Origin of the sequence: Corynebacterium sp. HMSC034B08 (genome assembly GCF_001835805.1) — a bacterium.
In the GTDB taxonomy this organism is placed as follows: domain Bacteria; phylum Actinomycetota; class Actinomycetes; order Mycobacteriales; family Mycobacteriaceae; genus Corynebacterium; species Corynebacterium coyleae.
In genome coordinates this window covers 31,438-73,446 of record NZ_KV825939.1, presented here as the reverse complement: position 1 = coordinate 73,446, position 42,009 = coordinate 31,438, and the positions used below count along the sequence as shown (strand labels likewise).

Annotated in this window: 37 protein-coding genes, 1 tRNA gene and 3 pseudogenes; 18 read left to right on the top strand and 23 right to left on the bottom strand. The window is 62.8% G+C overall.

The window, feature by feature from the left end; translation table 11 throughout:
• Nucleotides 1-51 precede the first annotated feature (51 nt).
• From HMPREF2656_RS13035 to HMPREF2656_RS04410, 5 genes and pseudogenes are all read right to left on the bottom strand, one after another.
• Nucleotides 52-315: a hypothetical protein gene (locus HMPREF2656_RS13035; protein WP_168167326.1), complete on the bottom strand. Its 264-nt coding sequence runs from the start codon at nucleotides 313-315 to the stop codon at nucleotides 52-54.
• Nucleotides 316-348: 33 nt separating this feature from the next.
• Nucleotides 349-522: pseudogene (locus HMPREF2656_RS12760) on the bottom strand (transposase); the annotation flags it as partial.
• Between the two features lie 192 nt (nucleotides 523-714).
• Nucleotides 715-1,263, bottom strand: a complete 549-nt coding sequence (locus HMPREF2656_RS04420; protein ID WP_070770889.1) for a hypothetical protein — start codon at nucleotides 1,261-1,263, stop codon at nucleotides 715-717.
• Between the two features lie 204 nt (nucleotides 1,264-1,467).
• Nucleotides 1,468-2,661: an ABC transporter permease gene (locus HMPREF2656_RS04415; protein ID WP_070815966.1), complete on the bottom strand. Its 1,194-nt coding sequence runs from the start codon at nucleotides 2,659-2,661 to the stop codon at nucleotides 1,468-1,470.
• Nucleotides 2,661-3,539, bottom strand: a complete 879-nt coding sequence (locus HMPREF2656_RS04410) for an ABC transporter ATP-binding protein (RefSeq protein WP_070815965.1) — start codon at nucleotides 3,537-3,539, stop codon at nucleotides 2,661-2,663. The genes HMPREF2656_RS04415 and HMPREF2656_RS04410 overlap by 1 nt, the downstream gene beginning before the upstream one ends.
• Nucleotides 3,540-3,595: 56 nt before the next feature.
• On the opposite strand from HMPREF2656_RS04410, the gene HMPREF2656_RS04405 reads away from it, so the two are divergent.
• A complete protein-coding gene (locus tag HMPREF2656_RS04405) occupies nucleotides 3,596-6,412 on the top strand; it encodes an FAD-binding and (Fe-S)-binding domain-containing protein (RefSeq protein ID WP_070815964.1) in 2,817 nt (938 codons plus the stop codon).
• On the opposite strand, the gene HMPREF2656_RS04400 is transcribed toward HMPREF2656_RS04405, so the two are convergent.
• Nucleotides 6,409-8,442: a helicase-associated domain-containing protein gene (locus HMPREF2656_RS04400; RefSeq protein ID WP_070815963.1), complete on the bottom strand. Its 2,034-nt coding sequence runs from the start codon at nucleotides 8,440-8,442 to the stop codon at nucleotides 6,409-6,411. The two genes, HMPREF2656_RS04405 and HMPREF2656_RS04400, sit on opposite strands and share 4 nt — an antisense overlap.
• Nucleotides 8,443-8,495: 53 nt before the next feature.
• Between HMPREF2656_RS04400 and HMPREF2656_RS04395 the strand changes: the two genes are divergently transcribed.
• Complete coding sequence (locus tag HMPREF2656_RS04395; RefSeq protein WP_092101852.1) at nucleotides 8,496-8,690, top strand: hypothetical protein; 195 nt, start codon at nucleotides 8,496-8,498, stop codon at nucleotides 8,688-8,690.
• Between the two features lie 117 nt (nucleotides 8,691-8,807).
• On the opposite strand, the gene HMPREF2656_RS04390 is transcribed toward HMPREF2656_RS04395, so the two are convergent.
• On the bottom strand, nucleotides 8,808-9,539 hold the full coding sequence (locus tag HMPREF2656_RS04390; protein WP_070421467.1) for a resuscitation-promoting factor Rpf1 domain-containing protein: 732 nt from the start codon (nucleotides 9,537-9,539) through the stop codon (nucleotides 8,808-8,810).
• Between the two features lie 284 nt (nucleotides 9,540-9,823).
• Here HMPREF2656_RS04390 and HMPREF2656_RS04385 point away from each other — a divergent pair, with 284 nt between their 5' ends.
• Nucleotides 9,824-10,207: a cold-shock protein gene (locus tag HMPREF2656_RS04385; protein ID WP_070421466.1), complete on the top strand. Its 384-nt coding sequence runs from the start codon at nucleotides 9,824-9,826 to the stop codon at nucleotides 10,205-10,207.
• On the opposite strand, the gene HMPREF2656_RS04380 is transcribed toward HMPREF2656_RS04385, so the two are convergent.
• Nucleotides 10,208-10,705, bottom strand: coding sequence for a DUF2771 family protein (locus tag HMPREF2656_RS04380; RefSeq protein ID WP_070815962.1), 498 nt, complete (start codon nucleotides 10,703-10,705; stop codon nucleotides 10,208-10,210). It abuts the gene before it with no gap.
• A 15-nt stretch (nucleotides 10,706-10,720) separates the two neighbouring features.
• Complete coding sequence (locus HMPREF2656_RS04375; protein ID WP_070815961.1) at nucleotides 10,721-11,518, bottom strand: glutaminyl-peptide cyclotransferase; 798 nt, start codon at nucleotides 11,516-11,518, stop codon at nucleotides 10,721-10,723.
• Between the two features lie 39 nt (nucleotides 11,519-11,557).
• Between HMPREF2656_RS04375 and HMPREF2656_RS04370 the strand changes: the two genes are divergently transcribed.
• From HMPREF2656_RS04370 to HMPREF2656_RS04360, 3 genes are all read left to right on the top strand, one after another.
• On the top strand, nucleotides 11,558-12,232 hold the full coding sequence (locus HMPREF2656_RS04370) for a DUF3027 domain-containing protein (protein WP_083319437.1): 675 nt from the start codon (nucleotides 11,558-11,560) through the stop codon (nucleotides 12,230-12,232).
• A gap of 91 nt (nucleotides 12,233-12,323) precedes the next feature.
• Nucleotides 12,324-13,769: an NCS2 family permease gene (locus tag HMPREF2656_RS04365; RefSeq protein ID WP_070815960.1), complete on the top strand. Its 1,446-nt coding sequence runs from the start codon at nucleotides 12,324-12,326 to the stop codon at nucleotides 13,767-13,769.
• The gene (locus HMPREF2656_RS04360; RefSeq protein ID WP_070421461.1) at nucleotides 13,770-14,570 is read left to right on the top strand and encodes a TrmH family RNA methyltransferase; all 801 of its coding nucleotides are present in this window, start codon (nucleotides 13,770-13,772) and stop codon (nucleotides 14,568-14,570) included.
• A 5-nt stretch (nucleotides 14,571-14,575) separates the two neighbouring features.
• On the opposite strand, the gene HMPREF2656_RS04355 is transcribed toward HMPREF2656_RS04360, so the two are convergent.
• Nucleotides 14,576-15,415 carry a DUF6928 family protein gene (locus HMPREF2656_RS04355; RefSeq protein WP_070815959.1) on the bottom strand — a complete coding sequence of 280 codons (840 nt, stop codon included), beginning with the start codon at nucleotides 15,413-15,415 and terminating at the stop codon, nucleotides 14,576-14,578.
• A 3-nt stretch (nucleotides 15,416-15,418) separates the two neighbouring features.
• Nucleotides 15,419-16,333 carry a septation protein SepH gene (sepH, locus tag HMPREF2656_RS04350; RefSeq protein ID WP_070815958.1) on the bottom strand — a complete coding sequence of 305 codons (915 nt, stop codon included), beginning with the start codon at nucleotides 16,331-16,333 and terminating at the stop codon, nucleotides 15,419-15,421.
• Nucleotides 16,334-16,586: 253 nt separating this feature from the next.
• Here sepH and HMPREF2656_RS04345 point away from each other — a divergent pair, with 253 nt between their 5' ends.
• The 5 genes from HMPREF2656_RS04345 (at nucleotide 16,587) to HMPREF2656_RS04325 (ending at nucleotide 21,412) form a co-directional block, all read left to right on the top strand.
• Nucleotides 16,587-17,882 carry a citrate synthase gene (locus tag HMPREF2656_RS04345; RefSeq protein WP_083279316.1) on the top strand — a complete coding sequence of 432 codons (1,296 nt, stop codon included), beginning with the start codon at nucleotides 16,587-16,589 and terminating at the stop codon, nucleotides 17,880-17,882.
• A gap of 110 nt (nucleotides 17,883-17,992) precedes the next feature.
• Nucleotides 17,993-18,352: an FKBP-type peptidyl-prolyl cis-trans isomerase gene (locus HMPREF2656_RS04340; protein ID WP_070451706.1), complete on the top strand. Its 360-nt coding sequence runs from the start codon at nucleotides 17,993-17,995 to the stop codon at nucleotides 18,350-18,352.
• Between the two features lie 10 nt (nucleotides 18,353-18,362).
• A complete protein-coding gene (locus HMPREF2656_RS04335; protein WP_070815957.1) occupies nucleotides 18,363-19,190 on the top strand; it encodes an aldo/keto reductase in 828 nt (275 codons plus the stop codon).
• Between the two features lie 227 nt (nucleotides 19,191-19,417).
• Nucleotides 19,418-19,756: a DUF485 domain-containing protein gene (locus HMPREF2656_RS04330; RefSeq protein ID WP_070421457.1), complete on the top strand. Its 339-nt coding sequence runs from the start codon at nucleotides 19,418-19,420 to the stop codon at nucleotides 19,754-19,756.
• 3 nt (nucleotides 19,757-19,759) lie between these two features.
• The gene (locus HMPREF2656_RS04325) at nucleotides 19,760-21,412 is read left to right on the top strand and encodes a solute symporter family protein (protein WP_070421456.1); all 1,653 of its coding nucleotides are present in this window, start codon (nucleotides 19,760-19,762) and stop codon (nucleotides 21,410-21,412) included.
• A 126-nt stretch (nucleotides 21,413-21,538) separates the two neighbouring features.
• Here the strand turns inward: HMPREF2656_RS04325 and HMPREF2656_RS04320 are convergent, their stop codons facing one another.
• Nucleotides 21,539-25,261 (bottom strand): DUF4062 domain-containing protein, encoded by a 3,723-nt coding sequence (locus HMPREF2656_RS04320; RefSeq protein ID WP_070815956.1) that lies wholly within the window; start codon nucleotides 25,259-25,261, stop codon nucleotides 21,539-21,541.
• Between the two features lie 344 nt (nucleotides 25,262-25,605).
• Nucleotides 25,606-26,820, bottom strand: a complete 1,215-nt coding sequence (locus HMPREF2656_RS04315) for a hypothetical protein (protein ID WP_141761008.1) — start codon at nucleotides 26,818-26,820, stop codon at nucleotides 25,606-25,608.
• A 73-nt stretch (nucleotides 26,821-26,893) separates the two neighbouring features.
• Between HMPREF2656_RS04315 and HMPREF2656_RS13550 the strand changes: the two genes are divergently transcribed.
• Nucleotides 26,894-27,016, top strand: coding sequence for a hypothetical protein (locus HMPREF2656_RS13550; RefSeq protein WP_256365569.1), 123 nt, complete (start codon nucleotides 26,894-26,896; stop codon nucleotides 27,014-27,016).
• A gap of 174 nt (nucleotides 27,017-27,190) precedes the next feature.
• On the opposite strand, the gene HMPREF2656_RS04310 is transcribed toward HMPREF2656_RS13550, so the two are convergent.
• Both HMPREF2656_RS04310 and HMPREF2656_RS04305 read right to left on the bottom strand, forming a co-directional pair.
• The gene (locus HMPREF2656_RS04310; protein WP_070815954.1) at nucleotides 27,191-27,994 is read right to left on the bottom strand and encodes a DUF1906 domain-containing protein; all 804 of its coding nucleotides are present in this window, start codon (nucleotides 27,992-27,994) and stop codon (nucleotides 27,191-27,193) included.
• A gap of 37 nt (nucleotides 27,995-28,031) precedes the next feature.
• Nucleotides 28,032-28,733, bottom strand: coding sequence for a PAQR family membrane homeostasis protein TrhA (locus HMPREF2656_RS04305; RefSeq protein ID WP_070815953.1), 702 nt, complete (start codon nucleotides 28,731-28,733; stop codon nucleotides 28,032-28,034).
• A 114-nt stretch (nucleotides 28,734-28,847) separates the two neighbouring features.
• Here HMPREF2656_RS04305 and HMPREF2656_RS04300 point away from each other — a divergent pair.
• Nucleotides 28,848-28,920: transfer RNA gene (locus tag HMPREF2656_RS04300), tRNA-Arg, on the top strand.
• A 48-nt stretch (nucleotides 28,921-28,968) separates the two neighbouring features.
• Entirely contained in the window at nucleotides 28,969-29,445 is a 477-nt protein-coding gene (locus HMPREF2656_RS04295) for a GNAT family N-acetyltransferase (RefSeq protein ID WP_070815973.1), read from the top strand.
• 25 nt (nucleotides 29,446-29,470) lie between these two features.
• Here the strand turns inward: HMPREF2656_RS04295 and HMPREF2656_RS04290 are convergent, their stop codons facing one another.
• The 4 genes and pseudogenes from HMPREF2656_RS04290 to HMPREF2656_RS04275 form a co-directional block, all read right to left on the bottom strand.
• Nucleotides 29,471-29,755, bottom strand: a complete 285-nt coding sequence (locus HMPREF2656_RS04290) for a mycoredoxin (RefSeq protein ID WP_070421450.1) — start codon at nucleotides 29,753-29,755, stop codon at nucleotides 29,471-29,473.
• A 1-nt stretch (nucleotide 29,756) separates the two neighbouring features.
• Nucleotides 29,757-30,233, bottom strand: coding sequence for a dihydrofolate reductase (locus tag HMPREF2656_RS04285; RefSeq protein WP_070815972.1), 477 nt, complete (start codon nucleotides 30,231-30,233; stop codon nucleotides 29,757-29,759).
• 11 nt (nucleotides 30,234-30,244) lie between these two features.
• A pseudogene (locus HMPREF2656_RS04280) lies at nucleotides 30,245-31,041 on the bottom strand (thymidylate synthase).
• 3 nt (nucleotides 31,042-31,044) lie between these two features.
• Nucleotides 31,045-31,818, bottom strand: coding sequence for a 3'(2'),5'-bisphosphate nucleotidase CysQ (locus HMPREF2656_RS04275; protein ID WP_070570959.1), 774 nt, complete (start codon nucleotides 31,816-31,818; stop codon nucleotides 31,045-31,047).
• Nucleotides 31,819-31,848: 30 nt separating this feature from the next.
• Here HMPREF2656_RS04275 and HMPREF2656_RS04270 point away from each other — a divergent pair, with 30 nt between their 5' ends.
• Complete coding sequence (locus HMPREF2656_RS04270; protein ID WP_070815952.1) at nucleotides 31,849-36,513, top strand: ATP-dependent helicase; 4,665 nt, start codon at nucleotides 31,849-31,851, stop codon at nucleotides 36,511-36,513.
• 10 nt (nucleotides 36,514-36,523) lie between these two features.
• Here the strand turns inward: HMPREF2656_RS04270 and HMPREF2656_RS04265 are convergent, their stop codons facing one another.
• Together HMPREF2656_RS04265 and HMPREF2656_RS04260 are read right to left on the bottom strand one after the other, a co-directional pair.
• Nucleotides 36,524-38,038: an HNH endonuclease signature motif containing protein gene (locus HMPREF2656_RS04265; RefSeq protein WP_070815951.1), complete on the bottom strand. Its 1,515-nt coding sequence runs from the start codon at nucleotides 38,036-38,038 to the stop codon at nucleotides 36,524-36,526.
• 75 nt (nucleotides 38,039-38,113) lie between these two features.
• Nucleotides 38,114-38,353: a hypothetical protein gene (locus HMPREF2656_RS04260; protein WP_070815950.1), complete on the bottom strand. Its 240-nt coding sequence runs from the start codon at nucleotides 38,351-38,353 to the stop codon at nucleotides 38,114-38,116.
• A gap of 10 nt (nucleotides 38,354-38,363) precedes the next feature.
• Here HMPREF2656_RS04260 and HMPREF2656_RS04255 point away from each other — a divergent pair, with 10 nt between their 5' ends.
• The 3 genes from HMPREF2656_RS04255 to HMPREF2656_RS04245 are packed head-to-tail and all read left to right on the top strand — an operon-like array spanning nucleotide 38,364 to nucleotide 40,362.
• Nucleotides 38,364-39,173, top strand: a complete 810-nt coding sequence (locus tag HMPREF2656_RS04255; RefSeq protein WP_070815971.1) for a DNA-formamidopyrimidine glycosylase family protein — start codon at nucleotides 38,364-38,366, stop codon at nucleotides 39,171-39,173.
• A 33-nt stretch (nucleotides 39,174-39,206) separates the two neighbouring features.
• Nucleotides 39,207-40,103 carry a RelA/SpoT domain-containing protein gene (locus HMPREF2656_RS04250; RefSeq protein WP_070451716.1) on the top strand — a complete coding sequence of 299 codons (897 nt, stop codon included), beginning with the start codon at nucleotides 39,207-39,209 and terminating at the stop codon, nucleotides 40,101-40,103.
• 10 nt (nucleotides 40,104-40,113) lie between these two features.
• Nucleotides 40,114-40,362: a hypothetical protein gene (locus HMPREF2656_RS04245; protein WP_070421444.1), complete on the top strand. Its 249-nt coding sequence runs from the start codon at nucleotides 40,114-40,116 to the stop codon at nucleotides 40,360-40,362.
• A gap of 48 nt (nucleotides 40,363-40,410) precedes the next feature.
• On the opposite strand, the gene HMPREF2656_RS04240 is transcribed toward HMPREF2656_RS04245, so the two are convergent.
• Nucleotides 40,411-41,058 carry a DedA family protein gene (locus HMPREF2656_RS04240; RefSeq protein ID WP_070570954.1) on the bottom strand — a complete coding sequence of 216 codons (648 nt, stop codon included), beginning with the start codon at nucleotides 41,056-41,058 and terminating at the stop codon, nucleotides 40,411-40,413.
• A gap of 15 nt (nucleotides 41,059-41,073) precedes the next feature.
• Nucleotides 41,074-42,009 (bottom strand): annotated as a pseudogene (locus HMPREF2656_RS04235) (glutamate-cysteine ligase family protein); the annotation flags it as partial.

The window sequence follows — 42,009 nt, the reverse complement described above, 5'->3', positions numbered from 1 at the left end:
GGCCGCGGAGAACGGCGACATTGACGCGAAGGCGTTTATCGACGAACTGCGCTAACCCCTGCTACAGCTCATCACTTGCGTCCAAGTGGTGTCGGTGCTCATCCAGCCGAAACTGGGAATGTAGGCGGTGGCCATGATCATCAGAAGGATCGGCATCTGGTTGGACTGCAGGTCCTCGGTGAGCTGCACCATCGTGCCCGCCGCAGCGTAGACGGCACCGAAAAACTGCTTCGCCAGAAGCCAGACCACCAGGAAGAATAGGCCGGAGACCTTCAGTCCAACACCGCTGACCATGGGCAGTAAGGTCGTTGCCAAGAGCCCAGTACGAGCGTGCCCAGCAGCTTGCCGGGCAGAAAATGCAGCGGGGAACTGGCCTCGGTTGCGAGTGGCTTTACGCGGCTCAGCATTGAGAGATTCGATTAATTTGGTGGTGTAGACCAATCGTCGAGCAGCCGGCGGGAGCTGCCGAAACGGCACGAACCGTTCTCATGCGTCGCGCGAGAGATTGACCGACTGCGTGTAGATGGACGTGTAGTTAGTCGGATGACAACTAGCAGGGTTCTTTCGTTTTCTCGAGTCCCAGCGAAAACACAATGAGTGCTAAGACGGCCAGCGCGAGCGGAATAAATATAGGGGTAGAATCCGCTACGAGAACAGAAATGGAAGCTAGGGCCAAGACCGAACTTAAAATATTAGTTTTCTTCATAGGTCGCTCTAGAAGCAGTAATCTCGGATGCCGGCGATACCAGTCAACTCAGCTGCTAGAGAGGCCAGCATTCCGGTAGTAGTGTTCTCATTAGCGTGCTTGCCTGCGACCTTGCCTAAGCCACCCATCTCTTTAATCTTCTCAGCAGTTTTCCGGGGGCCGCCGAGCTTTTTCACGATCCTCACTATTTTCGCGAGTTTAAACGCTGGAAACGCTGCACCTGCAATCGCTGAAGAAATCGAAGCCGCACACCACAACGGATCCACGCTAGCTGCGGCCATGCGGGGGGAAGCGGTAGGGCGAATTTCCATTGTTCGGATATACTCCACAATTTCATCATCCGTAGAGTTTTCCAGTACTTCGTCAGGAATGTCATCAACGAAAGCGAAAGCCGTAGCAAACTCTTCTGCCTGTTTGTCAACGGAAATTGTCGAGCCGTTTTTTTGAGCTGCCATACTCAAGGCAGGCCCTTCTGTACTGGCGACCGCCGGCGTAAAACTCACAGAAAGCGCTGCTGTTAAAAGCGTGGCCAGCATCTTGTTACGTGTACCCATCATATTTCTCCTGCTTCTCGAAGCCGTACAATTATCTGGACCTAAGCCTATCGTGTCCTTATCGGTACAGCAATCCTTTGGTGTTGCCTCTGTGCTTTCGGGTTGCGTCCCTCAGCGTGGTGTAACGCTTGCTGATGGTGGCTCCCGGAAAATGCCAGGATTGCCATCGCCAATAACCTTTTGCATCGCTAAGATGCGCGAACGCTCCTAACCCCTCCGAAGCACCTGTGACCACTTGGTCACGCTGCCGTTGTTGAGGATCGTGCGCTTGTAAATGCCGGCGGCACCCCACACGACGAGCACAGTGGTGACCGCAGCGAGCGCGAAGGAGCCCGCGAGCTGGATGGCGGTGAAGTCGCCAGCTGCGTAGGTCAAGGGCGCGGCGAAGATGGAAAACGGCGGGATCCAGCTGACGACCTGCATGAAGGTTGAGTCGGTGTTGGACCAACCAAACGACGAGATGTACACGCACGCCATCAGCAGGATCAGGATCGGCATCTGGGTGGACTGGAGGTCCTCGGTGCGCTGCACCATCGCGCCGGCGGCGGCGTAGAGGCCGCCGAAGAACAGCATGGACAACAGCCAGGCGACAAGCAGGATGGGGAAGACGGACCAGTCGATTTCGACATCGTCGATAAGCCCCGAGACCTTCAGACCAATGCCGCCGACAGCAAGCAACACTGCGGTGGCGAGGAAGCCGAAGATGACGGTGCCCAGCAGTTTGCCGGCGAGGAAGTCCAGCGGGCGAACGGAGGCCAAAATCAGCTCGACGACGCGCGAGGACTTCTCCTCGGTGACGCGGCTGCCCACCTGGGCGGCAAACGTGATCACGGTGAACATGACGATGATCAGCGCGAAGAAGGTGGTCAGCAGGCGGGTCAACTGCTGTGCGGTGTCTTCGTCTTCGGTGTCGTTGATGTCCACCGGCACAACGTTGATCTGCGGGGAGGCAGCCTCGTAATCGGCGGGGCTAATGCCCAGGGTGCTTAAGGTTTCGGCGCGCGCCTGCTGCTGGGAGAGGGCGTCGAGGCCGGTGAGGATGGTGGTGGAGGGGGAGCCGTCCGCAAGGACCTCCCAGTTGTCGTCCTCGACAATCAGGGCGGCCTCCACGTCGCCGTCGCGGACTAACTGTTCGGCTTCGGTGCGGTCGGTGGCGGTGCGAGCGTCGTAGCCGGCGTCGTCGAGAAGCTGCTCTGCGATACCCACAGTGGCAACGGCCGGGCCGCCGGCCTCTGCCTCCGCTTCGTCCTTGTTTTTCATCCAGGTGCCGAAGCCGATCATGCCGAGAATGGCCAGCAACATGATCACGAGCGTGACAATGACGCCCTTCTTCAGCAGCAGGATCTGCACCTCGCGCTTCGCGGTGGTGGTGATGGTGTGCATGGGGGAGTAGGTCTTCATTACTTCACAACCTCCTTGAACAGCTCGGCCAGATCCGGCACGACGCGGGTGAACTCGTGGACTGGGCCGGCGGCCATTGCGGCGCGGAGGATGTCCTGGTCGTTGTCGGCGGAAGTGGTTTCGACGATGACGTGGGTGGGGGTGTCGCTAATAAGCGTGGCGGTTGCGGGGATCCAGCCGCGCGCTTGCGTGCCGACGCGGAAACGCACCGGGCCGCCCGAGCGCAGCTCATCGACGGTGCCTTCGGCGACCATGCGGCCGCGGGTGACGATGCCGATGCGGTCGCACAGCCGCTGCACCAAGTCGAGCTGGTGCGACGAGAAGATCACCGGCACGCCGGCACGGGCGCGGTCGGTGAGCATCGTGCTCATCACGTCCACGGCGACGGGGTCGAGGCCGGAGAACGGCTCGTCAAGGATGAGCACCTCCGGGTCGTGGATCAGCGATGCGGCCAACTGCACGCGCTGCTGGTTGCCCAGGGAGAGGTCGTCGAGCTTGTCGCCCAGACGCTCGCCGAGGCCCAACTCCTCGAGCAGTTCGGTGCCGCGCTGCTTGGCAGCCGCGCCGTCGACGCCGTGAAGTTTGGCCAGGAAGACCAACTGATCAAGGATCTTCTCCTTGCCGTAGAGGCCACGTTCTTCGGGCATGTAACCGATGCGGCGACGGGAGTCGTCGTCAAGCGGTTGCCCATCGAGGAGCACCTCGCCAGAATCGGCGCTGAGCACGCCCAACGCGATGCGCATCGTGGTCGATTTTCCGGCGCCGTTGGAACCGACGAAGCCGTACATCTCGCCATCGCGGACGGTGAAGTCCATTCCGTCGAGGGCCTGGACGTCGCCGAAGCGCTTGTGAAGGTCCTGAATCTGAAACGTAGTCACCCGACAAAAACTACCAAAAGATACGACATCGCTCAGGGCGGGTTTACCATGAACCCATGACTGCAACCATCTCATCCCCAGCGGCGCATCTGGCCCGCGAACTCGGCTCCGACGAGGCGCTGTCCACGCGCCCGATCGACCGCATCAAGTACGCCCACGACGCATCCCACTTCCTCTACACCCCCGATGTGGTGGTCGAAGCGCGCAACGCGAATGATCTCGCGGCGGCGTTCCGCGCGTCGGCATCCTCCGGCGCCCCAGTGGTGCTTCGCGGCGGCGGTACCTCCCTGTCCGGCCAGGCAGGCGGCGCGGGCATGCTGGTGGACGTGCGCAAGCACTTCCGCGGCGTGGAGGTACTTGACGGTGGCAAGCGCGTGCGCGTCCAGCCCGGCTCCACGGTGCGCCAGGTCAACGCGCACCTGGCCGCGTTCGGCCGCAAGATCGGCCCGGACCCGGCGTCCGAGGGCGCCGCGACGATGGGTGGCGTGATTGCCAACAACTCATCCGGCATGGCGTGCGGTACGGAGTTCAACACCTACAACACCATCGAGTCCGTCACCTTCGTCCTGCCGTCTGGCACGGTGATCGATACGGCTCACCCGGATGCGGAGGCGCAGTTCGCGCGCCAGGAGCCGGAGCTCGTGGACACGATTGAGAAGCTCAAGCGACGCGTGCGCGACAACAAGGAATCCGTAGACATCATCGAGCGCCACTTCGCGCTGAAAAACACGATGGGCTACAGCCTGAATTCGTTCTTGGATTACGACTCGCCGCTGGACATCTTCATGCACCTGCTGGTCGCATCCGAGGGCACACTCGCGTTCATCGCGGAGGCCGTCCTGCGCACCATCGAGGTGCCGAAACTGAAGACGACCACCATCGCGGTCTACCCGACGCTGGATGCGGCGACGCGCTCGCTTCCGGCACTGTTTGAGTCGAAGGCGGCGACGCTGGAGTTGATGGACTCGCGCTCCATCAAGGTTGGCCGCACCTTCGATTCGGTGCCGGAGCAGATCACCGGCTTTGAACTCGGCGGCCAGGCGGCGCTGCTCATCGAATACCACGCCAACGAGGCCGAGCAGCTGCGCGAATACGAGCAGGCCGGCTCCAAGCTCCTGCGTGAGTTCGACCTGCAGACCCCGGCGCAGTTCAGCACCGACCCCATCGAGGCCGCCAAGGCGTGGGCGTTCCGCAAGGGCCTCTACGCCCAGGTCGCGGAGGCTCGCCCGTCCGGCACGACCGCGTTGCTCGAGGACATCGCGGTGCCCGTCGAGGACCTCGCCGACACTTGCGGCGGGTTGCAGCAGCTTTTCGACGCCTACCGGTACGACGACGCCGTCATCTTCGGCCACGCCAAGGACGGCAACATCCACTTTTTGATCACCGACCGCTTCGAGGGCGACGAGAACCTCACGCGCTACGACGGCTTCAACGAGGACATGGTGGACCTCGTGCTCGGTGCCGGCGGCAACCTCAAGGCTGAGCACGGCACCGGCCGCGTCATGGCGCCGTACGTGCGCCGCCAGTACGGCGAGGAACTCTACGACGTGATGGCGGCGCTCAAGCGCGCCGCCGACCCTCGCGGGGTGATGAACCCGGGCGTGATCATCACTGACGACGAGCGCGAGCACATGAAGAACTTCAAGCTCAACCCGCAGGTGGAAGACGAGATCGACTCCTGTGTGGAGTGTGGCTACTGCGAGCCGGTGTGCCCCTCGCGCGACCTGACCATGACCCCGCGCCAGCGCATCGTCGTGCGCCGCGCACGTGCGAAGGCGCTGCAGGAAGGCGACACGGAGCTGGTTAAGCACATTGACGAGGCCTACCAGTACGACGGCATCGACACCTGTGCGGTGGACTCCATGTGTGTCACCGCGTGCCCGGTGGGTATTGACACCGGCAAGTTCATCAAGTCACTGCGCCGCGGCCAGGCCGGTGCTGTGAAGTCCGCTGGTTGGGCAGCCGCCGCGAAGGTGTGGGGCCCGGGCAACACCCTGGCTTCTGCAGCGCTAACCGGCGCCTACGTCATGCCGACGAGCCTGGTGCAGAAGGTTACTGACGTCGCCCGCGCCCTCGTAGGGGAAGACACCGTTCCGCAGTACCGCCCCGAACTTTCCAAGGGCGGCGCGAAGCGCTCCAAGGCGTTTGGCACGAAGGTCGGCGCGCCGGGCGCGGAGCCTGTCGGTGTGTTTGTCCCGGCGTGTGTGAACTCCATGTTCGGCCCACAGGGCGAGGGCGTGGGCGCCTCCGAGGCGTTCGCGAAACTCGTCGAGCGCGCCGGGCTCGCCCTGACCGTTCCGGAGGGCATCGACGGCATGTGCTGCGGCACCCCGTGGACCTCAAAGGGCATGAGCACCGGCCACGACATCATGCAGCGCCGCGTCAACGACCAGCTCATCGCAGCTACCGACGGCGGGCGCCTGCCGGTTGTGGTGGACGCGTCGAGCTGTACGCACGGCTTCCGCGACATGGCCGAAAACATCGGCATCACGGTCATCGACGCCATCGAGTTTGTCGACGAGCACGTGCTCGATCGCCTCACGGTCAACCACAAGGTGCCATCGGTGACGCTGCACCCGACGTGTTCGGCGACCCACCTGGGTATCGTCGATACGCTGAAGCACGTTGCGGCCGCCGCGGCAGAGGACGTGAACGTTCCGGCCGAGTGGAACTGCTGTGGTTACGCCGGGGATCGCGGCATGCTGCACCCCGAACTCACCCACGCCGCGACGAAGCGGGAGGCTGCACAGGCCAAGGAGTTCGGCTCGGCGTGCCACGCGTCGTCGAACCGCACCTGCGAGTTGGGCCTGACGGCCGCGACCGGCGCGGACTACGAGCACATCCTGGAAATCCTGGAGCGCGCCAGCCGCTAGGCCAGCACCACTTTTGTCACCCGCGGCAGGGCGATGCGCACGACCCGGTCCTTGGCCTCGTCGAGCGCGTCCACCTGCCCCGCGGTGACACTCAGCGGCAGGACGGTGATCGTCTTGCCGCGCCCCTGCTTGTCCACGTAGCCCACCGTGACATGCCTGCGCGCCCGCGCCGCCGCGCGAAGCGTTTCAAACGCATTCCCGCTGCCAGCATCGGTGGTCTCCGCAGAGCGCAGCTTTGCGACGATCGCACGCACCTGATCCGGCGCCACCCTCCGCGACTTTGGAAGCGTCGATGGCGTTGGCGGAACCAGGGCGGGCTCAGGCGCCATGTTGACGGAAACCCCCTGGTCGTCCTCGGCGGTGGGTTGGAGGCCTGCGGTGCGCAGCGCCGTCATGAGCTTTGCCAGCGGCAGGTGCGAGATGGCCACGGTGGGGGCGAGAATGCGCAGGCCTAACTTCTCTGCTGCGGTGGCGATCAGCGCCGGGTCCTCGGAGCGGATGTAGGCGAGTGCTTCGCCGGCGCGGATGGCGCCGTGGGTACGCGCGGTGTCGTCGATGATGAAGGTGATGGCCTGGGGGACCTCGCCAAGCACGTGGTCTGCCAGCCAGGAGTGGATCTCCGGGGCGGTGAGGCCACTGTCCAGGCCGCGGCGCACCGAGGCTTCCGAGATGCGCCACACGCTGGCAAGACCAGGCGACTCCAGATCCGCGATGCGCTCGATGAACCCGGCCATTGCGGGCTCGAGCGGGCCCGGGGCTAGCACCGTCATGTCGGCCTGGGCGATCAACGTGTCCACCGAGGCGGGCACGAGCGTGGCGGTTGCTGCAGCGACGTCTTCGCCGTTGATCAGGGCTAACGTCGGGGTCGGCTGCGCTTGGTTGGCCAGCGCGCCGACGAATTCGGCTTCCCGGACAACCGCGGCGATGAGGTTGTCGGAGAACCCCGACGATTCCAGCGGGGCGTGGAAGAGCATCCGGTCCATGTCGCCCGCGTGTCGCAGCATGGTGAGGCGGGCGTGGCGAAGCGCTGGGGCGTGGGCGTCGTCGCTCAGCAAATTCGCCCCTGTATCCACGCGCCACGGGGAGGCCACCCAGCCGGCGAGCACGATCGCCCACTGATCGGACAGTGTCGCGTCAAGCCAGGTCAGGGCGTCGCGAGTGGCGGCGAGCACATCCTCGTCGTCGACGTTGCCGCGGCCGACAAGACCCGCGGACTCGCCGACGGTGACAAGCAAGCTCGGGTCGAACCCAAGTGCCTTCTCCAGGTTTGCCGCCGCGCGCACGCCGACAGTGCCGTCTTTGTTCAGTACCACCGGGGTATCCATCAGCGTCATGACCAGTTGGCGCATCTGGCGCACCGCGTCGAGGCCCTGGGCGGTTGCGGTTTCGTCGATAGTGGCCTGATCGATCTCTGGTACGGCGGGTGGTGCAAGCGGGAACACGCGCGGCGTTGCGCCACGCATCGCGTCGCGGACCGGGCGGGGCAGGCGCACCGTGGTCTCGTTGACGCGCACAAGCATGCCAAGCGCGAGCAACTTGGCCACCGGCGCATCCGGGCCCGCATCGGGTGCAGCCGCCGCGGTTGTGCCCACCCCGCCGGACGCCGCAAGGGTGTCCAACACCTTGCGCTCACGCGCAGGCAGTGACGCCAGCGCCTCGGTCGCGCCGGGTGGCAGCGTATCGGTCACGCGCCAACCGGGAGGCAGGGCAGTCAGCGTGCCGGGGGCGATACGCAACGCCTCATCCGGACCGAATACGAGCGCCAACTCGCGCAGGTGGTGAGTGGAGCCGAAGCCGGTGGCGTTCACAGGCTCAAGCTCCGCTCCGGCATCCGCGAGCTGCTCGAGCACCGCCAGATCCGCGGCGTTGAGGAGACGCAACGCGCGCGATGCCGACCCGGGAAGGCCGAGCCTGGTTGCGAGTGAGCCCACCGACGGCGGGGCGGGGAAGAAGGCATCCGGGCGTGCCTCGATGAGGGCGTGCAGCGCGTCGTCATCGAGCGAACTCAAGAATTTAGGGAACGTAGACATTGCGGGGGTGAGTTTACGTGCGTTTTTGTCTCCGGCGTGAAAGAATGAGGGGCATGGCTAAAGATGTGAAGAAGATTGGGCGCGCAAACCCCGCATGGCCCGCTAATACCCCAGGTAACCTGCACCCGGTCACCGAGATCACCTCGACGTTAACCGGTGCTTCCAGCCCGTTCGGCGACGACCTGATCCTGCCGATGCCGGCAGAAGAGACGGGCTACGTCCACCCGACGACGCGCATCAACCGCTAAACCAGCGGAACTTAAAAAACCGGCACGGTGCCTGACCGTGCCGGTTTTTGTTGTGCCGTAAAGCAAAACGCCCCGTTCACAACCTGAACGGGGCGGACGATTGCTGTGCGCTATTGCTTAGCGAGCCTGGAAGGACTGCTGCACGGAAGCAACGGTGTTGTTGACCTGGTTGGCAAAGTTAGCGCCGACCAGGTTTGCAACGGCTGCGAAGTCGCCGGAGAGGGCAGCGTCGATCAGCGGCTGGTTTGCAGCGTAGAACGCGCTGTAGTCGTTGCGGTTAGCAACGTAGTTGGACTGCACGGAAGCCGGAACCTGGAAGCCGAATGCCTGGATAGCGTTACGCACCTGTGCGTAAAGGGCATCGACCTGCGGGGACTGTGCGGCCGGAGCCTGGGCCTGTGCTGCCGGCTGAGCCGGAGCGGCCTGCTGTGCCGGTGCCGGTGCTGGCTGCGGGGCCGGCTTGGATACCTGCGCGTCGCGGTTGGTCGGTGCGGAGTTCAGGCCGTAGCGAGCGGAGCAAGCCGGCCATGCGCCCCAACCCTGACCTGCTAGGGTGCGCTCGGCGACAGCGATCTGCTGCTCGCGGGTAGCCAGGTTAGCGGTCGGGGCGAACTCGCCGCCACCGTATGCCAGCCAGGTGCCGTAGGAGAACTGCAGGCCACCGTAGTAGCCGTTGCCGGTGTTGATAGCCCAGTTGCCGCCGGACTCGCACTGTGCAAGCTTGTCCCAGTCGGAATCCGGTGCTGCGGTTGCCTGCGGGGCAACAATGCCAGCCAGTGCAGCTGCTGCTGCAGAACCTGCCAGAGCCTTCTTGCCCATGGAGGTGGTCTTCTTAGAGTGGCGTCCCATTGTTTCGTTTCCTCTCGTCGTTGACCGCCAATATCTCGGGACAGCCTAACGTTGTATAACGATTGTGTCACGTAACGGTGTCGTTTTGGGGCGCAATACTCAAAAAAGCCTCACATTTCCCCAGCTCGAAGGCGCGACATGCAAAATATGTGTTCTGGGTCACACTGGCGTGAACTGCTTGATTTTCGGGCGGAAATAGTAAGGTTTTGATTTTGTTTTACTTACTGGCGGTACATCTGCACGAGTGATACTGCATAAGTGATGCGTTACGGAAGGAGAGCGCCATGCCTGTCGGAAAGGTGAAATGGTACGACGCCGAAAAAGGGTTCGGCTTCGCATCCAACCCGGGAGACGAGGATGTCTTCATCGGTAAGTCCGTGCTGCCTGAGGGAGTTGAGGAGCTGGTTGCGGGCCAGCGCATCGAGTTCGACTTCGCCGCAGGCCGTCGTGGCCCACAGGCGCTGCGCGTGAAGGTGCTGGACACCCCGAAGCGCCGCCCAGTGCACCGCCGTAAGCCGGAGGAGCTGGGAAGCATGCTCGCGGACGTGATGACGCTCATCGAGACCCAGGTCCAGCCTGCTTTGACCAACGGCCGTTACCCGGACCGCAAGGAAGGCCGCCAGGTGGCGGAGATCCTGCGGGCCGTGGCGCGCGAGCTGGATGCGTAATTAGTTAAAGCCCACGGACCAGGTGGCGATGACAGGGGTTTCCTCCCCGTCATCGCCTTTTTTAATGTCCAGGGTGGTTACCTCGGCAACGACGAGCTTCGCGCCCGACTCGGTCGTAGCCGGCACGGTCTCCTCGGTTGCCTCGCCGGAGGTGAAGACGCGCTCGGAGTTGGCGTTGGGGTCGTCGTAAATGAGCAGCAGGCGCCAGCTATTCGACGCAATCTCGTCCGGAACCGTAACCACCACATCGCCCTCGCCGCGCTGCATGGTGGGGGCATCACCGCCGGCGCACTCCTCGTCCAACTCACACACGGTGTACACACCGATGTCCTCGCGCTCACCGTTGGCAGCCACCGACACCGTCAGTTCATCGACCGGAGTGGTGGGGCGGGTGCGCTGGTACTCCATGACGGCGTAGACCACGCCGACGAGTGCCAGGACGCCCACGAGGGCGACCACGATGGTTTTCCACTGCTTGCTGCCTGAACGTTGTGCCATGGCGAGAAATCCTAACTAGTCAGCCTGGGCAAAGCGCACCCGGTACATGTCCGGCCAGCGCTTGCCGGCAAGGAAGAACTCGTCAGTGCCCGGGATGTGGGCGATGCCGTTGAGGACGTGGTTCGGGTCGTCGGTGGCGTTATTGGGCAGGGCGGAGGCGTCGATACGTGCGGTGACCTCGCCCGTTTCCGCGTCAATGCGCACGATGTCGGTGGTGGTGAACACGTTGGCGTAGACATCGTTACCGACGCACTCCAACTCGTTGAGGCCCGCCACCGGCTCGCCATCAAGCGTGACGGTGAAGCGTTCGCGCTCCTCGAGCGTTTCCGGATCCATGCGGCGCAGCTCTTCGGTGCCGTCGGAGAAGATCACCTCGTCCGCTTCCGTACGTGAGCACAGCCCCCAGCCTTCGCCCTGATAGGAGGCGCGGCCGATCTCCTCGAGCGTTTCTGCGTTGCGACGAATCGCTGTCCCGTCGAGCCACGTCAACTGCCACAGGGTGTCGTCGATACGCGTGATGCCCTCGCCGAAAAACTGCGGATCCAAATCAACCGACGCGAGCTCCTCGCCCGCGATCGTGCGGGTGTACAGACGCGACTCGCCCTCCTGGCCAGTGCCAACGTAGAGGTTGCCGTCGGCGGTGACCTCGAGGCCCTGCGTGAAACTGGTCTGGTCGAACGGGAGGCGCTCGATCACCTCGGCGCGAAGGTGCTCGACGCTTGGGGTGGACGACTCCGGCGCGCAGCCAGCAAGCAAACCGCCCGAAAGCGCAGCGATAACAGACAGAGCGGACAAAGCTTCACGATGACCCATGGGTTACATCCTGCACTACATCGCGCATAATGGGTAAGCGTGTCACGATCCAGAAAACGCACTCGCTCCCGCAACCCGTTGCTTGGCAACGATGCAATAGCTATTGCGCTTGAGGCGCTTGAAGAAATCGCAGACGGCGACATCGGCGAACACATCGGTGTTACCGGGCTGACCCGCAATGTTGCCACGCACCGCTTCGAAGCCGACGTGCCCGGATACGCCGGGTGGGAATGGAACGCCGTCATCGCCTGCGCGGACGGCTCCAACGCGGTCACCGTCAACGAGGTCGCGCTCGTGCCCTCCCAGGGTGCGCTCGAAGCGCCCGACTGGGTGCCGTACTCCGAGCGGCTACGCCCCGGCGACCTGGGCCCAGGCGATGTGTTGGAGCTCCTGCCTGACGACGAACGCGTCACCGACGATTCCTTTGCCCGCGACGCCATTACCTTCCCGGGCCGCGAAACCAAGCACTACCTGACCAAACAAGGCCTGGAGGACGCGAAGTACCGCTGGCGCACTGGCGACTACGGGCCAAACAGCGAGTTTGCCGAAAAGGCAGCCCTGTCGTGCCGCACCTGCGCCTTCTATATCCCCATGGCGGAACCGGTGGGGGAGCACTTCGGTGCTTGTACCAACGAGTATTCCGCCGACGGCCATGTCGTTGCGTCTTCCTACGGTTGCGGCGCGCACTCGGACACGGAAGTAGATAACTCCTAAGTAATTCCAATCACTGGGGCAGCAAAATAGTTGCGTTTGCCCAGGGAGAGTGAAAAGCTAAGCCCCCGTGAGTACGACCACGGGAGCAAAAATGAATAAGGACCAGCCGCAGCCGCGCGGCGGGCTGGACGCCTTCTTCCACATCACAGAGCGCGGATCCACGGTGGGCACCGAAGTGCGTGCCGGGGTAGTGACCTTCTTCGCGATGGCATACATCGTGCTACTCAACCCGCTGATCATCGGCACCAGCCCCGACCGCGAGGGCACCGTGCTGGGCATCCCGCAGGTAGCGGCCGCCACCGCCTTGGCTGCGGGCGTGATGTGTATCTTGTTCGGCCTGGTTGCCAAGTACCCCTTCGGCATCGCCGCCGGCTTGGGTATTAACACGCTCGTCGCCGTGACCATGGTGGGCCAGCAGGGTCTGACCTGGGCGGAAGCGATGGGCCTGGTGGTTATCGACGGCATCATTATCGTGCTGCTGGCCATCTCCGGTTTCCGCACCGCCGTGTTTAACGCCATTCCGAATTCGATGAAGGTGGCCATGAGTGTCGGTATCGGCATGTTCATCGCCACCATCGGTCTCGTGGACGCCGGCTTTGTCCGCCGCATCCCGGACGCCGCCATGACCACCGTCCCGGTCCAGCTGGGCACCGGCGGTTCGATCGCGTCCTGGCCGACCTTCGTCTTCATCGTCGGCCTGTTCATCTGTGGCTTCATGGTTGTGCGCAACGTGCGCGGCGGCCTGTTCATCGGCATCATTTTGACCACCATCGTCGCCATGATTGTGGAGGCAATCACGGGTTCCGGTTCTTCCGCAGACAACCCGCAGGGTTGGAGCTTGGCCGTGCCGGAGCTGCCGGATTCCTTCGGCGGCATCCCGGACCTGTCCATCGTGGGCAACATCGACCTGTTCGGCGCGTTCATCAACATCGGCGTCATTTCCGCATCCCTGCTGGTGTTCACCCTGGTGCTGGCGAACTTCTTCGACGCCATGGGTACCATGACGGCGCTTGGCCGCCAGGCTGGCCTCGCCGCTGAGGACGGCGTCCTGCCCGACATGAAGCGTGCCCTCGTCGTCGAAGGCTTCGGCGCAGTCGTGGGTGGTGGCGCGTCGGCGTCGTCGAACACGGTGTTCGTGGACTCCTCGGCAGGTATCGCCGACGGCGCTCGTACCGGCCTGGCCAACGTGGTCACCGGTGTGCTGTTCCTGCTCGCAATGTTCTTCACCCCGCTCTACGAGGTCGTGCCCATCGAGGCCGCGGCACCGGTACTCGTTGTCGTCGGTGCGCTCATGATGATGCAGGTCGGCCAGATCAAGTGGAACGACTTCTCGGTCGCGCTGCCGGCATTCTTGACCATCGTCACCATGCCGCTGACCTACTCCATCGCCAACGGCATCGGCGTCGGCTTCATCTCGTTTGCGCTGCTGTCCCTGTTCGCCGGCAAGGCGAAGGACATCCACTGGATCATGTGGCTCATCTCCGCCCTGTTCGTCGTGTACTTCGCGCAGGGCCCGATCATGGCAGCGATTAGCTAAATGCAATTGCGTATCGACGACCCCCTCGACCCCCGTCTCGACGACATCCGCGACCTGAAGCACTCCGACAAGGAGAAAAACCTTGTCTTCGCCGAAGGCCCGCTGGTGGCTGGCCGGCTGGTCGAGTCGCGCTTTCCGGTGCGCGCCGTGTTCGGCTTCGGGGGACGGCTTGAGTCGTTCATGGCCGACTACGGCGAGGAGTTGTCGCGCCGCGGCATCCCGGTGTACGAGATCACCCGCCAGATCATGGGGGAGGTTGCCGGATACGACATGCACCGCGGCCTGTTGGTCTCCGCCGATAAGCCGGAGCCGCTCACCGTTTCCGAGGTGCTCGAAGGGGCGCGCACCTTGGTGATCCTGGAAGGGGTCGGCGACCACGAAAACATCGGGTCCATCTTCCGCAACGCCGCCGGCATGGGGGTCGACGGCGTGCTTTTCGGGGCGGCGACCGCTGACCCGCTCTACCGGCGCAGTGTGCGCGTGTCCATGGGGCACGTGCTGCGCACCCCGTTCGCGCACCTGGAGGGCACCCCGACGACGTGGCAGCGCTCGCTCGCCGAACTTCACGACGACGGCTGGTGGCTCATTTCACTGACCCCCGCTGACGACGCCGTCGAACTTAAAGATGCCATCCAGGGCCACGACAAAGTTGCCTTCCTTGTTGGTGGGGAAGGCCCGGGGCTGACCCCGCACGCCATGCGTGCTACCGACGTGCGCGCCAAGATTCCGATGGCGCCGGGCACCGATTCGCTGAACGTGGCCACCTCGGCCGCGATCGCGTTCTACGAGCGCATGCGCTAACCGGGCTAGCGGTCGATGTGGCGGATGCGCTCCTTTAACGCAGCCGCCCACTCCACAGCGCGACGACGTACACCCCGGCCGATGCGCTTCGCAGCGGCGACGGACGCGTCCGCCAGCTCGGCGAACTCGTCGCCCTCTTGTTTCTCTTGCTCGGCCTCGTAGTCGTCGTAAGCCTTATCGCGCTCCGCGAACTTCGCGGCGACCTCGTTGACCGACTTGGTGGCCGGCTTCGGCTCCTCAATCTTCGGCTCAGGCCGGCCGTCCACGGCGTAGCCCACCACGTTGATGTCCGGGCCGTTCTGGCCGATCTCCGCACCCAGCCAGGCTTCCTCGGCAGCAAGCGCAAGGTCCTTCGGCTCAAACGGCAGCGCGATCCCGCCTGCTTGTTCCGTCTTCTCGCCCGCCCAGTAGGGGGCCTCAAACGGCTCAGGCAGGCCGATGTCTTCGATAACACTGGTGCGGGTGGCGCAGAAACTGCGCGACACCTTCTCGCCATTGAAGTGGGCGAAGCCGCCAAAGTCGCTATCCGTACCCAGCGCGATAACGAACACGTCCGCTGCGGGAAGCGCGGTGTGCCATTGGGTAGGGGAGGACAACTCGGTGACGTCCACACGCATGCGCACCACCGAAATCCCCGGGAAGCCCGCAATATAAAACTCGTCGCGGCCAGGCACCGACGAGCGGTTCAACGGAAACGACCCAATCGGCGTGATTGGCCACGCCGGATTCACCTGAGCCAGCAGCTTTCGGCCAAACCCGCGGTCGGCCTTCGGCTCGCGACGCAACACCTCCGCAGGTTCAGCAGTGTTGACAAACCACAACGTGACAACGGCGTTGAAACTCATGGCTTACCGCTTCGGACGCTTCGTGTTGGTCCGCACGCCAAGCAGCACGTCCTCCCAGTGGGGCGTCACCGACTTGCGACGACGCTTCTGCGGCTGCTCCTCCTCATCCGGGTGGCGCAGGAAATCGCCCTCGAGCACCTCGCCATCCTCGGCGGGTGCATCTTGAAGGATTTCGACGGGCGCGGCCGGCGCATCCTCATCCTGCTCGCCGTGCAAGGAACGCACCGCAGACAGAGAACGTACTGGCTGGGCGAAATCCGGATCGGTCAGATCCGCAGCCATAGCGTTGCGCGCCTCAGTCTGGGCCGCGGCGCCCATGGAGCGCTTAAACGACCACAAGGCCTCATTCTCCGTCAGGCCCGCCTGCCAGGTAACGCGCACAACCCAGGTGTCGCCCTGCTCGCGGGTAGCATCCCACTCCGCATCGGAAATCGAGTGACCACGGGCAGCAAAGGAGGTAGCCAGGATCTCCAACAACGTCTGCTTCGCCGGGCCATCCTCGCGCACCGGATGGGACTGCTTCGCAGCCTCCGCAACCTGGGCGCGCTCAAGCAGTACCGGGTGGGCATAGGACTCGAGGCGGCTTTCGGCCACACCCATCTCTTCTGCCAACTCCGCGGCGGTCGCGCCGGCGCGGATGCGTGCCTGGATCTCGTTCGGACGCATCGACAACGGGGTGGCGTAGAGCGGATCCGGCTCCGGCAGTGGGCGCGGCTCCGGGGCGGGTGCCACCGGTTGCGCAGGCTGCTCTTCCTCAGTCACCTCGGTATCGGTGGCTGGTTCTTCCGGGGCGGGGGAGTCGTCGATAAGCAACGGCGCAAGCTCCTCACGGGCAAGCTGATAGCGCACACCCTCCTCGTCGCGGAGCACAAAAAACGTCTCCGTCGACTCGTCTTCCAAGAAAACAAGCTCGCGCATAGGACTCCTTCCGCCTGGCAATACGAAAACTAAGCCTATCGGACGCACGTGCCCACATCAGGCAACCAGCCCCAAGACACCCGACGGCGCAAAGCGATACCATCCCAATACGACCAATGACGCCATAAAAATATGTGGTACATCCAGGACAATCGCAGCATAGTCGGACGCATCACAATATTTGCTAGAGTGCGTTACGTAAAAAGGTTGCCCGAAAAACGAGAGCAACACCCAACGTAGGAAAGGGAAACCAGTGGCTACTGAGAACAAGGACAAGGCCGTACTCCACTACCCGGGCGGCGAGTATGAAATGGACATCATGCGCGCCACCGAAGGCAATGACGGTGTCGTGCTGGGGAACCTCCTCGGTGAAACTGGCCTGGTCACCTTCGACCCGGGCTACGTCTCCACCGGCTCCACCGAGTCCAAGATCACCTACATCGACGGTGCAGAGGGCATCCTGCGCTACCGCGGCTACGACATCGCAGACCTGGCAGAAAACGCCACCTTCAACGAGGTGTCCTACCTGCTGATCAACGGCGAGCTGCCGACCACCGACGAGCTGGACAACTTCAACTCCGACCTGCGCCACCACACGCTGCTCGACGAAGACTTCAAGGCCGCGTTCAACATCTTCCCGCGCAACGCGCACCCGATGGCCGTCCTTGCCTCCTCGGTCAACATTCTCTCCGCCTACTACCAGGACCAGCTCAACCCGCTCGACGAAGAGCAGCTGGACAAGGCAACCGTGCGCCTCATGGCCAAGGTGCCGATGCTGGCTGCATACGCCTACCGCGCATCCCGCGGTAAGCCGTACATGTACCCGGACAACTCCCTCAACCCGCGCGAGAACTTCATGCGCATGATGTTCGGCTACCCGACCGAGGACTACCACGTCGATCCGGTCCTGACGAAGGCCCTGGACAAGCTCCTCATCCTGCACGCCGACCACGAGCAGAACTGTTCCACCTCCACGGTGCGCATGATCGCCTCGGCACAGGCGAACATGTTCGTCTCCATCGCAGGCGGCATTAACGCCCTGGCCGGCCCGCTGCACGGCGGCGCAAACCAGGCGGTGCTCGAGATGCTCGAGGACATCAAGAACAACCACGGTGGCGACGCAACCGACTTCATGAACCGCGTGAAGAACAAGGAAAAGGGCGTCCGCCTCATGGGCTTCGGCCACCGCGTGTACAAGAACTACGACCCGCGCGCGGCTATCGTCAAGGACACCGCACACGAGGTGCTCGAGCACCTGGGTGGCGACGAACTGCTCGACCTGGCGATGAAGCTTGAGGAGATCGCGCTGAACGACGAGTACTTCATCCAGCGCAAGCTCTACCCGAACGTCGACTTCTACACCGGCCTGATCTACCGCGCCATGGGCTTCCCGACGGACTTCTTCACCGTCCTGTTCGCCATCGGCCGCCTGCCGGGCTGGATCGCACAGTACCGCGAGCAGCTTGAAATGAACACCAAGATCAACCGCCCGCGTCAGATCTACACCGGTTACCAGAAGCGCGACTTCGTCCCGCGCGACCAGCGCTAACCAAACGTTTCAACCGCCGAGGAACACGTCCCCTATAATTCGCGGGGGAAGTTCCCGGCGGTTTTTTAATGCCGACCGCACAAACCTCAAGGAGATTCTCACTCATGGAAATGGAAAAGCCATTCATTGAAGCCCCCGAGGGGCCGGCACCAGCTGATCTGGTTATCCAGGACATCACCGTCGGCGAGGGCGAAGAAGCGGTGGCTGGCGGCTTCGTCAAAGTCCACTACTTGGGTGTCGATTACGAAACCGGCGAAGAGTTCGACTCTTCCTGGGACCGCGGAGAAGCAGCCGAGTTCCCGCTCGCGGGCCTCATCGCAGGCTGGCAGGAAGGCATCCCGGGCATGAAGGTTGGCGGCCGCCGTCAGCTCACCATCCCGCCGGAGAAGGCATACGGCCCGGCAGGTGGCGGCCATCCGCTGTCTGGCCGCACCCTGATCTTCATTATCGACCTGCTCGACGCCCGTTAGGGGAAAGCGCATGCGAATCCCGGTAACTACGCTCAACGACGGCTACGATCTCCCGCTGCTTGGCCTGGGCACCTACAAGCTCCAGGGCGAGGACGTGGAGCGGACCGTGCGCACCGCTATCGAATTGGGCTACCGCCACATCGACACCGCGTCGCTCTACGGCAACGAGGTGGAGGTAGGTAAGGCCGTCAACGATGCGATCAAGGCGGGGGATGTCACGCGCGAGGAACTGTTCATCACCACCAAGCTGTGGAACGACGACCAGGAGCGCGCGCTTGAGGCGTACAACGAGTCTCTCGAGCGCCTCGGCCTGGAGTTTATCGACCTCTACCTCGTGCACTGGCCCTGGCCGCAGAACGGCACTTACGTCAAGGCGTTTGAGCAGCTCGCCGAACTGCAGGGTATGGGTCGGCTCCAGTCGGTTGGTGTCGCCAACTTCTACCCGGAGGTTCTCGACGACATCATTAACGCCACCGGTATCACGCCCGTGCTCAACCAGGTGGAGTTGCACGCCGGCTTCACGCAGCCAGAGCTGCGTGCCTACCACGAGGAGCACAACATCCTCACCGAGGCGTGGGCGCCGATCGCCCGCGGCAAGAATTTTGACGACCCGGCCATCCGGGCCGTCGCGGATGCCCATGAGGCCACACCTGCGCAGGTGTGCTTGGCATACCTGATGAAGCTTGGTTGCTCCGTGGTGCCGAAGACGAAGAACCCGCAGCGCCTTGTCGAAAATCTTGGCGCGGTAAATGTGAAGCTCACCGACGAAGACGTTGCCACCCTCGATGCGGTGCAAGGGGAGCGTATGTCAGGGGATCCCCTGACGTTCCCGGGATAAAGGTTTTCCTGGGAGTGGATTTGAGCCCGTTCGGCCGTGGAAGCGGCCGGGCGGGCTTTTCTCGTCGCAACGAAAAGCGTGACTTTTCGGGGGTAGGGGTAGGGGTGAGAGGAGTTAAACAAGTTTCCGTGAGTGTGTGATACGTTACACTCCACATTGTTGAGTCGAGAATCGCGAATTGTCGGCAAGGCAAGACCCAATCCCGTGAACAAGAAAGGATCGAGGCAATGACAGGTTCCCCCGCTGTCCCGCAGCGCCGCGAGCCCACGCCAGACGAGTTTGTGGCAATGCAACAGAGCCCCGAATTCCAAGATCTGCGTGGAACATTCCGTGGCTTCACCTTCCCGGTGATGATTGCGGCGTTCCTCTGGTACGTCTTCTATGTCGTCTTTGCTACCTTCGCGCCCGATGTCATGGCGCGGCCCTTCCTAGGCCTCAACCTTGGACTGTGGCTCGGACTTGCACAGTTTTTGACCACATTCCTGATCACCTGGGTCTACGTGAAGTGGGCAAACAAGAACATCGAACCCCGTGCAGCGCACATTCGCCAGGAAATGGAGGGCTAAGCCATGCAGACGTACATCAACGCCACAGCGGCTGAAAGCACCGCCACCGGTAACCCGCTGCTGAACATCGCCATCTTCGGCGCGTTCATCGTGGTCACCCTCTTCATTGTGACCCGCGCTGGCAAAACCACCAGCGAATCCGCCGACTTCTACACCGGCGGCGCATCCTTCAGCGGCACCCAGAACGGCCTCGCCATCGCCGGCGACTACCTGTCCGCCGCGTCCTTCCTGGGCATCGTCGGCTCCATCGCGCTGAGCGGTTACGACGGCTTCCTTTACTCCATCGGCTTCTTCGTCGCATGGCTGGTCGCCCTGCTGCTGGTCGCCGAGCCGCTGCGAAACGTCGGCCGCTTCACCATGGCGGACGTGCTGTCGTTCCGCCTCCGCCAGAAGCCGGTGCGTGTGGCCGCAGCTTTCGGTACCCTGTTCGTGTCGCTGTTCTACCTCATCGCACAGATGGCCGGCGCCGGCTCGCTGGTGTCCGTGCTGCTGGACCTGCACTCCTTCGCCGCACAGGCAATCTGTGTTGCCATCGTCGGCGTGATCATGATCGCCTACGTCCTTATCGGCGGCATGAAGGGCACCACCTACGTGCAGATGATCAAGGCCGTGCTGCTCATCGCCGGCGTGCTGATCATGTCGATCCTCGCCTTCATCATGGCCAAGGGTGGCATGAATGCGGTGCTCAACCAGGCGATCGACACCCACGCCGCGTCCCAGTACATCGCGGAGAAGGGCTACCAGGCCGAGGATCTCCTCAAGCCGGGCCTGAAGTACGGTGCGACCACCACCTCGAAGCTCGACTTCCTGTCGCTGGGTCTTTCCCTGGTGCTTGGTACCGCGGGTCTGCCGCACGTGCTCATGCGCTTCTACACGGTGCCGACGGCCAAGGAAGCCCGCAAGTCCGTGACCTGGGCAATCGTTCTCATCGGTTCGTTCTACCTGCTGACCCTGGTGCTCGGCTACGCTGCTGCAGCATTCGTCGGCCCGGACCGCATCCTTGCCGCACCTGGTGGCGCGAACGCCGCGGCACCGCTGCTCGCATTCGAGCTCGGTGGCTCCATCTTCATGGCGCTGATCTCCGCGGTTGCCTTCGCAACGGTGCTTGCCGTGGTGGCAGGCCTGGCGATTACCGCCTCCGCATCCATCGCGCACGACGTGTACAACGCAGTGCTTCGCGACGGCCAGGCCACCGAGGATGAGCAGGTCCGCGTCTCCCGCATCACCGTGGTGGTGCTCGGCATCGTCTCCATCGTCCTGGGCATCCTGGCGATGCAGCAGAACGTGGCCTTCCTAGTGTCCCTCGCGTTCGCGATCGCGGCATCCGCAAACCTGCCGACCATCCTGTACTCCCTGTACTGGAAGCGCTTCAACACCACCGGCGCGGTTGCGTCGATCTACACCGGCCTGATCTCCGCGCTGGTGCTGATCGCCCTGTCGCCGGCGGTCTCTGGCAGCCCGACCGCGATGTTCCCGGACGCCGACTGGTCCATCTTCCCGCTGACCAGCCCGGGCCTCGTGTCCATCCCGCTCGGCTTCCTGGGTGGCCTTATCGGCACCTTCCTGGGCAAGCCGGACAACTTCGATGAACTCCAGGCCGAGATGGAGGTTCGTTCCCTCACCGGTGTTGGTGTGGAGGCTCCGGTCGACCACTAATCCTGGCTGAATAACAAGAAACGGGCTCAGTGTGATGCTGAGCCCGTTTTTGCGTTTGCTTTGTTTTAGCCAGCCGCGCAACTCAAGCTTGCGTGCACTGAGGAATGCCGGGAAGCACCGCCATGTCTACATCTGCCCTGCGATTTCCTTCATCGCTTCCCACATGCTGCGCTGCTCGGGTGTACCGCTGTCAGTTTGCAGCAGGGTGACACAAGAATCGTGTACGGCGGAAGCAAACTCCTGGCGGAGAGAATCAGGAACCCCACGAAGGATCAGTGGTGCTGCAAGCACAACCGTATGGGCAAAGCGCGGTACCGTCGCATCGGGACTGTCATACTCTGACACGAGCGCGGTGCAGTACTGGGTCAACACCTGCGACGTTTGAGAAAGCGCCTGCCCATCCTCCGGAAGCTCGGCCAAACCTATGTCCCGTTTGCGCACGGTATCAAGGGTTGCCCTGGCTTTTTCATGACGGCCAACACGTGCGTAGTGCTCGTAGAGCTTCCTCAACGAGTAGCTGTAGTTGAGCTGGCATTGAGCGTCGGGGTGTGTTTGTGCGATCCACTTTGCAATATCGGTAAGTGCCTCCATGAAGCGGAGCCTTGCTTCTAGGTTTTCGGCTTGGGAGAGACCGATCAGCAGTGCGTGATGCGCAGCATTTGCAATGGCGAACGCCTCAGGCAGGTTAACGCTTGATGCTTCCGCAAGTACTCGAGAAGTATGGACGCGAACAAACCTTGCTGCCCCGACGCGAACCTCCCTTGAATGGGTGCTTTCACAGAGCTCAAGAAGAAGAGCAAATACCTTAGCCAACTCGTTCCACCCAGCCGGCGGGGCGGAGTTGAGGAAGGGGACAAGCGCCACCACCGAAGCGCGAAGCCGTAGGAAAGCGTCCATTTCTTTCTGCATCTCGATGTAAATATTCGCTAGTTCGATGCTGGTCCGAAGTATGTCGGTTGCGTATTTGCCGCCGAAGGGAACCTTCTGCGTTGCTACGACGAATTGGTTGACAGCATCCTCGAGCAGCTCCACCGGCGGGGCCATATTCGGAAAAAGCTTCCGGACAAACTGTGCTCTTATCGCCGTGGCTTCCGCTGCCAATGCGAAGGAAACAGCTGGCCCGTCGCCGCCGTCAACCAGGATGGCAGCGATCTCCATGGCTTCATCCAAGGTGGGGATCACAAGCCCATTGTTTGTAGATCCATGGATATCTGTGATCTGAAGGAGCACGCGTATCGCTTCTTCGATGGCTCTAGGATCCCTGGCTTGGAGCGCAGGAACAAGCATGTCTTGGCAGCTAAATAGCAGCTCGAGGGCTGACTTTGTGTCTCCTGCATTTGCATCCAGAAGTGCCATCTCACGTTGGGCTCGAGAATAGAAGACAGCAGGTAAAACACGATTTGGCTCGGCGTCGTACAGGGGGTCGATATTCTTAAACGCCAGGTACAGCAGTAGGCGAGCTTCCTCCACATCTTCGGTGTGTGAAGCAGCAATCGTGAGAGCTTGGCAGCGCAATAAAACCGTTTTCGCCGTGACAGGGAAGTCGTTCAATACCTCAAAACAAATTGAGGCCACACTTGTTTGTACTTGTGGGTCAGGGGAAAGATCAGCAGCAGCTAAGAGCGTTCGCAGCGCTTCGAATGATGCACCGGCCGTACGCAGATGCTGAAGGTGTTCGATTGCATAGGGCAAGTGAAGCAAGTTGGTCACAATTGCTGCGTCGTACACTGTGGTTTGCGGAAGGCAGTCGAGCGCCAACGGAATGCTCTCTAGATTTTGAGGACCCTTGGGAGCAGGCGATGAAAAGAGGTGGAACAGGAACGCCTCCGCGAGTTTGCGCTGGTTCTTCCACTGATGCTCAATGTCGTAATAATCCTCGCTTTCGAGCGCCGCATACTTTGGGGTGGTCTCGACACTGTTGCGCAGATCGGTTTCGTAAATGCGCATGAGTAGAGAATGTGTGAGCGGTGAACCAAAACTCTCCGCGGCCTCGCTAAATACTCGGTGCGTAAAGCGCATCCGTTTCTCCGGCCCATTTGGAGTTAGTTGATTCGCCAAAGAACGGAAAAGTCGGGCAACCGAGATCTCAGTATTTGTTGTGAAGCCAGCGTCGCGCAGCGCGTTGACGGTTTGTTCTTGCGAAAGCCCGATCCTAGAAGCACCCAAGAGACCTACTGCAGCGCGGGCGAGGGCACGATCGGTAGATGCGATGGAGGTTTCCAAAAAGTGGTGGGCAGCGCTTGACAGGTCATCGGGGATGAGCCACGCGCGGTCTGCAAGCATGTTTTGGATTGCGCTGGCTTGATCAGGTTCATCCTCGATGGACTTGAAATCATCACCATCGATATCGAGAAGTAGATCCAGCGCAAGCTCTATCCAAAGAGGTAAGCGTTGTTTGGACGCGATGATCTGGCGAGCGCCGCCTCCGATCTCGCGCCTAATTCTGCGCTCCCAGTCCTCTACGAATTCTCGCGCAATGTTGGCTGGCACTGGCCCAACCAAGACTTCTTTGAAATCGGAGTTCTTCAACAGAGTGACGTCCGAGCGCGAGGAAGAAGATACAGCCAACGCGGTGCGAGACGAGAGCCATTCCACTGGCCAGAATCCGCCGGCTCCATCCACAATCTGCTCTAAACCGTCGACGATGAAAAGCAGATCAGGATACTCAGCTACAACCTTTTCCATTTCTTGCCTCCAGCGCGGGCGCCAAGTTTCGGGAGAGCCCCGCCAATCGTCGAAAAGCGACAGGCCCAAGGTTGCGTTTATGCATCGCGTAATCTCGAATGCGAGCTCGTCCCCCGTCCAAATGCGGTCGTCCAGCCCCATAATGACGGTGATGGGCAACTTGCCGGATATAGATTCTCCGGAGGCCGCCAAATACTTCTCGAGTGCCAACAGAAGTGAGGACTTACCCGCGCCGGACTCGCCATAAACCACGACAGGCGAATCGATGCGGAGGAAAAAATCGATCGATTTGAGCAGTTCCTCTGACCCAAAATTACGAGTGCGGGAACCTCGAAACAGGACCTCCTCCGCGGTACCGTCGCGCGGGATGCTGCGGGCTCGCTCCAGAAGCTGCGGTTCAAGCAGACTGACCGCAAGATCCTCGAAGTGCTGCATTGAAGCAGTGGGCCACTGACCATTCTGGTCGAAGGCAACGGAGTAGCGTTTCACCGTCTCCGCATTGCCCCATCGTTGAGATACCTCGTCTTTGAAGTCAGAAATTCGGGTTGGGTCTGAGTCGGCCCAGCCGTGCGGTGGGGGGCCTTCGACCTGCCGGAAAAGGATGAACGGTGTGGTTGTATCATCTGTGTCCCAAAGACCAGCTTTGGCGAATTCCAACTCGGTGATAGAACACTCGCGAGACCTCTCGGGGTCGAGTCCAACGCGCTGTGCCGTCCATTCGAGGAGAGACTTGTCGTCTGAAATCCAACCGTAGCGGTCTCCGATGAGCCCGAGGAAGAGCGGGGCCGCGCGATCGACTTCGTCAAGGCATACGTCTAATACCTTGCGCCCAGCCGCCTCTTCATCCATGTCGTTGGTGTCGACTCCCCAGCGCAGGTCAATAAAGTGCATCTTTGCGCCGAATCGGCGCAAAGATTCGTTGAGCCGGTCACTTACGGGACCATTGAGAATGTCACGTTCCGTATGGAAATCGCGAAAGGTCGATGACACAAAAACAGGAATGTTGAGCATGAGGCCCCTTAGCGCAGTCAGTGTTTGAACACTCATTATGCGCCAACCGGAGCATATTAGGAGGCCGACGACCGCTTGGTTTTCGCTCAACCCGCTAATATCGCCTGCATGAAAAAATGGTCCCAAGAGCGCCTTGACCAGCATCTCGCGCATGCTGCATGGTATAAACCGATCCGCAAGGTTAGGGCCCGACGCTTGGACAAAGACGCGCAGTGGCGGACTTCCACTGGCAGCGTCCTTCACGCAAAGGCGGGGGACTGGGAGGTCACTGACGGGACACGAACATGGACAGTTGCGTCTGAGGTTTTCGACAAGTCATACAGCCAAGTCGCGCCGGGGGAGTACAAGAAAACGGGGAGAGTCCAAGCCCGCCGACTCAGCGAGGACGCTACGATCCCCACGCTGGAGGGAGAGGCTCACGCACACGCAGGTGATTGGGTGGTCCGTGGCGTAACAGGAGAGTGTTGGCCAGTGCCAGATGCGGAGTTTTCCGAGGCCTACGAGATCCTAGAAATGCCGTAACCGAACATCCCCGCCAGGGCGGGGTACACAACTTTCACGATCTTGTGGTTGTAATCCTGGGTGTGCGAGTCGAGCTCTGCAAACGGTTTGTATGAGGGTTTCCGAGCAGGAGGTTCCTTGCTGTAGTCATAGGATGCTCGACGCTCGGTTCCGTTGCTATCAATCCATGTGCGCTTGAGCATCCAATCATCGTGCTCGGCTTCCGCCATCGAGGTGATCTCCTGTTCCGAGGGATGCTCTTCCCACCCGTAGCCGTCCTTCACAAGCTGAAAACCGTGTAGACGTAGGTTTTCAACCATGGCCCGAGCGGCTGCTTCAGAAGTTTGTCGTGCCTTCAGGATGTCGTCGTGAGAAAGCTTCTGCGATGGGGATGGCGGGCCATAAAGCGACGTGTAGGCGATGTCGAATGCCCAGCCCCAGACGGAGAAGGCGGAATCGCGGATGGCGTCGATGCTCAACCCAACCTTTTGTGGGTCAATAACTTCCAGAACTGTTCCGGCTTCGGCATCGTTCCAGACAAGACCCTGCAGTATGTGGTCAGTCACCGCAATAATCGCTCGACGTTTCCTGAGGGAGGGGATCTGAGCAGCGACGTGGACTGGATCGCCGACGAGGACAACCATATCTGCCAGGCCCTCTACCTGAGGGCTCACAATCTGTTGAACTTCCAGCTCGTTAGCGAACCGGTTGTAATTGTGGATCCACGCGTCCAACTCACGCTTTTCATCTCCCGGGCCGCATTGCTTGACCTCAACAGTGTGAGCATCGAGTGTGGTCAGCAGGTGGAGTATTTTGTCTGTGATTGCGCGAACTGTGAGGTCGGCTGGATGAAATGCTTCAACAGGTCGTCGCTGAGCGATGTGGGTAAAGCGTGCTGAGGTTGCTAACTCGGGGGACCGAAGAAGCTGGAATATTGATACCGCCTCACCGCATTGTGCGTGACGGAGGTCCTGCGCCTCAGAACTCAGGCGAGCTGTTTCGATGTCATTTTCGGCAGCGATGATCACGTGGGAAGCATGTTTGACAGTTTGAGCAACGAGCCGATCATCGCTCAGATGCTGTTTGTACCCTAAGCCAAGCGTGCCTTTGGCTGTTGGGTTTCCCTTCTCCAAGATATGAACGGGGAGCTCCCTTTCTTGGTCAAGGACTGAGCGGACGATGCTGTTCGCTTCCTCGGAGGAGCCGATCACCACTGGACCTCCTCGGCGGCGCTTGCTCGTTGCTCTCGCCCACCCGATACGCGATATTCCTAGTAGGGCAGAAATGACTGCTCCGAAGGTGACGAGGAGTGAGAGGATTAAACCTATCGTCATCCAGGTCGTTGGTGATGCCGGCTGGCCAGGCGCTGGCGCATACGAGGCGGCAAAAGGCGCGATGCTCGCGTAGATGAGCGAGACGACGGACGCGTTATGAGACTCCGAAAGCGTGACGCCGCAGTTGTAGAGGCCAATCGCAGTGGCAGACAATGCGATGACCAGACGATTTGAATCGAGCCGCATAGTGTCAGGATAAAAGTTTCGCTTCCGGAAGAAGCATTGAGCCTAAGTGCTTATCGACGACCTACCGGCCCAACAGCCCATTCGATGACAGCAGGCTGCTCATCTGGAACAGGGAATCGCTCTGGCCGGGGCTCCACTGGCCCCAATCGGCGGTGTAGACGTCGTTGATGTCCACCTGGATGCCCTGGATGTATGTCTGGCGTCCGGCGACTTGGTGGATGTTGGCGCGCGGGTGGATGTTGCCGCGCGAGCCCCAGTCGTGCTGCCAGAAGTAGCTACCGATGCCGTCCTCCAGGCACCAGGCGATGGTGTAGTAGTTGCCGTACACGCCCAACTGGTAGCCGGCCGCACTTAATGCGGCGCCCATAGAGGAAAGATAGGGGTTGATGAATTTGTTGAACTGGGCGAGCGTCGGGTTGTCGTCGATAGCCACATAGATCGGGCGCCCGGTCGGGCCGCCTGCGGCGCGGTGCAGGGCGATGGCCTGGGGTGCGTGCTTGGCAGCGCCGAGCGGACCCTGGAGCCAGTCGGCGGTGTCGGCGCGGCCGAACTGGTAGACCGACGCCACCGACAGGCCGTTGGCCTTGTAGTCCTGGGTTTCGTCGAGGGTGACGGGCTTGCCGCGCATCCAGAGTGCGTCGGGGCGGGGCTGGGATACGTAGCGCACGGCGCCGATGTGGCCGGCGGCTTTCACGGCGCGGGCGGATGGGACGGCGGCGGAGTAGTCGATCACGGTGCCGAGCACGCGGCGCTGCTGAGCCTGTGCGGCAGGGGAGAGGGCGGTGGCTGCGGCGCCGGCGGCGGCGGTGGTTGCCGCGAGTGCGCCCGCAGACTTCAGGAACGAGCGGCGATCAAAAGTAGTCACTTGCGTAACATTAGTCTCGTTTTGCCTCTTGTGCACCTTAGTTTGCCTGCGTGGCCACGATCCAGATGGCGACGAGGTGACACACGGCCGCCACGATCGTCGCAGTGTGGAAGTGTTCGTGGTAGCCGTAGTAGCGCGCCTCGCGCCCCGGCCAGCGGGCCCCGTACACGATGGCGCCAACCGTGTAGAGCACGCCTCCCGCGAATAGGAGCCACACCACCGCCGGCCCTGCGCTGGCCCACAGGGTGGGGATCAGCGGCACGATCACCCAGCCGAGCCCCACGTACACCACAACGTCCAGCCATCGCGGGTGATTGATCCACACCAGATTGAGTGCGGCGCCGCCCAGCCCGCCGATCCAGGACACGACGAGGATGGCCGCGGCGGTGCGCGGCTCGAACACGATCAGGCACAGTGGGGTGTAGGTCGCGGCGATGAAGATGGAGATGGTCGCGTGGTCGGCGCGGCGCCACCACTGCACCGTGGACGGGGAGCGCCACGGGTAGAGGTGGTACATCGCGGAGACCCCAAACAGCAGTACGACCCCGACGCCGTAGACGGTAACCCCGGCGGCGTGGAGCGCCGGCAGGGTCATCCACCCGTAGGTGATCAGCACGGTGGAGGCCAGCGCGAAGGCTGCGGCCGCCACGAAGTGGGCCCAGCCGCGAATCAGGGGGCGCGGGCCGCGGTCCGCCATGATGTAGGAGCGCCGGACCTGGCCTTCTTGAAGGATCGTCATAGTGACCTCACTGGGGGTGGAGGGACAGTGACGCTATGTTACTACTTGGTAACTTATGTGGGTAGCCCAGCCGATTCCGCGAACGAAAACCGCTGCGGTAACCTAAGCCACATTGCCCTAGTAGCTCAGTGGATAGAGCACGGCTCTCCTAAAGCCGGTGTCGGAGGTTCGATTCCTCTCTGGGGCGCAAATAGGGGTTTGGTGTGGCGTCGAGGTCAGATAGCGGGTGGTGAAGATGACTATCGAATTACGGCCACTTCGCGTCGAGGACGCTACCGAGATGGCTGATGTGCTTTCGGATCGAACCCTTTACACATTCACAGGCGGTGGGCCGCCCTCTGAGGATGAGCTTGCGCGGCGGTACGCGATCCAGACTCGAGGCGAATCCAGCGATGGTGCCGAGGAGTGGATCAATTTCGTCGTCACGCTCGGTGCGGGCAAGCAGCCGATCGGATACGTCCAAGCGACCGTGCCCCGCAACGGCGGTGCGACGGAGATCGCGTGGGTGATCGGGGCGCAGTGGCAGGGGCACGGCTACGCCAAAGAAGCCGTGAAACTGCTTTCCACCTATCTTGCGGAGCGAGGCATTACGTACCTCATCGCTCATATCCACCCCGACCACATCGCCTCGCAGCGAGTCGCCGCCACCGTAGGGTTGGTCCCCACGGGGCAGGTCGTCGACGGCGAAGTCCGCTGGGACCGGAGAGAGTAGAAGGGCCCCGAAGGATTCTCCGGGCCTACTCCTCGCCGGTGAGTTCGCGCAGCTTGGCGCGCACTGCCGAGGCCTCCGGGTTGGTGGCGTGGGTGCCGTCGGAGAAGAGCACGGTGGGCACGATGCGGTTGCCGTCGTTGACGGACTTGATCCACTCGTTGACCTCGTCCATGCCGTCGGCCTCGACGTCGACGATGTCGTAGGGGGTTTCCGTGCGGTCGAGGCGCTGGCGCAGCTTCTGGCAGAACGGGCACCAGTCGGCGGCGAAGATGGTCACGTGGGCGTTGGTTTCGGGTGCGGTGACGGTCATGTTAGATCCTTTCGAAGCGTTGGAATTTGTAGCGCAAGCCTGTCGACGAGGTGAGCCACTCCGTTTCGGAAACGAGGGCAAAGGTGTCGTCGATACGCGGGGCGTGGACGGCTTTGGAGTTGGGGACGTCGGGGTGGACGTCGATAAGCGTGCGCTCGATGACGTCGACCTCGTCGAGGGTGGCGGCGTAGATTTGGGCGCCGCCGATGATCCAGGCATCGCCCTCGAGGTCCGGGATGTCGGCGACGACCGACGCCCCGCGCGACCAGGCACCCGCCTCGCGCGAGGACAACACGATGTTCTTGCGGTTCGGCAGCGGCTTGAACGGCAGCGACTCCCAGGTGCGCCGCCCCATGATGATCGGGTGCCCGCTGGTGGTGTCCTTGAAATGCTTGAGGTCTTCGGGCAGGTGCCAGGGCATGTCCTCGCCGTCGCCGATGATGCCGTCGACGCTTTGCGCCCAGATCGCACCCAACATCGCGCCCTGCATTAGACCGACACCTCCGCCTTGATGGTGGGGTGCGGGTCGTAGCCGACGACCTCGATGTCGTCGAAGTCGTAGTCGAACAGGGATGCAGCCTTGCGCAGTTTGAGCTGCGGATACTCGCGGGCGTCGCGGGAGAGCTGCTCGCGCACCTGGTCGACGTGGTTGTTGTAGATGTGGCAGTCGCCGCCCGTCCAGATCAGCTCGCCGACCTCAAGGCCCGCCTGCTGGGCGAACATGTGGGTCAGCAGTGCGTAGGAGGCGATGTTGAACGGCACACCCAGGAACATGTCGGCGGAGCGCTGGTAGACCTGCATGGACAGGCGGCCGTCGGCGACGTAGAGCTGGAACATCAGGTGGCACGGCATGAGCGCCATCTTGTCCAGTTCGGACACGTTCCAGGCAGACACCAGGTTGCGGCGCGAATCCGGGTTCTTCTTCAGGGTTGCCAGGGCCTCGGCGATCTGGTCGACGTGGCCACCGTCCGGGTTGGCCAGGAGCGCCACTGCACGCCATAGACCGGACCCAACTCACCGTCGGCGTCGGCCCACTCGTTCCAGATGCGGATGCCATTGTCCTGCAGCCAGCGCACGTTGGAATCGCCGCGCAAAAACCACAGCAGTTCGCCGACGACACCCTTGAAGAAGACCTTCTTGGTGGTCAGCAGCGGGAACGACTCGGAGAGGTCGTAGCGGATCTGGCGGCCAAACACGCTGCGGGTGCCGGTGCCGGTGCGGTCACCTTTCTCGGTGCCGTTTTCCAGCACGTCGCGCAGCAGATCCTCGTATGGGGTTTTGACCATTGGTTACTTCAGTACTCCTTCGAACGAGCCGTGTTCGTCGTGGTAGCGGGCGGCGGCTTCCAAAATGTCGTCGGCAATCTCCGGGCGACAAATAAGCATGTCTGGAATATAGGTGTCTTCGTTGTTATAGCGAAGCGGGGAGCCGTCGAGTCGCGATGCGTGCAGGCCCGCCGCAAGCGAGACCCCTACGGGTGCGGCCTGGTCCCATTCGTATTGGCCACCGGCGTGGATGTAGGCGTCGTAATCGCCTAACAGCACGTGCATGGCTTTCGCGCCGGCGGAGCCGATCTGTTCTGTTTCGAAGCCGATCGCGTCCGCGACGTAGCGGGCGACGGCGGGCGGGCGGTTGCGCGACATGGCCACCTTGCCGGCGAACGGCCCTGAGACGTGGCGCACGTCGGAGGACTTAAACACCACGCCAAGGTCCGGCAGCCCGACGGCGGCGTGGGTGGGCACGCCATTTTCGACGAGCGCCACATGCACCGCCCAGTCCTGCCGGCCGGTCGCGAACTCCTTGGTGCCGTCGAGCGGGTCGACGATCCACACCCGATCCTTGCTCAGGCGTGCCGGGTTGTCGGACGCTTCCTCAGAGAGGAACCCGTCGTTGGGGCGGTGCTGGCTTAAGACTCGCTCGATCCAGGCCTGGGCGAGATCGTCGCCAGTCTCGCCGAGTTCGCGGCCACGCAGCAGGCCCACCCCGCGGATGCCTTTGAGGATTTCACCCGTGCCTTCCGCAATCAGGTTGGTCAGCCGGGAGTCGGAGTACTCAGCAGTCATGTGCCCGACTCTACCGCTAAGGTTGGCGAAATGACTGGCTCGATCTTGGACCGCTTTCACCCGCAGGTGGCGGGGTGGTTCCAGGATGTCTTCGCAGCGCCCACGGCGGTGCAGGAGCAGGCGTGGCGCGCGATTTCCGACGACGAGAACGCCCTCGTCGTCGCACCCACCGGCTCCGGCAAGACGCTGGCGGCGTTTCTGTGGGCGCTGAACTCCCTGGTGGAGCGGGCCGGCCAGCAGGCGCTGCCCATCGATGGGGCGAACACCTCCACCCACGGCGGCGTGCGCGTCCTTTATATTTCGCCGCTGAAGGCCCTCGGCGTGGATGTGGAGAACAACCTCCGCGCACCCCTGGCTGGCATTGCGCGGGTGGCGCAGCGTTTGGGCCGCGACATGCCGGACATTTCGGTGGGGGTGCGCTCGGGTGACACCCCGCAGGCGGAGCGCAACCGGCAGGTGCGAAAGCCGCCGGACATTTTGATTACCACGCCGGAGTCGCTCTATCTCATGCTCACGTCCAAGGCGGCGGGCATGTTGAGGACGGTGGACACGGTCATTGTCGACGAAATCCACGCCCTGGCCGGCACCAAACGCGGCGTGCACCTCGCGCTCTCGCTGGAGCGCCTGCGCCGCCTCGCCGGGGACTTCCAGCGCATCGGCCTGTCCGCCACGGTGCGCCCGATCGAGGCGGTGGCCAACTTTTTGGGCCCCAAGACGACGATCATCAACCCGCCGGGGGAGAAGCGCTGGCAGTTAGACGTGCGCGTGCCCGTCGACGACATGAGCGACCTGCCCGTGCCCGAGGACGCCTCCACCATCGGCGATGCTGTTTTCGACAATGCCCTGGACGACGCCACGGACGCCCCGCCGCCTGGGGCCACCAACTCCATCTGGCCCCACATCGAGCGCGCGATTTACGACGAAGTCATGGCCCACCGGTCCACCATCGTCTTCGTTAACTCGCGCCGCACCGCGGAGCGCCTGACCAGCCAGTTAAACGAACTCTGGGCGAAGGAACACGACCCGGAGGCGCTCTCCCCGCAGACCCGCCGCCCGCCGGCGCAGCTGATGAAGTCGGTGGATACCGCCGGCCACGCCGCGACCGTGATTGCGCGCGCTCACCACGGCAGCGTGTCCAAGGACGAGCGCGCCTTGACCGAAACCATGCTGAAAGAGGGCATCCTGCGTGCGGTGGTGTCCACCTCCTCGCTGGAGCTGGGCATCGACATGGGTGCGGTGGACCTGGTCATCCAGGTGGAATCCCCGCCGTCGGTGGCCTCCGGACTGCAGCGCGTGGGCCGCGCCGGGCACACCGTGGGGGCGGTTTCGGAGGGCACGTTCTACCCGAAGCACCGCTCCGACCTGGTGCAAACCGCGGTGACGGTGCCCCGGATGCGCCAAGGGCTGATCGAGGAGCTGCACACCCCGCGAAGCCCCTTGGACGTGCTCGCGCAGCAGACTGTGGCGGCGGTCGCGGTGGAGGACCTGGATGTGGACGAGTGGTACGACACCGTGCGCCGCGCCTGGCCGTACCGTGACCTTGCCCGCGAGGTGTTCGACTCCGTCATCGACCTGGTCATCGGTGTCTATCCGTCCACCGACTTCGCCGAGCTGCGGCCCCGCGCGATCTTGGAAGGCTCGGTGCTCAAGGCGAGGCCCGGCGCCCAGCGGGTCGCGGTGACCAACGCGGGCACCATCCCGGACCGCGGCATGTTCGGCGTCTTCCTGCTCGCGGGCGCCGAGGACAAAGCACCCCGGCGCGTCGGCGAGCTCGACGAGGAGATGGTCTACGAGTCCCGCGTCGGCGACGTGTTCACCCTCGGTGCCTCCTCGTGGCGCATCGAAAACATCACCCGCGACCAAGTGCAGGTCTCACCCGCGCCCGGCCACACCGGCCGCCTGCCGTTCTGGACAGGCGACGGGCTGGGTAGGCCGTATGAGTTGGGTAAGGCGGTGGGGGCGTTTCGTCGAGAAGCAAGAAATGCTTTGGACGAGAGCTTGGACGAGCGCGCCCGGGCCAACCTGCTGCAATACCTCGACGAGCAGGAGGAGGCCACCGGCATCCTGCCTGACGAGAAAACCCTCGTGCTGGAGCGCTTCACCGACGAGTTAGGCGACTGGCGTGTCGTGCTGCACACCCCGTTTGGCAAGGGTGTCAACGCGGCGTGGGCCCTGGCCACCGGGTGGCGGGTCGCCCAGGAAACCGGGATGGATGCCCAGGCGGTGGCGGGCGACGACGGCATCGTGCTTCGCCTGCCGCAAGGGGAGAGGGAGCCCGACGGGGCGATCTTCCAGTTCGACGCCGACGAGATCGCGGACATCGTCACCGAACAGGTGGGCAATTCGGCCCTGTTTGCCTCCCGGTTCCGCGAGTGCGCCGCCCGTGCCCTGCTGTTGCCGCGCCGCAACCCCGGCAAGCGCGCACCCCTGTGGCAGCAGCGCCAGCGTGCCGAGCAGCTGTTGGATGTGGCCCGGAATTACCCGTCGTTTCCGATCATCCTGGAAACGGTGCGCGAGTGCCTCCAGGACGTCTACGACCTACCCGCCCTGCAGGAGGTGATGCGCGACATCAATACCCGCCGGGTGCGCATCGCCGAGGTGACCACCGACCAGCCGAGCCCGTTCGCCTCCTCGCTGCTGTTCAACTACACCGGCGCGTTCATGTACGAGGGCGACACCCCGCTGGCCGAGAAGCGGGCCGCGGCGCTGTCCTTGGACCCGTCGCTGCTGGCCAAACTGCTGGGCACCGTCGAGCTGCGCGAGCTGCTGGATGCCGACATCATCGCAGAGGTCGACGCCTCGCTGCGCCGGGTGGGCCGCGCGGAGACTCCCGAGCAGTTCGCCGACACCCTGCGCATCGTGGGGCCCGTGCCTATCGACGACCTGCCCACCTACACCACAGTCCCCCTGCCCTCCTTGGAGCAGTCCCTGGGGGCACGCATGATGCTGGTGCGCATCGGCGGGCGCGAACACGTGGCCCAAGTCCTGGATGCGCCCTTGCTTCGCGACGGCCTCGGCGTGCCCGTCCCGCCCGGCGTCCCCGCCCAGGTGCAAACCATCCCTGACGCTCTGACGCAACTGGTGGGGCGTTGGGTGCGCACCCGCGGGCCCTTTGTGTTGCGCGACCTTGCCGACGCGTTCGGGCTGGCCGTCGGTGCGGCGCATGCAGCGCTGATGCCGCTGGTGGACAAGGACAAGGTCATCGAGGGCCGCTACCGGCAGGGCGTCGAGGAGCAGGAGTACGTCGCCGCCGAGGTGCTGCGCATCATCCGGTCGCGCTCGCTGGCGGCGGCGCGCGCCCAGACCCGGCCCGTGTCGCAGTCTGCGTATGGGCGTTTTCTGCCTTCGTGGTCAAACGTCGCTCCGGTGGGGGTCACGCCCGCGCTGCGGGGCGCCGACGGGGTTTACTCGGTGATCGAGCAGCTCGCCGGGGTGCGCCTGCCCGCAAGCGCCTGGGAATCACATATTTTCCCGTCGCGCGTGGGCGACTACTCGCCGGTGATGCTCGACGAGCTCACTGCCAACGGCGAGGTTGCTATCGTCGGCGCCGGCAAGGCAGGGGCGCGTGACCCGTGGATCATGCTGCTGCCCGCCGACTACGCGGCCCAACTCATGCCGCAGGTCGAGGAGCCACTGCTGTCGCTGACCCAATCCCAGGTGATGGAAAAGGTGCGCCGCGGCGGCGGGTTCCTGTTCGGCGATCTGCTTGAACCCTCGACCACCACCGAGGAGCTGCGCGAAGCCATGTGGGACCTGGTGGAGGCCGGCTTCCTCGCGCCGGATTCGTTTGCTCCGATCCGGGCCCGGTTGGCGGGTGGGAAGACGGCGCACCGGGCGCGCCGGCGACCGCAGCGAAGCAGGGTGCGCTCGGGGCGGACCTCGTTCGCGTCGACGGTCCCGCCCGACATGGTGGGCCGTTGGTCGCTCACGCCCACGCCTGATAGCGACCCCACGCGTCGCTCGGTGGCTTTAGGGGAGTCGCTGCTGGACCGCTACGGGGTGGTCACCCGCGGCTCCGTGGTGGCCGAGGAAATCCTGGGCGGGTTCGCGCTGGCCTACAAGACCTTGTCTGGGTTTGAAGAAAGTGGCAAGGCGATGCGCGGCTACCTCGTGGAGGGGCTTGGGGCCTCGCAGTTTTCCACCCCGGCCACCATCGATCGGCTGCGCGGGCACCAGGACACCGACGACGTGGTGGGCTGGCCCTCGGGCGCTCGGGATCCGCAGGTGCATGTACTGGCCGCCACCGACCCGTCGAACCCCTACGGGGCGGCGCTGCCGTGGCCGGCGCAGGGGCCGACCCGCTCGGCCGGCGCGATGGTGGTGCTTGTCGACGGCCTCTTAGCCGCCCACATCACCCGCGGCGGGAGAACCATGACCACCTTCTTCGATTTCTTCCCCGACGGGGTAGGGGACCCGATGCCGTTGGTCGTCGATGCCCTGACTCAAGCGGTCCGGGCCGGCCGCATGCAGCCGTTGAGCGTGGAAAAGCTTAACGGCGGTCCTGCCTTTTCTCTGAAAGACTTCGGGGCGACGGTGACCCACAAGGGGGCGAAGATCGGAGGGCGTGCCTCGGCACCCCCGAAGCGGCGCGGGCGCAGCATAACGGAGGCGCTGGGAGAGCTAGACGGTGCAGAGGAGGCCGACGGCAGGCCTGATTTGGGTGGCCCAGCGGATGGGCTCACCTTTCACGACTAGGGTCCAGGCTTTAGGGCCGTAGCGGCACGCGGGGTACCGGCCGGTGGGTGGTCCCCGGCGGTTGCCCCGCCGCCCGGGCCCGTTTCGCCCGGATTCGGTTGACCGCCGAGTGCATGGCGGGGTCCGTGGTGTTTACGTGACGGGTGCCGTCGGCCTTGACCAGCACGGCGGTGCCGGTTGTGGGGTCGTAATCCATGTAGCCCTTGTTAAAGGAGCCGTCCCGGTGGTCATTGTTGCACCGGTGATGGGTGGGGCACAGGCCGGTGAGGTTGGTGATGTCGGTGCCGCCGTACCGCAGCCAGGAGATGATGTGGTGGGCTTCGCACTCGCTCATGGCGGTGGTGCAGCCGGCCCATGAGCACACGCCTTGGATGGCGAACATGGCGATGCGTTGCGCAACAGACGCGAGCCGTTTCGACCTGCCCAGGTGCAGCGGCACTCCGGTGAGGCCGTCGACGGTGAGTAAGAAGTCGGAGGTGCCGTCCATGCCGAGGCGTACCAGGTCGAAGGCGTTGAGTTCCACGCCGACGTTGGTTTGGAACAGGGTGGTGGCGTCGGCGTCGGCAAGGTCGTCGAGCGTCACCGACACCACCACGGAGGCGGCGCCGCCGTTGGCGGCCTGCTCGCCGTGCTCGTATTGGCGCATGATGTCCATGAACTGGTCGTATCGGCGCTGGCCGCGGGTGCGGGGGTCGCGGTCCTGCTGGTGTTCAGCCGGGATGTTGGAGTTTGGTGCGAGCCCCTTGTCGGTGAGTGCTTTGTAGAGGGCGTAGTCGCCTGCGGTCATGTGAAGGCGCACGTCGTAGGTGCCGTCGGAGTTTTCCTTGCCCAGGGTGGCCTCGCGCTTTTCAAAGCCAGCGTTGGGGTTCTTCTTTGCGTGTGGCTTGTTCGCCTTGTCCACGAGGCGCTTCACAAACAGCCGCAAGTCCTTTTCGCTGCGTGTCTTCGCTTCCTCCATGGCGCGGGCGTAGATGCTCATGCGTTCGCCCTCGGCGGCCTTGAGCAGTTTGTCGAGTTCTCGCCGGATGATGTCCTGCTTGGCGGCGGGGACCTCGCCGGCGCGACGGCGGGCGTCCTCCTGGTCTTTGCGGCGACGCTCGGCTTCCTCGTCGGCGGCCTTGCGGGCGGCTTCTTCGGCGGCGGCGCGCTCCTCGTCGGTCGGTTCATCGCCGGCGCCAAACAGGTCCCCGAGGAAATCGTCCAGGTCGGGCTCGGGTGGCGGGGGTGGCGCGAACATGGCTTTGGCTCGGGCGAGCCGGTTGTAGGCCTCGCCCTTGGAGATGCCCAACTTTTCCATGAGGTAGGCGTCCGGGTAGTTCGCGCCGACGAGTTTGCCGGCATCGGCGAGGACACAGGCGTGGGCGAAGGAGGCGTCGACGTAGGCCTTCTTATCCATAGCTTGTTCGAGGCGTGCGATGTCGCGGGCGATGGTGGTGAAGGGGAGGGACGTGGGGTCGTCGAAAAGCAGGCGCAATTGCGTCAGGCTGTCTACGACCTGGTCAACGAGCCGAGATATGTTGTTCATGTCCCCTCCTTCAAGTAGTTGAGGGTCAATCTATCAACGCGCTCGACGTGACAATCAAACGTTCGAACACCCGTTCTACTGCAACTGTTTAACCAGGTGTGCTGCCGCCGCAAGGCCGAGCCGCGGATTCGCCTCGCGCACGTCCTTCACCGCGCGCACATACTCGGCCTCAGGGTCGGTGCCGGTCTCCGCGAGCACCCCGCGTGCCCACTCGATTGCGGCGTCCATGTCGGGGAAGAAGCCGACGAGCGACTCCTCCGGGGTCGGCCCGGCATTGACCACACTGTTGAAAATGTTGCGTAAAAAGCGGAACATGGGCCCCACTATGCCTGAAGGTGATTCCGTTTATCAGCTCTCGAAGCGCCTGCAGTGGATGCAGAATCGCGAAGTCGCAGCCACAAGCATTCGCGTCCCGCGCTACGCCACCGTCGATTTCACGGGCATGACCTGCGAGCGCGTTTGGCCCCGCGGCAAGCACCTGTTCATGCAGTTCGCTAAAGACGGCCACCAGACACAAATCCTGCACACGCACCTCAAAATGGAGGGCACGTGGTCGATGCATCGCGCCGGAACACGCTGGAAGAAGCCCGCTCATGCGGCTCGCGTGGTGCTTTCGCTTAGCGACGACCCCCAGCCCGACATCGAACTCGTCGGCTTTTGGCTCGGCCTCGTTCGGGTGTTCCCAGCCCGCCAATACGAGCAGGAGATGGGGTATCTCGGTCCGGATTTGCTCGATCCGGATTTCGACCTGGCGGAGGCAGTCAGGCGCATCGAGGCACAGCCGAACCTCGAAATCGGACGTGCCCTGCTGGATCAGCGCAATCTTGCCGGCATTGGGAACGAGTACCGCGCGGAGATCAACTTCCTCGCGGGTACGCACCCGAGGGAACGGGTGGGGGAGGTGGACGTCGAAAAGCATGTGCGTCTTGCGCGACGGCTGATGTGGGCGAATAAAGACGCCCCCGTCCGCGTGACCACTGGGATCAAGCGGGCGGGGGAGACAAGTTACGTGTTCGGCCGCAACAACAAGCCGTGTAGGCGCTGCGGCACGCTCATTGAGAAGGGATTTCTCGGCGGCGACGGCGACCTCGAGCGGGTTATTTGGTGGTGTCCGCGGTGTCAGCCGGAGCCCTGATATATTCCATTTCTGGAAAAGGGGGGGCGAGATATGGACTTTGAATTTTTGAGAGAAAAACGTCCGTGGGGGAAGCGAGAAATCGACCGGCTCGGAGAATATTTCGCTGGTAGTGCCAGTGTTCCTGCGGAAGCCGCGGAGATGATTATCTGGCACGACGAGTTAGCTCGACGGACTGCTGCTGCCTGTGCAGGTTTTGCGCAGGAACTTTTTGGCCAGGAAAACCAAAGTCCGGACATTGTCAGTGCTTATCGAGTGAAATCGCAGGCGACTATTGGTGACAAAATCAGACGGTCGAATGAGGACAAAACGAAGAAGGTTCAACTCGGCCGGATGTGGGATTTCGCCGGGGCTCGAATTACGGCCAACGTGTTGCACGACGATTTGCGCCATCTCTCATGGGAGCTGCAGCAGGTGCTGCGGGCAGAGGGGCATCGTGTGATTGAGCGTGACTATATCGCCCGTGCGCAGCCCGGGGGTTACCGGGCTATTCATCTGGTGGTTCAGTCGGCTGCGGGTAATGTCGAACTCCAAATGCGAACCTTGCTCCAGTCGGAGTGGGCGAACACCTTTGAAAAGTTAGCGGACAAAACTGGGCGAAAGATCCGATACGAAAGCGATGCGCGGCCAGGGAATAAAGAGCTAGCCAGGGTTTTTGATGCGCTAGTTGCGATTGCGCGTGATATTCACCATATGGAACGGCAACGAGCAGCGACGCGTCGGAGTAGTTCGAACTCGATGAAGCAGTTAGCGAATATCCCGATGGGTCTGCCATTGAACTCGAGGCTGCATGAATTGCGGGCGGAAGCTTTTCGAGCATTGTCGTACTCGGAGACTGCTACGAGTCAGCATGCCTCGAGTATTCTGAGCCTCATTGAATCTTTGCGAGCCCTATCGCAACGTCTCAGTTCGTACGAGGTAGAAGAGTGAGGGGGAGACGATGAAGCACTTCCTTATGGTGTTCAACCGCAAGACCGGCGCGCTTCGGATGAAAGAGTATGCGGATGTACGTGATGCGATCCTGCAGCGGCTTGAGGAAGAACAGGCCAACGACAATCCAGATGTCGAGATTGTTGTGATCGGGGCGCCGTCCTTAGAAGACTTGAAGGTTACGCACTCCCGATACTTCGCGGTCGATGAACTTCCCGATGTTGCTTCGTATTGGGCGCAAGGCGAGAAGGTTTCTTAAAGGGGAGAGGGCGACCGTCACTTTCGTGATCGGTCGCCCTCGAGCGGGTTATTTGGTGGTGTCCGCAGTGTCAGCCTTTTTCGCCTCCCAGTCGCTGAGCGCGCGGCGGATGAAGAACACCAGGAATCCGAGGATGATCAGGATGAGCACGACGTAGATGACGTTGGAGTAGGTGTCCGCGTACTCGGTGGCCTTTTCCCAGTTGTCGCCGAGGATGTAGCCCAGGTAGATCAGGATGGCGTTCCAGATGCCGGAGCCAAGCGTGGTCCACAGGCCGAAGGTGAGAAGGTTCATGTTGCCCAGGCCCGCCGGGATGGAGATCAGCGACCGCACACCCGGGATGAGGCGACCGATGAACACGCTGGGCTTGCCGTATTTGTTGAAGAAATCCATCGATGCGTCCACGTCGGAGGCGCGCACGAGCCACATCCAATCGGCGATCTTGCGCAGGCGCTCCAGGCCGAGCCAGGCGCCGACGCCGTAGAGGATGTATGCACCGATGACGGAGCCAAGCACGGACCAGATGAACACGCTGACCATGTTCAGGGATCCCTGCGCGACGGTGAAGCCTGCCAGCGGCAGTACGACCTCGGACGGAATGGGTGGGAAGAGGTTCTCCAAGAGGATCGCAATGCCGACACCGGGGGCGCCAAGGGTTTCCATTAGGCCGACGATCCAGTCGATGATGCTCTGCATTGCGCCTATCTTGCCTTATTCGACCTCAAGGTTCCAAGTGTGCACCGGCGCGCCTGCCTGGGAGTTTTTGATGTACTGCCGCAAAACCCGTGCGAGGCCTTCGGCGCGTTCGCTGGTGGCGGGTTTTGATCCGGCGGCGGCGCGGCTCAGGGCGTCCAGTTGCCAGGTCGCCCCGTTTTGGCCGGTGCGCACGCGGCCTTCGATGATGCCGAGGTATTCGTCTGCGCAGGATTGGTCCACGTCAAGGGCTCGCAGCCCCTCGTAGGCGAGGTCGAGCAGATGCTTCTCGACGAGCTCGCGCACCGGAACCGAACCCAACGTCGGCCATTCCATCTCGGCGTTGATGCCGTGCTTGGCGCCGGCGAGGAAGTTACGGTTTGCGGCGTCGAAGGTGAGGCGCGACCACACAGGTCGGGTCTGGTTGCTTAGGGCTTTGACCAGGCCGTAGTAGAGCGCAGCGTCGGCAACGATGTCCTTGACGGTCGGGCCAGCGGGAAGCAGGCGGTTTTCCACGCGGATGTGGCTGAGTTCGCCCGCCGGATCGTAGATGGGCCGGTTCCAGCGCCAGATCGTGCCGTTGTGCAAGTTGAGGTAGTGCAGGCCAGGGTTGTCGCCGTTCATGAACGGGGTGCCTGCGTCGGCGCGGCCTTCGGGCAGCAGCGGGGAGAAGTAGCGCACGTTTTCTTCAAACAGGTCGAAGACGCTGGTGATCCAGCGTTCGCCGAACCACACACGCGGGCGCACGCCTTGGTTGATCAGTTCTTTGGTGCGTGTATCGATGGACTGTTTGAACACCGGGATGCGCGACTCGTGCCACACCTTGTGGCCGAGGAACAGCGGTGAGTTTGCTGAGAGCGCGACCTGCACACCCGCGATGGCTTGGGAAGCGTTCCACGCTTCCGCGAACCGGTCTGGTGCCACCTGGAGGTGTAGCTGCATGGATGTGCAGGT

Bases quoted from the DNA above. Each gene is read 5' to 3' on its own strand.
- HMPREF2656_RS04320 (WP_070815956.1), bottom strand. From the start codon at position 25,261: ATGCGCGAGATGCTGGTCAAGGCGCTCTTGGGACCATTTTTTCATGCA.
- HMPREF2656_RS04285 (WP_070815972.1), bottom strand. From the start codon at position 30,233: ATGTTGGGTGCGATCTGGGCGCAAAGCGTCGACGGCATCATCGGCGAC.
- HMPREF2656_RS04375 (WP_070815961.1), bottom strand. From the start codon at position 11,518: ATGGGTCATCGTGAAGCTTTGTCCGCTCTGTCTGTTATCGCTGCGCTT.
- HMPREF2656_RS04275 (WP_070570959.1), bottom strand. From the start codon at position 31,818: ATGACTGCTGAGTACTCCGACTCCCGGCTGACCAACCTGATTGCGGAA.
- HMPREF2656_RS04385 (WP_070421466.1), top strand. From the start codon at position 9,824: ATGCCTGTCGGAAAGGTGAAATGGTACGACGCCGAAAAAGGGTTCGGC.
- HMPREF2656_RS04415 (WP_070815966.1), bottom strand. From the start codon at position 2,661: ATGAAGACCTACTCCCCCATGCACACCATCACCACCACCGCGAAGCGC.
- HMPREF2656_RS04305 (WP_070815953.1), bottom strand. From the start codon at position 28,733: ATGACGATCCTTCAAGAAGGCCAGGTCCGGCGCTCCTACATCATGGCG.
- HMPREF2656_RS04395 (WP_092101852.1), top strand. From the start codon at position 8,496: ATGGCTAAAGATGTGAAGAAGATTGGGCGCGCAAACCCCGCATGGCCC.
- HMPREF2656_RS04325 (WP_070421456.1), top strand. From the start codon at position 19,760: ATGCAGACGTACATCAACGCCACAGCGGCTGAAAGCACCGCCACCGGT.
- HMPREF2656_RS04355 (WP_070815959.1), bottom strand. From the start codon at position 15,415: ATGAGTTTCAACGCCGTTGTCACGTTGTGGTTTGTCAACACTGCTGAA.
- sepH (WP_070815958.1), bottom strand. From the start codon at position 16,333: ATGCGCGAGCTTGTTTTCTTGGAAGACGAGTCGACGGAGACGTTTTTT.
- HMPREF2656_RS04365 (WP_070815960.1), top strand. From the start codon at position 12,324: ATGAATAAGGACCAGCCGCAGCCGCGCGGCGGGCTGGACGCCTTCTTC.
- HMPREF2656_RS04240 (WP_070570954.1), bottom strand. From the start codon at position 41,058: ATGCAGAGCATCATCGACTGGATCGTCGGCCTAATGGAAACCCTTGGC.
- HMPREF2656_RS04250 (WP_070451716.1), top strand. From the start codon at position 39,207: ATGGACTTTGAATTTTTGAGAGAAAAACGTCCGTGGGGGAAGCGAGAA.
- HMPREF2656_RS04260 (WP_070815950.1), bottom strand. From the start codon at position 38,353: ATGTTCCGCTTTTTACGCAACATTTTCAACAGTGTGGTCAATGCCGGG.
- HMPREF2656_RS04420 (WP_070770889.1), bottom strand. From the start codon at position 1,263: ATGATGGGTACACGTAACAAGATGCTGGCCACGCTTTTAACAGCAGCG.
- HMPREF2656_RS04290 (WP_070421450.1), bottom strand. From the start codon at position 29,755: ATGACCGTCACCGCACCCGAAACCAACGCCCACGTGACCATCTTCGCC.
- HMPREF2656_RS04255 (WP_070815971.1), top strand. From the start codon at position 38,364: ATGCCTGAAGGTGATTCCGTTTATCAGCTCTCGAAGCGCCTGCAGTGG.
- HMPREF2656_RS04265 (WP_070815951.1), bottom strand. From the start codon at position 38,038: ATGAACAACATATCTCGGCTCGTTGACCAGGTCGTAGACAGCCTGACG.
- HMPREF2656_RS13550 (WP_256365569.1), top strand. From the start codon at position 26,894: ATGACTGCTCCGAAGGTGACGAGGAGTGAGAGGATTAAACCTATCGTC.
- HMPREF2656_RS04405 (WP_070815964.1), top strand. From the start codon at position 3,596: ATGACTGCAACCATCTCATCCCCAGCGGCGCATCTGGCCCGCGAACTC.
- HMPREF2656_RS04330 (WP_070421457.1), top strand. From the start codon at position 19,418: ATGACAGGTTCCCCCGCTGTCCCGCAGCGCCGCGAGCCCACGCCAGAC.
- HMPREF2656_RS04360 (WP_070421461.1), top strand. From the start codon at position 13,770: ATGCAATTGCGTATCGACGACCCCCTCGACCCCCGTCTCGACGACATC.
- HMPREF2656_RS04340 (WP_070451706.1), top strand. From the start codon at position 17,993: ATGGAAAAGCCATTCATTGAAGCCCCCGAGGGGCCGGCACCAGCTGAT.
- HMPREF2656_RS04295 (WP_070815973.1), top strand. From the start codon at position 28,969: ATGACTATCGAATTACGGCCACTTCGCGTCGAGGACGCTACCGAGATG.
- HMPREF2656_RS04400 (WP_070815963.1), bottom strand. From the start codon at position 8,442: ATGTCTACGTTCCCTAAATTCTTGAGTTCGCTCGATGACGACGCGCTG.
- HMPREF2656_RS04270 (WP_070815952.1), top strand. From the start codon at position 31,849: ATGACTGGCTCGATCTTGGACCGCTTTCACCCGCAGGTGGCGGGGTGG.
- HMPREF2656_RS04380 (WP_070815962.1), bottom strand. From the start codon at position 10,705: ATGGCACAACGTTCAGGCAGCAAGCAGTGGAAAACCATCGTGGTCGCC.
- HMPREF2656_RS04390 (WP_070421467.1), bottom strand. From the start codon at position 9,539: ATGGGACGCCACTCTAAGAAGACCACCTCCATGGGCAAGAAGGCTCTG.
- HMPREF2656_RS04245 (WP_070421444.1), top strand. From the start codon at position 40,114: ATGAAGCACTTCCTTATGGTGTTCAACCGCAAGACCGGCGCGCTTCGG.
- HMPREF2656_RS04335 (WP_070815957.1), top strand. From the start codon at position 18,363: ATGCGAATCCCGGTAACTACGCTCAACGACGGCTACGATCTCCCGCTG.